This window comes from Paucilactobacillus vaccinostercus DSM 20634 (genome assembly GCF_001436295.1).
In the GTDB taxonomy this organism is placed as follows: Bacteria; Bacillota; Bacilli; order Lactobacillales; family Lactobacillaceae; genus Paucilactobacillus; species Paucilactobacillus vaccinostercus.
In genome coordinates this window covers 1-57,671 of record NZ_AYYY01000029.1, presented here as the reverse complement: position 1 = coordinate 57,671, position 57,671 = coordinate 1, and the positions used below count along the sequence as shown (strand labels likewise).

Sequence of the window (57,671 nt, the reverse complement as noted above, 5' to 3'; positions counted from 1 at the left end):
CCCAGCGTTACTCAAAAAGTTAGTAATAATTTTTTCAATGCTTGGCGCATGGGCGGTAACCGTTATGCCCGCCGGAATCTGAGTGATGAGAGATTGTTGCAGAACGGGCGTCATTTTTTGAGCGAGGGTCTGTAAGGCGGCACTCAAATCAAACGGTTGCTGATCATAGGTGAGGCGATCGGCCCGCGATAGGGCCAAGAGGTTTTCAACGAGGGCCTGCATCTGATGTGATTCGTCATCAATATAGTCAATCGAATGCGGAACAATTTCGGGATGCGCATCACCGCGCCGTTTAATGAGTTGGGCATGGCTGCGAATCGTGGCGATGGGGGTCCGAAGTTCATGGGCGGCGTTTGAAACGAAGAGCTTTTCCTTTTCAGTTTGATCGTAGAGCTGTTGAAGTAAGCTATTAAAGCTGGTAGTGAGGTTCGTGACCTCGGTGGGTTTTGTCGGTACGGATAGTTGAATTTCGTTTTTAATACCGTGCTCGTTCACCTGTGAAGAGATTTTGTGAACCTGATCGGTAAGACGCTCTAGGGCCTCGGTCAAGCGGTTGGCAATCGAGCGAATGTAGAGCGGACTAATCAGCAGGGTGATGACCAGAATAATGACGGTCACGATAATCACATGTTCGAGAATTTCTAACTGGCTGCCTAATTTAGTCCAGAGTTGATACTTGATTCCCCGTGCATGGCCGGACGCGTAGTAGACGAAGCCGTCGCGATTACTATAGTAGAGGTGATCAATGAACGGAATTTTACGAATCTTGGATTCTAATAGGTCGTCCGTATCCGGCGAGTAGTAGTTTTTAACCTTTGCATCGCGACGCATGTTGGTCACGTGAACGTAGCTGGTGCTGGTATCCATGGTGCTATTGTTACGCCAATTCTCCCAATCGTCATCTCCATCGATCACCGTTTTTTTTAGGCTTGTAATGATATGGGTGGTGTTGGTTTGGCTAAGTTCCAATAACTGGTGGCCCACTGCGACAACGGTCGCCAAACTGGAGATGAGCATAATGACGATAATGAGCGCGGTAAAACTCCGGAGCATGATGGACGAACTGTTTTGGGATAGGCTGGTTTTTTTGTTCATGGGCAATTTCCTTACTGATTCAGCGACAAGGAGTACCCAACACCCCGCGTAGTGTGGATGAGCTTAGGCTTGCCGTCAAATTTATCGATTTTATTGCGCAAATAGCGGATATAGACATCGACCACGTTGGGTTGTCCTTCGAAATCGACGCCCCACACGAGGTTGAGTAGCTCGTCACGGGTGAAGGTTTTGCCGACTTCCTTGAACATTTCGTGAAGGAGATTGAACTCTCGCTGAGTGAGCTGAATGTTGTGTGAGCCACGGATAACTTGGCGTTTAGTCGCGTCGAGGGTCAGATCATCAAGGCGATAAAGACCGTTTTCCGGTGTCCCAGTCCCCATTCGCGGCCGTCGTAAAACGACCTGCATGCGGGCGAGTAGTTCTTCGGTGTCAAACGGTTTGGTGACATAATCATCGGCTCCGCCTAATAGTCCCGCGACTTTATCACCCGTGTAATCACGAGCAGTGAGCATGATGACGGGGACATCACTTTCCTTACGAATTCGGCGTAAGACCCCGAGTCCATCGAGTTTTGGGAGCATCCAGTCCAGTACTACGAGGTCGATATCGGGCAGGTGACTCAGAAAGGTAGTGACCGCACTTTCACCATCAAAGGCAGAAATGACCTGATAGTCTTCAAACTGAAATTCAGTGGTGAGTGAATCAACCAAGCCACGTTCATCTTCCACGAGTAATACTGTGTTTGTCATTTGTTTTGGAACTCCCATCGTTAGTTTGACTTCTATGTAAGTTGGTCATGGGTGGCGATACAGTGTTGTAACACTGATATTAGAAAGGAATATCCCATGACCAGATTTAGCGTACTACGTGCGTTTCACCGGTTCAAGTAGTGTGATCTGAGGATTTTCTGTGAAATTCTCATTTTACGCATGACTTGGTTGTGCTTCTTGGTCCCGTAAGGTGCAGTAGAAATTAGCAAATGTGAGACTGAAGTAGGGTTGCACGTAGAGAAGTGCGATCCCGCACGTAATGATAACGAGTAGCATCCACCCGATGAAACTCAGACTGAGAATAAAGTAGTCCATTTTATGTCCGTTCATCAGGTAACGACTCTGGGTGATGGCATCGAGATATGAGATCCCATGCCCATGATCTAGGGCATCGCGGTAAATATAGTAGGCCTGTGAGTAGGCAATGGATTTCACGATCCCAGGGATAATGAGTAAGATCATCCACAAAACAATGAAAATGAACTGAATAATGCCAATCACGATTACTCCCAATACATAGTGGGCATTGGTGAAAATAGTCATCGATTTTTTGAGGGGCTGGGTCGCAGTGGCCTGATCCCGAAAAAGATCAATGAGGACAAAATTAACGCCGACCGAAACTAGGGACAGGAGTAGGTTGAGTAACAAACTACCAGTGTCGGTGCTGTTCCAGACATCGGTGGGGGTGTTCCACCAGGGTAAATTCATGACGCCGGTGAACAGGGTCAGCAAGAAGATGGGAATAAAAAGAATAAAGAAAAATGAATAGTGCTGGTGCAATAAGGTCTTTGATTCACGCTTAAGTAATTGACGGTTCATGGCGATCCCTCCTTTGCCCTAATTATAAAGCAAAGGAGGGCCTAAGTAACGAGATTCTAATGGGCAAATAATTAGAATTGAATGAATTTGTGAAATCGTCAAATTGTGTTAATATCAGTTGCAAATAGTTGGAGGAACAGAGATGCAATTTTTGAAACGAATGTTAGTCACGTTATTGGTCATCGGTGGCATGCTGGGAGCAACGACTAGTCTGGCACATGCTAAAACGACGACCCAACCGGTGCCCACCATTTTTATCCACGGTCTTCAAGGGTCGCACAAGTCTACCGATAGTATGATTGCCGCGGCCGAAAAGCAGAAGGGTGCCAAAAAGGTGCTGAAGATCAACGTGGCGGCGGATGGCACCCTGCAGGTGACTGGTCAGTATTCTAAAAAAGTTCGGCGGCCACTGATTCAAATTAATTTTGAAAACAATACTGCTAGTATTGCGACGCAGACGCAGTGGTTGACGACCATTTTACAGGATTTAAAACGAAACGATGGTGTAAAAAAGTATAACGTTGTTGCCCATTCGGCGGGGAATATTACCTTGTTTGAAACGGTTACGGCGCACCACCAAACCCTACCGACGCTCAACAAGTATGTGATATTAGCGGGGCCGTTTAATGGGGTGATTGGGATGAACGATGAACCTAACCAAAATAAGCTGTTAGCGCACGATCGGCCCCAAATCTTTTACCCAGCTAATAGCTGGTACCCGAGTTACCGCCAACTATTAAAGGATGCCCAGCATTTTCCCAAGCACGTCAAAATTTTGAACATTTATAGTGATTTGGGGGATGGCACGCATTCCGATGGTCAGGTGACGGTGCAGTCGGAGCAATCCGTCAATTATCTGTTACGTGGGCGAAAGGTTCAGCTAAAAAATGTGAAGATGACGGGCCTCACCCACAGTGGGCTGCATCAAAGTACCCGGGTGAACCGATTGTGGATTAAGTTTTTATGGTGATATGAATTAAAGGACGACGACTTCGGTTGGCGCCTTTTTTTATCCATTTTTATGAGGAAAGTTGATCTAAATCAATTTTTTCTCTCACGACGGCGGCTATGATAGAGACAGTTAATCGGAACAGCAGTGGTAAATCGCTGCATGTGGACATGAGGAGTGAGTGAAATGAAGTTTCAAAAATTTATCCAAGATCATAATCACCAAATTACGTTGTTAACCGCAATTTTGATTGTTGCTGGTTACTTAACCAAGTATGGGCTCGGTAGTACGACGGGAGAAGCGATAATGTTAGCCGTTGCTTCCATTATCGCGGCGATTCCAATTGTGATTCACGCCTATCAAGCGCTTCGCGTAAAGGTGGTCAGCATTGAACTGCTTGTTAGTATTGCGGTCATCGGGTCCTTTATCATCGGCGAATATGATGAATCTGCGATTGTGACCTTTCTCTTTCTGTTCGGGAGTTACCTCGAAGAACGGACGCTGTCTAAGACCCGGCAATCGATCAAGTCGTTAACCGAAATGGCACCGACAACGGCAACGGTGGTTCAGGCGGACGGAACGACTGAAGAAGTCGACGTCGATGATGTCGATGAGGGTGATATTGTACTGGTTAAAACGGGTGGCTCGATTCCGGTGGATGGGAAAGTGATTGACGGGCATGGCTATACCGATGAATCAGTTGTGACCGGAGAATCGCGGCAGGTCGGCAAACAGATTCAAGACGACGTTTTTTCTGGCACGATGGTGAGCGATGGCTACCTCAAGATTCAAGCGACGAAGGTCGGTGACGATACAACGTTTGCCAAGATTATTGAACTCGTCGAAGATGCCCAGGATACTAAATCCCATGCGGAGAAATTTATTGATCGCTTTGCCCAATACTACACGCCTGCCGTACTGGTGATTGCACTGGTAGTCTTTCTCTTTTCAAGGGATTTCAAGTTAGCGATTACGGTACTGGTACTGGGATGCCCAGGGGCACTTGTGATTGGCGCGCCAGTTTCTAACGTTGCTGGAATCGGGAATGGTGCCAAACGGGGAATCCTCGTAAAGGGTGGCGAAGCAATGGATACCTTTTCGAAGATTGATACGTTTGTGTTTGATAAGACGGGAACGCTGACGACGGGAAAGACGTCGGTTTCGACGATGAAGACCTATAAGGGACACCGCGAAACGACGCTGGCATTGGTTGCCAAGGTGGAGAGTTTGTCTGATCATCCCCTTGGTCGGGCGATCGTGACATATGCCGACCAACAAGGCGCTAATTTTCAGACCCTGAACGTGACCGATAATCGTACGGTCAAGGGTCAGGGAATGATTGCTGAAATCGATCAGCAAACGGTATTGGCTGGTAACCTGAAACTGATGCAAGCCCAACAAGTGCCACTCAATGATGAGCAGCACAAGGATTTAGCGGCATTACAGGCGACTGGCAGTTCCGTGGTGCTCGTGGCAGTGGCCGGAGAATTGGCCGCCCTAATTGGAATCTCCGATATTATTCGACCAGAAGTGGCTACTCAATTACAACAGTTGCGGAATAAAGGCGCTAAGCACCTCGTGATGTTGACGGGGGACAACCAAGCAACCGCCGATTACGTGGCCCAAACGGTCGGCATCGATGAGGTTCACGCCGAACTAATGCCGGAGCAAAAGGTCACGTTTGTGAAGCAGTTTCAGCAAGCTGGTCGTACTGTGGCCTTTGTCGGGGACGGAATCAACGATAGTCCGTCTATCGCGACGGCCGACATTGGAATTGCGATGGGGAGTGGCACGGATGTAGCGATCGAAACATCGGATGTGGTGTTGATGCAGTCAAGTTTTGAGGCTCTAGTGCATGCTTACGGACTGGCTAAGAAGACGGTATTGAATACGAAGGAAAATATTACCATTGCAATTGCGGTCGTGGCATTTTTGCTGATTGGTTTGGTCGCCGGCTTTATCTACATGGCAAGTGGGATGTTCGTTCATGAAGCCAGCATTTTGGTGGTCATCTTTAACGCCATGCGGTTGATTGGTTATGGTCATGCAACTAGCGTGACGCCAACCCCGGTTCCACGAACAACAACCAAATAAATGGATAAAACTTGATTTAGATCAATTTTTTACCCAACGGGGCTCGTTATAATAAAGACAATCAAGGAAAACGAAACGGAGGAATTGATGATGACAAAAAAGGCAATTTTACAACTCGATGGACTAACCTGTCCGTCATGTATGCAAAAAATTGAACACGCGGTATCTAATCAGGATGGTGTAGAAACGGTCAAAGTCCTGTTCAATGCCGGTAAAGTGAAGGCGGATTTCGATGATGCCAAAACGAGTGCGGCTGATTTGGCGCAGGTCGTCACAAAACTCGGCTACACCGTTGAAAAAGTAAAAGTGAAAGACTAAATCAAAGAGGATGACAAACATGACAGACATTGATGCATTATACGAAGCAGAAGAAAAGCAAACCGATATTGATCACCACACACCAACCGCCGGCGCAATGACCGGCCACATTCTAGCTAACTTGCTGGTTAACAACGTTAAGCTACACCAGACATTATGGTACGTGAAGGGGCTGGAATCGTTACAACTCAAACCGCTATATGAAAAGTTGATTGCACAGGGCCGGCAACAATTTGATCAATTAGCCGACGTGCTCTTAGATGAAAATGAGATTGCGCCATCGACGGTGGGAGAATACCAGAAGTACACCATGCTGGAAGAAGACGGCCGTAACAAGTACCGTTCGGCTGCAGCGTTAGTCGATATTACGGCGCACGACTTTGCGACGCAAAACATGTTCATTGATCGGGCCATTATCCTGGCACAAAAGGAAAGTCGCCCAGCGATGGCTGCCTTTTTGACAACGTTACGCGGCCAAAACAACCATGCCATTCGCGTCTTGCAGGCCGTTTTAGGTAAGTCTGCTTGGGATGGATTGGTTGAAGAAGATGACGACGATGAGGACTAGACTGCGGTGTCCCGGTCAGTTTCTAATTACAAAATAAAGCAACGGTAAGGCCGTTAGATATCAACGAGGATGATTGATACCTAACGGCCTTTTTGGGCGAGGACAAATGGTTGACTCACGGCGCGAATTTCGCTATAACGATGATATTAATGAAAGGATCTGATAATTATGGCAGCTTTTGCCGCATTTGACGACGCAGAAATTATTGCAGATTTAAAACAAAATGTTCCGGATGGACAAGTCTTAACGGACGATGAGAGCTTGGCGAAGGGCTCGTTTAGTAGCCGACAGACTAGTGCAGAAAGTCAACGGGCTTTGGCAGTGATTGAGGCCCACTCGACGGCTGATATTCAAGGAACGCTGCAGACCGCTCGTAAGTACCACGTTGCGGTTGTTCCCCAAGATCAGTTTACTAGTACGGTAGTGGGAGCCGATGGGGTTGCCCATAGTTTTATTTTATCAACCAAACAGATGAATCAGATTATTGAAATCGATAAGGAAGACTCGGTGGCGGTAGTTCAGCCGGGTGTGATCAATGGTGATTTGGATCAAGCGGCCCGAAAGTAGGGAATGTTTTATGCGCCCGATCCAGGTTCTAAACCATTGTCCGGAATTGGGGGCAATGTGGCAACCAATGCCGGTGGTATGAGTACTGTCAAATATGGGGCCACTAAGGATAACGTGCTGGGATTGAAGGTCGTTTTGGCGGACGGTCGTGAAATTAAGGTTGGTGGACGGACCTTAAAACAGGCGTTTGGGTATAACCTCACGCAGTTGTTTGTGGGTTCAGAAGGGACTTTGGGAATTGTAACCGAAATTACGGTGAAACTATTACCGATCCCACTCGGAACGCCAATCATGGGCGTGGCCTTCTTTGATGACATGACGAAGTTAGCCAAAGCCGTCACGGCGATCCGGATTTCTGGGGTTTACCCGACAATGCTAGAAGCCCTTGATGGTAATACGATGGTAGCCCTAGATCACTATGAGCATACCACTTATAGTGATAACAGTGGTGCGATGTTGATTTTTAAGATCGAAAGTAGCACCGATGAGAGCATGGCGGTTTTGAAGGAACTCTTGCAAAAGTATGAGGCGCAAAATGTTGAGTTGACGACTGATGCGCCCCGTCAGGCGGCCCTTGAGCAGTTGCGACGGGACATGTTACCAGCCGTTTTTGCCGGTCAAAACCACATTATGGAAGACATGGCAATGCCGCTGTCAAAGCTGGCCCCGATGATGGATTACATTCATGATGTCGGCGAACAGTTGGGACTAAAGATTTATGTGGCGGGTCACGCGGGGGATGGTAACGTGCATCCCACGATCGTTTGGCCAAAGGATGAGGCAATGCCAGAGGCTGTGAACCAAGCCCTCCGACTGATGTTTGAAAAAACGTTGGCCTGGGAAGGCACTATTTCCGGAGAACATGCGGTTGGAATGCTCAAAAATCAGTGGAACAATGCGGAGTTAGGGCCCGATGTTGATCAACTGCAACACCAGATTAAGGCGTTACTGGATCCAATGGGGATCTTAAACCCTAAGCGTAAAATTAACTAACGGAATTAAACAATTTTCGCTGGTTGGTAGTTAGTAAAAAAAGATCTCGCAAGCTTTTTGCGGGATCTTTTTTACTCGTGAATTGCAGTAACCGTTGCGTTCATCAGCCCAATGGCCACGACCGTCATGATAAACAGGCCAAATAGATATAGGGGAAACAGCCAGGTGCCAAATAATTGGGCCAAAAAGCCGAAGACGGGCGGCATGATCATAATACCGAGGTACGATGCGGCCATCTGGGTGCCCATGACGGCGGCCGAATTGGTTTTTCCGAAGATTAGCGGGGTCAGGTAGTTCATGTTAGGATAAACGACGCTGTTACCCAAACCAATGAGAAATAGGCCAGCAGCCGTCCATGGACTGGCAACCCCCGCAATCCCCATGATGACGATCACCATGCCAACACGAATGATTGTCCAACTTTTGACGTGGGTGGAAATTAGCCCCGCAATAAAGCGTCCGCTGGTAATACCGACGTAGTAGAGCGTGACGACCAGTGCGGCCGTTGAAGCACTCAGATGACGTGAGTTAACAAGGAAGGTACCACCCCAAATACCGCATGTCATTTCCAGCGCGGTGGAGCCGATGAAGATGAGCCAAGCCCACCAGGCAGTTTTGAGTTTGGCAATTTCGGCTAGGGAGAGCGTTTTGACTGGTGTGGTGGTGTTGACAGGGGATGTAGGTTTCGGCCAACGTGGTAGCGATGTCCAAATAATGATGGCAATCACCATTTGAATGAGCATGGCCGCGATGTAGCCGTGTCGCCACTGGTGACCATAGCGCAGCGCAAATGACATCAGCACGGGGCTAATTGAAACGCCAATGCCGTAGAAGCAGTGAAGAAAATTCATGTGGATGGCGCGATAGTGCAGTGAGACGTAATTATTGAGCGCAATGTCGATGGACCCGGCACCGAGTCCGAGGGGAATAGCTGCTAGACACAGCGTCCAAAGGTTGCCAGAAAGTGCGAAACCCAACAACGAAACGGCGGTCAAAAAGGTGCTGACGGTGGCCACTTTGGCGGTCCCGAATCGGTGAATAACGCGGGCACTGATTAGACTGGAGATCACTGTGCCACACGAGACTAGGATAGTCAGTAAGTTTGCGGCTGAGATGGGTAAGTTGAGTTGTCGATAGATGGTGGGCCAAGCGGTCCCGAGAAGTGAATCCGGGACGCCGAGTCCGATAAAGGCGATATAGATGACAATTAAGACGGGCATAATTTCCTCGCTTCGATAAGAGTTAGTGGATAATGACTTTCATGCCGTAGGGGACGTTTTCGTAAACCCATTTGGCATCGGGAATTGTGAGTTGCACGCACCCATGAGAGACGGGGCGTTGACCAATTTGATTGGCAATATTGACGATGTAGTCACCGTTTTGGTTGACGGGGACGGTATGAAACAGGTATTCACCGTGGTTAAGCCAAGAGACGTAGTAGTTAGCGCCCTCTTGCTCCGACGCGTTGTAAAAATGTAAGCCGCGTTCCGCTTGAATCGTGTATGTACCACGAGGAGTGGCGTTATTTTTACCGGTGGCACAGTACATGGTGTAAAGCACGTGATTATGGTCGGCCGCGTTTCGAATGTAGACACGCTGAGCCGCAATATTAACATCAAAATATACCTGTGGATAATTGGCAAGTACAGGATAGGCCTGCTTTTCAGATGGTGCGCGCCAGTTCACCGTGGTGGTCGCTGATGACTGGTGTTTGACCGTTGCCTGACGGGCTGATTTGTTAGAACTGGTCTGTTTTTGATACAGGGCCTGAGTTCGTTGCACGCTTTGGGAATGGTGCTTGGTGCTGATGACATGACTCCCCCAAACACAAATTAGGCCGAGCAGTAAAATAATAATCAGATTAATCTTAAATTTAGGTTTCATAATTTTCCGTCCTAGTTAAAATCGGAGTGACGAAAAATGGTCAGGTTTTGTAACCGGGCGAACCAGTTGAGGTAAATGGCCTGGGCAACCTGACCCCAGATATAGGTGAGTAGAAGGGTTCCAACCATGTCGATGGGAAAGGCGGCGTTCATTCGAATCCGCGCCAGGGCCACCAGAAGGCAGAGCGCAATCATGAGAATGGTCAATAACCACCGGTGCCAGTTTTCAGTAATCCATGGGAAAACGGCAATCCAAACGAGATAGCACAACAACACGACGGTGAAGAAATGGTGACTCGGAAAACTAGCACTTGTTAAGGTTGCCGAATGAGCGGCTGGCCGTGGTCGAGCAACCCACCAACGCAAGACGACAAACCAGAGCTGGCCAATGAAGTATGTTCCGAGAACCCAAGTTGCGATGAGTTTATGCTTAAACCCCCAGAGAAAAAACCACAGCGCAACGGCGTAAATGCCACCCATAATGGGGTTGGCGAGGGCTGAAAAGAGCTTATTGAAAAGCGTTGTTCCCTGCGCAGCCAAGTGAGTTTGAAGATGGGCGTCCCAATAAACTAGCGCGTAAGAATCGTACTTTAGTAGCGCGATAATAATTAGTAAAATGAGCGTGGCAATGGTAACGTTAAGCCATCGATCACGGTTAGCGGTGATGTACATGTGGCTGACCTCCCAAACTGAGTTTCTTAGGTCTATTTTACCGCGTTCAATCTTGGAATTGGAGATATTTTGATTTTCGTGCGATAAAAGAATAAATAAACCGTTAAGTTTGATGGTGATCATCTGAAAAGATTGACGGTGACTAGGGAAACTGATTAAGATAGTGTCACGACGATGGCGGAAGTAACAAGAAGGAGTGGAAATAGGCAGTGAGGCTGAGTACAGGACTGACATGGATAGTATTAGCGGGCGTTGCGGTAGCTATTTATCGCGATCCTCAGTTAAAAACGTTGCCGGCGACTTGGCTGACGGAAGCGCAGCAGATGATTACCAGTCATCAGGCCACCCAATCAAGTGATCAGACGGCGGATACGACATCTTCGACTACCAGTAGTAGTGCGTCATCGTCAACCTCGACGAGTAGCACAACAGCTAGTAGCGATGCCACCCCAATTGAGTCAAACGTTCAGGGAAAAACATTAGCGACAACCTATTATTATCACTTTAAAGATAATGTACCGACGGCCGTTCGGCAGGAATTTGAGCGGGCGGTGGCGACCTATAACCAAACCGGGATTGTGAAGCTGGTGGCTGGGACCGGAACGACCAAGCAAAATCAAATCACTTTTTTTGTGTACCATAAGGCAGTGGATCAGCAGACTGCACAGACGATTGAGCTAGGATACGGCGGCCCCAATATTATTGAACAAACGGGCTGGGGTGCCTATACCGCAAACCATGCGAAGGCGGGCATCAACGTGGACTATTCGGCATCAATCAAACAGTCGGTGGCGACGCATGAACTGGGACACGCGCTTGGCTTAGATCATAGTACGAGTACCACCTCGGTCATGTATCCGGTCGATCAAGGGGTCACCACACTGTCTACCGCGGATATTAATGCGTTGAAATCAATCTATCAAAATTAGAATGGAAGGAATTAAAGCAAAATGACAATGTTAGTAGCACCACTCGCAATGGCGAATGCGGGAAAAATTGGTGTCGCGGCCGGGATACTCGTATTTGCAATTTTGTTCATCAAACTAATCATGGGATTTATCCGATTTTGTTTTCGGCATCCGATTATTTTTATCCTACTACTGGTCTGTGGTGGATTAGGACTTGCATTTAACGTATTATTGGCGGGCATCTTGATTCTGGCAGTCCTCATTGGTGGCGGTCTGGCGATGTTTCTGGGTAATTTTAACTAATAACTTAATTATATTAATCAATTAATCAGTGATGAACCGTCAGGGTGGACTTTTGACTTAACTAAGTAAAAAGATCCACCTTTTTTGTGAATTGTACTATCGTACGTATTTACCTGACGCCATGAAAACGATAAAATACGTACAAAGGGGATGATCACTGGTGGAAAAGAAGAAATTTACAACAACCCTAGATGGCGATCTCATCAAACAGTTAAAGATTGTTGCGGTGGAACAAAATACTAGTGTTGCAGGCATCTTAGAGCAATTAATTAAGGAATACTTGACGAAGCAACCAACTCATTTATATTAAACCTATCCAGGAATTTAACTTATGTATAAACTGGATAAACTGGGGATGACTACAAATGATTGTCAAGGCGGGTGAAGCGGATCGAGCTGAGTTTCGGTGCGCTTTTTTTGCGGCCATTTGTTTGACCCTTCTCTTTTGGATTTGATATGATGGTCCAGTAATGTGTTGGCAGCACAGGTTTGATAAGAGAGGGAGTAACATGACAATTAAAATGATCGCCGTCGATATGGATGGCACGTTTTTGCGTGACGATGATCAATATGACGTTCGACGGTTTAATCAGCAGTTTGCGAAATTGCGGCAACTTGGGATTCGGTTTGTCGCTGCTAGTGGATCGCAGCGACAACGACTTCAAAGTAAGTTTTCGGCTGTGGCCGATCAGATGGATTTCATCTCTGAGAATGGGTCGATCGTGTATTCTGATGGTCAATTGTTGGCGGTAGAGACGATTCCGCAGGAACTGTTGCAACAAGTACAACAGCTCGTTAAGACGGACTTTAATGTGCCACTAGCAACGACGGTGGTTTCTGGTGCCCGGAGTGCGTATGTTGATCAACAAGAATCACCGACGATTTTCAAGATTAAACAGCGTTACTATAACGAATTGACACGGGTTGATCATATTTTAGACGTGTCGAGTAGGCGTTTAGATGATCCCATCGTGAAGCTGGGGATTTGGTTTAATGCTGACGTCGATTTTGCCGCACAAACGAAGCGCGTGAAGCAGGCGTTACCGGCGAAACTGGAAAGCCTCGCATCGGGATTCAATACGGAATTAATTGGTCTTAGAGGTGTTAATAAACGAACGGGAATTGCGCACTTGCAGGCGAAGTATCGCATTCAAGATGACGAAGTGATGACGTTTGGAGATAACGAAAATGATGTGGCGATGTTGGAAATGACACCATACGGGTACGCTATGCAAAATGCGCACCAGTCGGCAAAGGCCGCAGCACATCATCTGGCACCGGATAATAATCGTGATGGCGTTTTAGATGTTATTGATCAAGTGATTGCTGATGCTCAGGAAGATGAAGAGCAAACTGCGTAATAAAAAATGCACGTCATCCGGTTAACTGGAGGCGTGCATTTTTTTGAGATTAAATAACCTTGAGCGGTGTTTTGCGTGTCGGCCGAGGAAAAGCCTGATCAATGACGGCCAATTCCTGTGGCGTCCAAGTGACGGCTTGAGCCGCAATATTGGCCTGAACATGGTCGATAGAACTGGCCTTGGGAATCGCCAAGACATCATTATTACGTAATACCCAAGCGAGTAATAGTTGATGAACAGTGATTTGCTTGGCCCGTGCGAGTTCCGCCAGTGCATCGGGAAGGTGAATCTCCTGACCGTCGCCCGAACCAAACGGAGAATAGCCAATTGTCGCAATACCCTGATCCTGATGGTAGGGCAATAGATCATACTCGATACCGCGTGAATCGAGGTTGTATAGGACTTCATTGGTACTAATTGTGGCCGAAGGCATGGTGAGATGCGCCATCCGTAAATCGGCCGTGTCAAAATTGGAAACACCGTATTGCTTGATTAGGCCTTCGCGTTGTAGTGTCTGCAGTCCCTGCAACGTTTCCTTGATGGGAGTGTCGCCCGGCCAATGAAGTAAGTAGAGATCAAGGTAGTTGGTTTGAAGCCGCTGCAGGCTGTTTTTGAGGGCGGTTCGCATCGTATTAAGGGTTGCGTGCCACGGATAAAATTTAGAAATCAGAAAAAGCTGTTCGCGTTGATAGGGAATAATGGCCTGGCCGACAAGGGACTCAGCCGCACCTTGACCGTACATTTCGGCGGTGTCGATGACGTTGATACCGTGCTCAATGCCGTAGCGAAGCGCGGCAATCTCCTGTGTACTTTGTTGGGCGTCCCCTTCGCCCAGATACCAAGTTCCCATGCCTAGATTAGACACCGATTGTGACCCGATTTTCATTCGAATACCCCTCTCTCATTGATTAAATTAACATCAGCCTAGTACAGGAGGTGCCAAAATACAATTCAAAACGTCTAGGATTTGGTAAAGGTAATTTAGCAAGCCATCGGAAGGGGGATTCTGGAGTAGGAAACTGGTGCTAGCGATTAATAATGCGCCGATTAGTAAGTTGAATGATCGTCTTAATAGTGGCTGGAATTAAGGAATTAACTCAATTCTAATAATATAACTATAAATAAGTTGTTACTTATAACTAAAAGTATATAAACTTATCAATTATGGCAAAATACATTGACTTTTCTCATTTTTATAGGAAAATAATGAGTGACTGATTAAACTTTTTTAATGAGTCATTACTTTAGGGGGTAGGATAATGAAGTTTACTGTCATTGGATCAGGCGCGATGGGTTTGCTCTATGGAATTTTGTTGAAGGACGCCGGTAACGAAGTCGATTTTGTGGACGGCTGGAAAGACAATGTTGAAAAAATTCGTGAGCAGGGTGGCGTATATGTGTCCCGTGACCACGAAGATAAGCACCTTGTGGATATCGACATTTACTATCCAGAAGAGTACCAGGGTAATCCGGACTGTTACATATTTTTCACGAAGCAAATGCAACTGGCAGAAATGCTAGAACGCTGTGCACACTTCTTTAAACCAACCCAATATGCATTTACCTGCATGAACGGGATGGGACATATCGAAAAGTTAGCTAAGTATTTTGAACCACAGAAGTTGATTGCGGGGACCGCTTTGGTTGCCACGGTGCTTAATGGTGCTGGGGATGTTGATTTTATCGGTAAGCGCGGTGCTGGCTCAATGAACTTAGCCAACTATACGGAAAAACCGGACGAATTCACGCATCAATTAGTGACCGAATTAGAAAAAGCGCAGTTCCATCCAACGCTGACAACCAACTTTGCCGGAACCTTGTTGGCAAAAGTGGTCTTCAATTCGGTGGTTAACACGATTTGCACGATGTTCGAAATGACCATGGGTGAGTATGCCGCGTACGATGGTGCCGAAGAGATGGCACGTCAGTTGATTGATGAAGCCTACGATGTCTGTGAACGAGACGGGGTTAAACTGATCAACACGCGTCAAGACGAAGTAGCTAGCATCATGTATGTTAGCAAGGAGGCGATGCCCCTGCATTATCCATCAATGTATCAGGATATGCATAACTATCGGCCAACCGAAGTGGACTACATTAATGGCTACCTCGTCAAAATCGGTCGTCGGCATAACTACGATGCCAAGACCCATGCCTTTTTAACTCACGAAGTTCATTTAGCCGAGTTAGGAAAACAGCGGGAATTAAAGCAACAGCAAGGGGAGACTGGAAGCTGATTGTAAAAACTAAAAGGGACGAAAAAACTTTTTCGTCCTTTTTAGTTTGTCTGCCGGGAAATATTGGTTTAAATCATCAAATAAATTTTAATATAGGAAAAATTATCCGGATAAATTTATTAAACCGCTTACTTATTTGTGATAAGATAAAAAGCAATAACGAAACCGTAAGGGAGTATTGCAAATGAGTAAACGACCAGCAGATCCAAACGTAGAAGAATTGCTAAAAAAAGATATATTTGAACGAGTTGCCGATGGGGATTGGTATCAATATGGGCATGAGCCAAAAATGCAAGCCATTGTTAAACGAAGTGCTCAAATTGTGCAGCAGATCAATGATGTGGCAAAAACTGACATTGAGAAGGCCGACCAGATGGTACGAGATTTTTTGCCAAACATTGAAGCGGGCGTTGATATTTATTATCCAATTTGTTCTATTGAGCATCCTAATAACCTCTATATTGGAGAGGGAACATTCATTAACGCAAATCTTCAAATATTGAGTGCCGGTAAAATTACGATTGGCAAGCACTGCTTTATTGGCCCAAATTGTCAGCTTTACACACCGAACCATCATCCTTCGAATGTTAAATTACGTCGTGAAGGTTGGCAATACGATCGACCAATCACAATTGGGGATGACTGCTGGTTCGGCGGCTCGGTGATCTTATTACCTGGTGTTACACTGGGTGACAATGTCGTCGTTGGCGCCGGTAGTGTGGTTACCCATGATTTACCAAGTAACGTGGTAGCGGCGGGTAATCCAGCTCGAATTATTAAGCATACGGATACAGAAGATTAGTTTTCTTCAATCTTAAAAGGGCCATGACAATCGTCATGGCCCTTTTGGGGAAATGTTCCTTAAATCAAAATGCCCTCACAGTGGTCGAGTTCGTGCTGGATGATTTGAGCGATCCAGTCCGTGAAGGTCTGTTGCTGTGGCTGAAACTGCCGATCGAGATAGCTAACGGTAATGGATTGGTAGCGCGTGGTCGTTTTTTGTCCACTGATTGAAAGACAACCCTCCGTCACGGAATGGGGATTGGCGCGGTGTGTAATTTTTGGATTGACCAGTGGAACGGCAAAGGGTCCCATTTGAACAACGATAATGCGCTTGTTGATGCCAATCATGTTGGCTGCCATTCCGACGCAGTCATCGTGATGGGCGGCTAAGGTGTCGAGCAGATCGGTGATGATCTGGCGATCCGCAGTAGTGGCCGGGTGGGCCTTTTGAGCTAGAAACGTCAGATCGTGGTTGATGGGTTTAATCATGGTAAAACCTCAATTCGTGTTATTTGCCCCAGTATAGCATAATTTGTGACGATGAATCTGGTATGATAAAGGGGAAACTAAGGGGGATCGTTGTAATGAACATACAATCAAAGGATATTGTAAATGGTATTACAACTGGGATTGCGATCGCGGTTGTATGCGGGATTTTAACCAAGAAATGGCCGCTCAGTATTGGGGTCGGGATTGTGGCAGGCGTCGCAGAAGTGGTAATTAGTCATTTCAGTCACCGCCAAAAGTAGTATGATATTCTCCGAGAACATTTGAAACAACGGAGATGGTATGATGGGATACTTATATTTAGGTCTGGCGGTAGTCGGCGAAATTGCTGGGACTAGTTTTTTGAAATACTCGAACGGCTTTAGTCATCTGTGGCCGAGTGTGGGAGTGGTTGTCGGGTATGTCATGTGCTTTTACTTCCTATCACTCGCTTTTCGTAGTATTAATTTGAGCATTGCCTACGCCATGTGGTCAGGAGTGGGGACGGTTGTCATTACCCTCATTTCAGTATTTATCCTACGCGAGTCAATCAACTTAGCCAGTGTGATCGGTATTACCCTCATTTTACTGGGAAGTATTATTTTGAACCTGTTTGGTTCAGCGCATTAGAAATAAAAAAACAGCAGGTTATACCCCGTTGAAGGAGCATAACTTGCTGTTTTTGATTACCAACTTGCTTTTTTGACGCCTGGAATTTGACCAGCGTGGGCGTATTCCCGAAAGTTAAGTCGTGACATGTTGAACTTCCGCATGTAACCACGAGGACGACCATCTAGGACATCGCGACGGTGCCGGCGTGTAGGCGAAGCATTACGAGGAAGCTGGCTGAGTGCAGCGTAGTCGTGATTAGCTTTAAGTTCCTGACGAAGGGCTGCGTACTTTTCGATTGTAGCGTCAATTTTTTGTGCTTTGGCAATTTTTGATTTTTTAGCCATTTTGGTTCTCCATTCTAAATTGGTGTGGGTTGGGTTAATAGTGGTACCTAGGGTCAATCCGGGCCGAACAAGGTGGACCGTGATTGTTACAGATTTTTAAAACAGGTCCTGTTTGATGACGAAACCTGTCAGTCACCGCCGAAGTCGTGACTAGTCTACCAGAAGTTGTGGCCGAATGGCTAGTAATGTGTCCTGATATTCTCCACTATAACGGAAAAAGTAATGAATGTAAATAGTAACTATTACTATTTAAAAGCAACTTGGACATAGTGCTATACAACAATGCGAGAAATCGGTAGAATTTGAATGAGATAATAATGGAGGAGTGGCAAAAATGAGTGCGTGGTTATTTGGTGGTAGCTGGGCGTTAGTCGTAGTTGTACTAGCGTGTTTAGCATTAAGTATGAGAACGAATAAGGTCCGGTTATTAAATGGGGTGTTAGGAAACTTGCTGCTAGGATGTATACTAGTGGCCCTGAGTGCAACGGTGTTGTTTTTGCATAACCGAGCGTTCACGGTTGTTTTCTTGGTGATGATGGCGTTGGTTGTGATGACCATCATTTTGATTTACGTCTTTTTGGGCGTGATTCTACTCATCAATGCCGCGATTGTTTGGCGTAAGGAAAGTCACACGATTCCGAATATGCTGACGTTATTTCTAGGATTGTTAATTGTGCTCAGTCCGTTTATTTTTGGCATATTAAATCGAATTTTTCCCAGCTTAGTTGTGCAACTGATTTCGAATGTGGTGGACGTTGTCGTGCTCTACGCTGTTTTCTGGTTTCTCTGTTTTATGACGTCGTTTTTCCTATCCCGGATTTTTAAACCCAGTTTGGACAAGGACTATATTATTGTATTAGGGGCGGGGTTACGACAGGGGCGGACCGTGTCCCCATTATTAGCCGCACGGGTTGACCGCGCAAAACAATTTCGTGATCTACAACTTGCCAAAACGGGTCGGGGCCCCATTTTAGTGATGTCTGGTGGTCAAGGGGCGGACGAAAAGGTGCCGGAAGCGCAGGCCATGATGGAGTATGCGGAATCAATTGGAGTGCCACGCGATCAAATTTTGATGGAAAACCGCTCAACGAATACTTTGGAAAATATGCGGTTTTCTAAACAAATTGTGAGTGATCATCAACTCGATCTCACAAAGGGGCTGTTTGCGACAAGCGACTATCATACGTACCGCGCAGCCGGTTACGCCCGCTATGTCGGGTTAAACATTGATGGTTTGGGTGCTAAAACCAGTAACTTCTTTATTCCTAACGCTCTAATTCGGGAATATGTCGCGATTTTGCTGGGACATAAATGGTTCCACGTCGTGATGGTAGGCGTGCTGATGGTGTTGGCGGTCGGGTCCACGATCTACACCACGCTGGTCCACTAAGGTTTCCAACCACGATAGGAACAACTTTGTGGTACACTAATAGCTGGTTAGTGAAGTTCAAATTAACATGGGAGATGCAAAATCGTGATCACACTTAAATCACAACGTGAGATTGATGGCATGGCTAAGTCGGGTGCTATTTTGGCTGGCATGCACATCGGATTACAAGATATTATCAAGCCTGGTGTTTCAAGCTGGGAAATTGAAAAGTTTGGCCGTGAATATATTGAAAGTCACGGTGCGATTCCCGCCGAAATGGGATTCGAAGGATACAAGTATGCTACTTGCGTCTCAATTAATGATGAAGTCGCCCATGCGGTTCCTCGCCGTGGGTTGATGCTCAAAGAAGGCGACATTGTGGCGGTGGATACCGTTGTGAACTGGCAGGGATACATGAGTGATTCGTGCTGGACGTTTGCGGTGGGTGAAATTTCGCCAGAACGCCAACGGTTGATGGATGTGACAAAGAAGTCGTTGTATCTGGGAATTGATCAGGCTGTGATCGGTAACCGGATTGGCGATATTGGTTACGCAATTCAGCATTACACCGAAGAAGAAATGGGTTGTGGGGATGTCCGCGAATTAATCGGGCATGGCATTCAACCAACGATGCATGAACGTCCAGATGTGCCGGCATACGGCGAACCAGGCCATGGTTTGCGGCTCAAAGAAGGTATGACGATTACGATCGAACCCATGATTACGACGGGCGGCTGGGAGATCAAGTCGAAGACGGCACCGAATGATAAGTGGGAATACTACGTTACGGAAGACGGCTCGGATTGCGCCCAGTATGAGCATACGATTGTCATTACAAAGGATGGTCCTAAGATTCTAACGAGTCAGGATCCAGAATTTGATAAGAAGTATTTGTTGTAATAGAGCGTGAGCGGGCACGGTTAGATGCCGTGGTATAAGGAAAAAGCGCCATTAATTGCGGGTTTGCAATTAGTGGCGCTTTTTCCTTATACGATAGGCGTCTGTGCCCGCGAGTGAAGTATGAAAAAAACGGCCATTTCAACCGCCCAAACTACATTAGCCAGCGAACCACGGCTAAAGAAATAATGCCAATGACCACGATAACCAGTAAACTCTTCGTAATAACGGCACCGATCACCGTTGGAATGGATGCGAAGAAATTTTCATAGTTGATACTTGGCAGGTGACCTAAATTTTGATGGAAAAGATTTTCAAACCAGAGCGCGGCCATGATTACGATCGGTACGAATGATAAAAATTCAATGATGGCGGGCGATAGTTGGTACTTTTTGAGGATGATAAACGGTGCAACGCGTGACAGCCACGTGGCGAGACCGCACCCAACAATGGTCAGTAAAATAAAGCTAGAAGAAGGCATGTTTAAGCACCACCCCACACCCGCACCCGATTAAGGTGACGAGTAAAATTAATAGATTACTAGGAACGAAAATGAGACCGACGTAGATTAGAATCAAAGTCAGCGTAATGACCATGACTTGCAGAAGCCGGTTAAGGGAACGATCCGAAATGACTTGCAAGTACAACAGACCGATAAACATGGCAACGAGGGCAAAATCCAGGCCAATCTTTTCTGGGTTTTGGATGAAGTTACCCAGTAGCGCGCCCACCAGAGAAGCGACGTTCCAAGTTAAATAGGCGATAAAATTGGCGGTATTAAACCAGGTGAAGCTCAGTGTGTCACCGGTATAATTACGTTTGTTCATCCCCAACGCAAAGCTTTCATCCGTCAAAAGCGTGCCGATAACGATGTTTTTGAAGAGCGATTCATTGTTAAAGTAACGGGCCACAGTGGTACTCATCAGGATCATGCGCGAGTTAACCAGAAAGATAGAAAAAACAATCGATAGGATGGGACTATGTGTGGCCAGCATGCTGACCGCGACGAATTGGGCGGAACCTCCATATGTAATGGCAGACATTAAAAGTACTAAAAGTGGATTAATTCCCGAGGCACGGGCAACAATCCCGAACGCTAAGCCGATACCAATATAGCCAAAAACCGTCGGTAGGGTATCTTTGACGGCGGTTGTGGCGTCGAGCCGATTATTCATGGTAAAACCTCCTCGTACAAAGAGCAATGAAAAACAGTATTAGATCTATTTTATGGGGCAACGAAGGGGATGTCAATCTTAAATTTTCATGAGGAAAAGTACTTTTATTATTGATGCTAGATAGTATAATAATTAGGATACTATGAGAGGAAGTGTTAGTGATTTACATAGTGGGAACAGGAACATTTGTCAATACCGGTGCAATTGTGGTCGGTGGCGTACTGGGGTACATATTTCAACGATTGTTGAAGCAAAGTTTACAAAAATCGATTATGCAGGCAATCGGGGTTGCCGTTGTGTTTATCGGAATTAGTGGAACGTTGGCACAGATGCTGGTCGTTCACGGCACCCAGATTGAAACGACGGGGATTTTGATGGCCACGATTTCACTCACGCTTGGGACATTGATTGGTGAGTTGATCAATATCGACGCACAGTTTGTGAAGCTTGGTCAGTGGCTGCGGCAAAAAGTGGGATCGGGGAGTGATTCACGGTTTGTGGACGGCTTTGTGAGCGCGACGTTAACGGTCTGTGTGGGGGCAATGGCCATTATTGGCCCGATTCAAGATGCCTTGCAGCACGATCCCAACATGCTATTCACGAAGGCAATTTTGGATGGGGTCATTATTGCGATTTACGCGGCAACGTTTGGATTAGGAGCGGTGTTCAGTGCACTGCCGGTGTTTGGTTTTCAAATGACGATTACGTTATTAGCCACGCTTATCGCCCCATTATTATCGACGGCCATGACAAATGGAATTTCATTGGTGGGATCGATGATGATTTTTTGTATCGGCCTTAACTTGCTATTTGACATGAAGATTCGGGTTGCCAATATGCTACCAGCCATCTTAGTGGTGGTCTTATACGCCGCCATTTAAAAAGAGATTATCGCACTTGCAAAGCTGAGTGTGATAATCCCTTTTTTAGTGAGTAAGTTGAATCTCAATCAGCTGTTTTAAGATACGACAGCCGGCTGCAAATGCTGCTGGTTCGGCGTAGGCGTAGGAAAGTCGAATGGCTTGCACGTGGTGAAAAGCATAGAGATCACCGGGATTAATCAGCACGCCTTGAGCACGGGCAGCATCAAACAGCGCGTCAATTTTAATGCGTGGATCCAGTTTTAGCCAGATGTAAAAGCCCCCGGTTGGTTCTTGCCACTTAGCGTAAGGGGCCAAATAGGTTTGAAGGCTCTGCAGTGCTGCTTGGGCTCGTTGTTGTAGCCGTGTTCGTGTTTGGACTAAATAGCGATCAAAATCGGAATTGGCTAGAATTTCAGCAAGTGCGAGTTGGGATAGCGAACTGGCGCCGTAGTCTGTTTGCATTTTGACGTCGGCAAGGCGGGAGATAATCGGCCGGGGGGCGACAACCCAGCCTAGCCGTAGTCCAGGAGCCAGAATTTTAGAACTACTCCCTAGGTAGATGACGGCACCGTGATCATCGAGTGCCTTGAGTGGCTGTGGGGGGCGCGTGTCAAACCAAAGATCCTGATACGCACTGTCCTCGATGATCGGGAGTTGCCGCCGGTTGGCAAAGGTCAGCAGCTCGCGGCGATGTTTAAGGGTCATGACCTGACCAGTCGGATTTTGAAAACTGGGAATGACATACAGGAGTTTTTGCTGTTCAGTTTGGGGAAGCTGCCAGTAGGCGACGCCATCACGGGTGAGGGGGAGGCCACGCAGATGGACCCCAGCAGACTGAAAGATTTGGAGCGAGTTTAGGTAGGTCGGCGTCTCGGTGTAGACGGTCGCGTGCTCGTCGAGGAGGGACAGGGAAATTAGTTGCAGGGCTTGGAGTGAACCGGACGTAATCAAAATGGTGTCGGCACTCGCCTGAATGCCCCATCGTTGAAGCCGCTGAGCGAGTTGTTCACGGAGCGCCAGTAATCCCTGTGGTTCGAGGTAGTTAAGCTGTTGCAACCGGTGACCAACACGGGTCAAGGCATCAGCAAAGAGCTGGTGTGGTAAGAAAGCGGGTGCGAGTTCGCCCGTGCTGAGGCGTATGGGCATTCGGGTTTCATGGGTGTTAATGGTTTGGATGGTATGAAGGTTAGCTTTAAAGTGTCCGCTTTGGATGTACTCTTGCCAGTTGACGGGCGCTTTTTTCATCATCAGTGACCAGGTGTTGCTGATGATGGTGGTGCCACCACCACGTTTACCACTGATCACGCCGTAATCGACGAGTTGGGTCATTGCCTGGCCGATCGTACTGCGATTAACCTGCAATTGCGCCGCTAGTTCTCGCTGTGGGGGAAGCTGATCTCCCAATGCCCAATTGCCGGTTTCAATTTCTTGGAGGCAGTAATTGACGAGTTGCTGGTAAAGGGGTTGATGAAGCTGTGGATTGGGGTGCCAATTAATAGTGACGCGCATGAGAACCCTCCGATCATTTGGCTGGTCATTTAATTTGACTTGGCTGGGATAAAAATAAATTAATTCGTTAGAATAGGGATTGTTGCTACAAGCTTAGCATAAGTATGATGAAATTTGGATGGTAATTGAAATGTTAACTTACGGACAGGGCCTCTTATTCGGGGTCGCTTATATTGCCCCGATTGGGGTACAAAATCTCTATACAATTAATACGGCATTGGCCCAGCCACGCGGACGGGCATTACGCGCCGCCCTAATTATCACGTTTTTTGATATTTCTCTGGCACTCGCCTCGTTTTTCGGAATTGGTAAATTACTCAAAGTCATCCCGTTGCTGGAACAGGTGATCCTGATCGTCGGCAGTCTGATGGTACTCGTGATTGGAGTGTCATTACTGAAAGCTCAAGATGTGACGATGCCTGACGCAGCGGCCAACGAGCGTTTTAGCTACTGGAAGGTGGTGGCGTCGGCCTTCGCCATCGCGTGGCTTAATCCACAGGCAATTTTAGATGGCACCATGCTCTTGGGGGCCTTCCGGGTATCGATGGTGGGCAATGCAGGCAATCTGTTTATTGGTGGTGTTTGTACGGCTTCGGTGCTGTGGTTTACAGGTTTGACGTTTGTGACGTCGTTACTCAAGGATCGGTTTCAAGCGAAATTTTTACTTTTGTTAAACCGGGTTTGCGGCGTGATTATTATTGGCTACGGCCTCCGCCTGCTCTGGAAATTTGTAGCCCAGTTCATTTAATGAAATAAAAAAGGGTGACTGGCCGCTGGCTACTTTGCGTAGTGAGTGACAGTCATCCATTTTTGTTTAGCTGTGTTGATGGGCGACCTTACCGGATACGGCCGCTGCCACGGCACCAACCAAGTCGTCGATGAAGGTGTTTACCGTGTTTGGATCTTTGTCTAGTTCGCCGATAATGCCCGGCTTAATATTGTCGACATAACCATAGCTGGTCGTCCCAATTTGGCCGTAAACCGTCGAAATCTGATTTCCTAAGGTTTCGTCGACACCAAAGACGCCGAGGTCGTGACCGACAATCGTTTGGAGGGGTTCGTCGAGAAGCCCTTGGTTGGCGAGCTTATCGAGTTGTAAACCAACCATAATGTTGTTGAGCACTTCACGCTTGTGCAGCACATCAATGACGGCATCGACAATTTCTGCCATTGTTACTTCGGGAATATGCCGGTGCTGTAAATCGTAAGCAACATCCGCAATTTTTTGGATCGTGACGCCACGGGCTTCAAATTCTTTTTGGACGTAGTTGAAGGCGGCGGTGTCAGGATATTTAACATTTTTATCCATCATTATTGATCACTTCATTTCTGTTTAATTTAACTTGTATGGCAACGGAGAGGAACGAATTCAGCAAAGTTGCTAAAATGTATCCGAGTTGATACAATAATTTTATTAATCATAACACAGTTACCACCGGGTAGCTTAAACACCGATATCATTCCTTTAGGTCTTGTAGGAATGGTACCGGTGTTTTGTGTTTTTAGGAGGAAAATTATTATGGCATGGATTGAGCTATTAATTGCGGGGATTTTGGAAACCGTGTGGGCGACCACACTGAAGCTAAGTCAGGGGTTTCACAAAACCAATTTTGCAATTTATACCATTGTGGCAATGGTGGGGAGCTTTTGGCTGCTTGCCCGAGCGATTAGATCGTTGCCGTTAGGATTGGCGTATCCGGTATGGACCGGAATCGGTGCAGTTGGGACGATCATCGTGGGGGTTATTTTTTTTGGCGACAAGCTATCGCCACTGACTTGGGGATTCGTGGTACTGTTACTGATTGGCATTGTCGGCATCAAGTTGACGGTTTAGTGCCATCATCAGGCAGTATGTTCCTCGTCTTTTAAGGTCATAGCGTTGATGGCAACAATGATGGTGCTCAAGGACATGACAACGGCGCCCACCATCGGGTTCAACATGAATCCCCATGGTGCTAGAATGCCAGCTGCGAGCGGAATTGTGATGATGTTGTAACCAGCTCCCCACCAAAGATTTTGGGTCATCTTGCGGTTGGTTTGCCGTGCTAACGTTAAAAATTCAATGATACTGTGCGGATCGCTGCGGACCAAGATGATGTCCGCGGAGCTAATGGCAACCTCGGTGCCAGAACCAATCGCAACACCGATGTCTGCCCGAGCAAGACTCGGCGCGTCATTGACACCGTCACCGACCATCATCACTTTGGCGTGGTCTTGTTGGTAATGACGGACGAGTTGTTCCTTGTCTTCGGGAAGAAGGCCGGCGTGGACGTGGTCAATGCCGAGTTGCTGCGCAACCTTTTGGGCACTCTGCGCATTATCACCTGTCATCATGACGGGAATCAAGCGTTGCTGTTTAAGTTGCGTAATGAGGGTCACCGCACTGGGTTTAATGGTATCTCCCTGGGCGACATATCCGAGAATCTGATCATTTTGAACGAGGAAACTAACGGTGTCTCCGGTTTGCAGCAGCCGCTCTAATGAAAAATGAGGGTGAGCCAGTTGGGCTTTTTCAACGTAGCCGGGAGAGACAATTTGATAGGCCTGTCCATCGATAGTGCCAGTAAGGCCAACCCCGGTTTGTTGCTGACTATCCGTTACGGAAAGTAAGTCGAGTTGGGCTTGCTGCGCTTGTTCGAGAATGCCCACGGCAAGGGGGTGACTGGAGCCACTTTCGAGGCTGGCCATCAGTTGCAAGACGCGTTGATCATCAAGATCGCTGACGCTGTGTGTCTCGTGAACGGTAAAGTTGCCTTCCGTTAGCGTTCCTGTTTTGTCCATCAAAACATAGCGTAAGTCGGGAACGGTTTCCAAAACATCACGGTGAGCAATCAGGAGACCATGACTTGCCGCGATGGCGGTACTACGCGCCACGACGAGGGGAATGGCCAATCCGAGTGCGTGCGGGCAGGCAATTACGAGCACGGTAACGGCAATCGAGAGCGCGATGGCGAGGTTATCGATTAGCAGCCAGCTGATAAAGGCAACGATGGCGACGGTGAGTGCCGCGTAGAAGAGCAGTCCGGCCACCCGATCAGCTGTATTTTCCTTAGCAGACTTTGAATTTTGTGCGGTTTGTACCAGTTTCATTACTTGGGCGAGGTAGCCGGAATCACCGGTTCCCGTAACTTTGACGCGTAAGGTGCCATCGCCATTAATGGCGCCCCCAATTACGGTGTCATTGGGGGCTTTTTTAACGGGCCGTGCTTCACCGGTCAGCATGGATTCGTTGACGTGGCTTGTGCCGTCAATAATTGTGCCGTCGGCCGGTACTTTTTCACCCGCCCGAATTTCAACGGTGTCGTCCAGTTGCAGCTGCTTAATGGGAACCTCAGTGATGGTATCGTCACTGATGAGGTGGGCGTCGCTGGGGAGGAGTTTAGCGAGTCGATCGAGGGCCGAACCGGCATTCATTACCGTATCCATTTCAATCCAGTGGCCCAGCAGCATGATGTCAATCAGGGTGACAAGTTCCCAGAAAAAGTCCATGACGTGACCAGGGAGATGAAGGACCTGGTTCGCGACGACGGCATAAATACTATAGATAAACGCAACGGAAATCCCCATGGCGATCAAAGTCATCATGGCCGGTTTTTTACTAGCCAGTTCTCCCTTAGCGCCACTGAAGAAGGGGGCACCACCATAAACAAAAATGATTGTTCCCAGAATGGCGACGAGCAAATCAGTCCAAGGATGGCTTGTAATTTGGAACGGCAGGTTAACGCCCATCATGGGGCTCATGATAATGACGGGGATGGTGAGAATGAGGGATACCCAGAATTTGCGTTTGAGATTGCCCATGTGCATCATGTGTCCCCCGTGCATCATCATATCGTGAGACCCGTGGTCACTCATAGTCATGTCCATATCCATATCTGGCATGGCCATTTTGTCAGGCATGTGATCGTGTGTTGTCATTTGAAATCCTCCTTGTAATTTTTATCGGTTACAAATGTAACTTTTACAAATTAAGGTTACATCTGTAACCGTAAACTGTCAATCCTTAAGCCAAAATAGTTGCATCAATCTGGGAAGTGTTCAACAATGACAGGCAGATGGTATCTCTACTATATCTGAAACGAAAGGGGTGTGTCTCGTGGGACGCACATTAGTAAAAATTGGACAAACGGATGTTGAAACAACAGCATTAGGACTTGGAGCAAACGCTGTAGGTGGTCGAAACCTATTTCCAAATTTGAAGGATGAAACGGGAATTGAAATTGTTCAGACGGCACTCAGAAGTGGTATCAACCTGATTGATACAGCGTATGCCTATGGATTAGGTCATTCTGAAGAACTGATTGGTCAGGCGATTCAGGATTTTGATCGCCATGAGATCACGATTGCCTCTAAGGGGGCCCATGATGGAGATCAGTTTAATAATGACCCCCAGTTTCTAACAACACAGGTTGAAAATAGTTTGCGACGGTTAAAGACGGACTATCTTGATATCTATTACATCCACTTTCCGGATGAAAAAACGCCTAAGGCCGAGGCAGTCGGTGCACTCCAACGACTGAAGGAACAGGGAAAAATTCGGGCAATCGGGGTTTCGAACTTTAGTCTCGATCAGATTAAGGAGGCTAACGCTGACGGTTATGTGGACATTGTGGAAGACCAGTTCAGTCTGCTCCACCAAGATAATCTGGCAAAGATGACCTACCTAAAGGACCACCAAATTAGTTTCGTTCCGTATTTCCCATTGGCTTCAGGACTATTGACGGGTAAATACGATGGGCCAGTTTCGTTTGCTGATGGCGATATTCGCGCGGAAAATCCGGATTTTCAAGCACCACGGTACGACCAAATTTTAGCGGCCGTTAAACGGGTTCAACCGATTGCGGACTTGCATCAAGCAACGGTCGCACAAACTATTTTAGCGTGGTACATGCAAAATCCACTGATTAGTATTGTGATTCCGGGAGCTAAGCAGCCCGCTCAAGTACAAAGCAACGCAGCGGCACTAGATGTTCAGTTAAATGACGAGGAATATGCTGAAATTGATCGCTTATTTGCCGCCTTTAAGTAATATAATATTCGAATATTTTACTAAAAGTATGATTAAGCAATGCTCTAAATTAGAATTAGTATAAAATAAAAAATAACATGAATATTAACAAGGACTGCCTTAATATGGCGGTTCTTTTCTTTTTATTCACTTATCGCATGGTCTTGACTTAGAATGATTATCGTTTAGAATAGGGACTGTTAAAAATAATATTTGGAGGTCCTTAGAATGTCACTAGTAGGAAAAAAGGTTGGAGAATTTAAGGCTCAAGCTTATCGCCAAGGTGAATTTATTGACGTGACGGATCAAGATTTATTAGGTCACTGGAGTATTATTATGTTCTATCCAGCGGACTTTTCGTTTGTTTGTCCCACCGAATTGCAAGATTTACAAGAACAGTATGCAAAACTACAAGCGCTCGGTGTGGAAGTTTATTCTGTTTCAACGGACACCCATTTCGTTCATAAAGCCTGGCATGATAATTCCGATGCCGTGGGCACGATTGAATTTACGATGATTGGTGATCCTTCTCAGCATATTTCACGGCTGTTTGATGTGCTAGATGAAGACCAAGGCTTAGCACAGCGTGGAACCTTTATCCTTGATCCTGAGGGAACCGTGCAGGCGATGGAAATCAACGCCGACGGAATTGGTCGGAATGCAAGTGAGTACCTTGATCGAATCAAAGCGGGTCAGTATGTTGCGGCTCATCCTGGTGAAGTTTGCCCGGCTAAGTGGAAGGAAGGCGAAGACACCTTGACACCTGGTTTGGACTTAGTTGGTAAGATTTAGGGTAACGAAGGGACAATGAGAAAATGGCAATCGATAGCACGGTAAAACAACAGCTAGCAGCATATTTAAAGTTGATGGAACACGAAGTTACCATCCGAGTTGATGCAGGCGATGATGATCGATCACAAAAGGTGCTGGCGTTCGTAAATGAAGTGGCAGCGATGTCACCGAAAATTAATGTCAAGCAGGGTCATTTGAAACGCCAACCTAGTTTTGCACTGGATCAGACGGGACAACCGGCCAGTGGAATTGAATTTGCGGGTATTCCGCTGGGACATGAATTCACATCATTTGTACTGGCACTGCTGCAAGTTTCAGGCCATGCCCCTAAGATTTCAGAACAGGATCGTCACCGAATTGAAGCCATCACGGCTGATTTACATTTTGAGACATTTGCCAGTTTGAGTTGTCATAATTGCCCAGATGTTGTTCAAGCATTGAATATTATGAGCGTCCTTAATTCTCATATTTCGCATAAGATGATTGAAGGTGGCATGTTTCAGGACGAAGCGACTGAAAAAAATATTTTAGCGGTTCCAACAGTATTTCTGAATGGTGAAGAATGGCATAATGGTCGGGCGACGCTGAGTGATTTGATCAGTAAAGCGGCCGGTGAAACTGGTCCCCAAAAGATTGAACAAGACTGGATAAACCAGCTCTTTGACGTATTGATTATTGGGGGTGGACCAGCTGCTGGAAGTGCGGCAATCTATGCGGCACGGAAGGGAATTCGTACAGCAATTGTTACGGATCATTTCGGTGGTCAGCCCCTTGATACGCTGGGAATTGAAAATATTGCCGGTATCGACTATGTTGAAGGTGAACAGTTAATGACCACCATCGCCAGTCAGGTGAAAAAATACGGGGTGGCTGTGCTAGAAGGCCAACAGGTCACGGCCATTGCTAAGCAGTCTCAACAGATCGATGTGACACTGGCGTCAGGTGATAGGCTGCAGACGAAGACAGCGATTATTGCGACCGGAGCCCGTTGGCGCACAATCGGGGTTCCCGGTGAGGCGGAGTTTAAGAATAAGGGTGTTGCCTATTGTCCACACTGTGACGGGCCGCTGTATAAGGGCAAGGACGTTGCCGTAATTGGTGGTGGCAATTCAGGTATCGAAGCCGCAATTGATTTGGCTGGGATTTGCCGGCACGTCACGGTTCTCGAATTTGCACCACGGTTAGGGGCCGACCAAGTGCTCCAAGCTAAAGCAGGCCAATTGAAAAATGTGACCTTAATCACGAACGCTGCCACACAGACCATTACCGGTGATGGTCGGGTAACGGGCTTGACCTACCAAGATCGTGCCACGCAGGTCATTAAGGAAATCGCGCTAGATGGTGTATTCGTTCAGATCGGTCTCCAACCGAATACGGAATGGGTACCAGCGGCGATTGATCAAAACCAGCATCATGAAATCATTGTTGATGCCAAAAATGCCACTAATTTAGCGGGCGTATTTGCAGCTGGGGATTGCACTGATTCAGCGTATAAGCAGATTGTGATTGCGACCGGAGCAGGTGCGAGTGCAGCGCTGAGTGCGTTTGATTATTTAATTAGATCGTAAGATGATTTATTGACGGGAAAACTTTGAGATAAAAGAAGTTTTTCCGTTTTTTTTATGCTCTTTTTGCGACAAAATGGATGATGGAAAACGTGTATCATTTGAAATGAAGTGCACAAGTACGATACGATAAGAAAGAAATAGTGGTAAAAGAGGAGGTACTCATTGCTAATATCATTACAACATTTAAGAAAAGAATATCCTGGTGGAAAAGTAGCCGTAGAAGACGTCTCAGTGGATATTAACGCTGGTGACTTTGTCTGCTTTATCGGTACTTCCGGATCAGGAAAGACGACGACACTGCGGATGATTAACCGGATGATTAATCCGACGTCGGGTAAAATTTTACTCAACGATGAGGATGTCACCAAAATGGATCCGGTGAAACTCCGTCGCAAATTAGGTTATGTGATTCAAGATGTTGGGTTGATGCCGCATATGACCATCCGTGACAACATCACATTAGTTCCTAAATTACTCAAATGGTCCAAGGAAAAACGGGCTCAGCGAGCAGAAAAACTAATTAAACTGGCACAACTACCAACTGAATTTTTAGATCGTTATCCGTCTGAATTATCTGGTGGGCAGCAACAACGAATCGGAGTTGTGCGGGCGTTTGCGGCTAATCAAGATATTATTTTGATGGATGAACCGTTTGGCGCACTTGATCCAATCACACGGGAATCGCTACAAGATCTTGTGTTGGATTTACAAAAGCGGTTAGGGAAGACGTTTATTTTTGTGACGCATGATATGGACGAGGCATTACGATTAGCAACCAAAATCGTAATCATGTCAGAAGGTAAAATCGTTCAAATGGATTCCCCAGATAATATTTTAAAGCATCCTAAAAATGACTTCGTGAAGCATTTGATTGGGGAAGACCGGTTGATTCAAGCGCGGCCAAGTGTGACGACCGTTGGTCAAATTATGCTGAAGGCGCCGATTAGCATTTCTGAAAATGCATCCTTACATAGGGCGCTTCAAACCATGCATGAAAAGCGAGTTGATACGCTCCTAGTAACGGATGACGAAGATCATCTCGTCGGTGTGCTTGATATCGAGCAGCTGGATCTGGGATATCACCGGAAACGGCCGGTCAGCGAAGTCATGAATCGTGAGATCTACTTTGTCCATGAAAGCTCGATCATTCGTGATTCCGTGAACCGAATCCTGAAGTTGGGTTACCGAAACATTCCGGTCATTAATCAAGCGGGAAAGCTCGTCGGAATTGTGACCCGGGCCACCCTCGTGGATATGGTGTATGACGCGTTGTGGGGCCAAGAGGATAGTGGGGATGATGCCGTTCCTGAACTGAAAAATGCGGTTACCGCCCAGCAAAAGAAGGATACGATTGCACCGGCAAAGGGGGCATTAGATGATTAATTTCCTGCAAGCTAATGGAATTGATTTGTTGGAGAAAACCTGGCAACATATCTATATTTCATTTATTTCGCTGGGGTTAGGGATCATCGTTGCCGTTCCGCTAGCCGTTGTCTTAACGCGGTTTGACAAAATTGCCGGTTTCGTCATTGGTCTGGCAAGTGTGCTTCAAACAGTTCCTTCGATGGCGTTACTAGCCATGATGATTCCAATTTTTGGGATCGGTAATTTGCCCGCCATCGTGGCCCTGTTTATCTATTCCCTCCTCCCAATTTTGCGAAATTCTTATCTCGGAATCAAAAATGTTAATCCGGCCGTTTTAGATGCGGCAAAGGGGATTGGAATGAATAATATCCAGTCAATTTTTCAGGTTGAGTTGCGACTGGCGGCGCCCGTCATTATGTCGGGAATTCGACTATCGGCCACGTTCGTGATCGCTTGGGCCGCACTGGCATCGTATATTGGTGCTGGTGGACTGGGGGACTTTATCTTTAATGGGTTGAACTTGTACCGTAGTGATCTTATTTTAGGTGGGTCGATTCCGGTCATCATATTGGCACTGGTCACCGATTACCTCTTAGGCAAAGTTGAACAGCTTGTGACGCCTAAGACGGCACGCGCGTAAGGAGGTCCCAGATGAAAAAGAAAAAATGGGCATTCTTACTCAGCCTTGTGGGGGTACTCACGCTGACGTTAGCCGGTTGTGGATTTCCCGGACTAAGCAATTCGTCGAGTAATACGGTGCGAATTGCGGCGCAAAGTACGACGGAACAACAAATTGTCGCGGCGATTGATAAACAAATGATTGAACATTATACGCCACTCAAAGTGACCATTATTCAAAACTTAGGCTCTGCGAATGTTAGTTTTGCGGCCCTTCGTAATGGGGATGCTGATATTTCGGCAATTCGTTATAACGGCACGGATTTGTCCGATATTCTTGGTAAAACTACCAGCCATAATCCGACGAAGGATAATCGGACGGTGGTGAAGACGTTTAAGAATAAGTATCATCTCATTTATCTGAAGTCCTATGGGTTTGCGGATACCTATTCGTGGATGGTTACGCAAAAGACGGCCAAAAAGTACCACTTAAATAATGTATCGGATATGAAAGCACACGCTGCGGAAATGAAAGCAGGTATCGACCAGGCTTGGCGTGATCGACGCGGTGATGGGTATGACGGTTTCAAGCAAATCTACGGGTTTGGGTTTAACCATCTGTACTCGATGCAAATCGGACTCGTTTACGATGCGTTGGCTTCTGGCAAGATGGATGCCGTACTCGGGTATTCGACGGATGGTCGAATTAGCAGTTATAACCTGAAGATGTTGAAGGATAACAAACACTACTTCCCACCGTACGAGGCGTCACCAGTGGCGACCGAGGCGATTTTGAAGAAGCATCCAGAGTTAAAACCGGTGCTAAATAAACTGGCCGGCAAAATTTCAGTTAAGACGATGCAAAAGCTCAATTACCAAGTAGATAATGATTTGGAAGAGCCGGATGTTGTGGCAGCGAAGTTTTTGAAGACGCATCACTATTTTGAAGGGGGGTCAAACTAATGGCTGGAATGAATTTATGGCAGCAATTAATCACGTACTTTATGCAAAATGGCATGTACGTCTTGCAACAGTTTGGCCGGCACTTTTTGATCTCGATCTACGGGGTCTTGTTAGCGGCAATTGTTGGGATTCCCCTTGGAATATTTATTTCACGGTATCGAAAACTAAGTTCGACGGTGGTGGGATTAGCGAACGTTATTCAAACAATTCCATCGTTGGCGATGCTATCGATTTTGATGCTCGGCCTCGGGTTGGGGGTCAATACGGTGATTGTGACGGTCTTTCTTTATTCGCTACTTCCAATTCTGAAGAATACCTACACGGGTATGCAAAACGTCAATAAGGACGTGATCGATGCGGGGAAGGGCATTGGGATGACCTCTTGGCAGCGACTTTACTACGTCGAGCTGCCCTTATCGATGTCGGTGATCATGGCTGGCTTACGAAACGCCTTGGTCCTGGCAATTGGAATTACGGCGATTGGCTCGTTCGTGGGTGCTGGCGGTCTGGGTGATATTATCATTCGGGGAACCAATGCGACGGATGGTGGGGCGATTATCCTCGCCGGCGCCTTGCCGACAGCCTTAATGGCAATTATTGCCGACGGTGTATTAGGCTTTTTGGAACACCGTCTCGACCCATCCTCAAAAAAAGTTAAAAATTAATTTTTTGCACGTTTGAAAAAAATACAAAATAAGCGTTTCACAGTGATTGCTGGTTTAATCACAAGTGAAACGCTTTCTTTTTAACGACCGTTTGCATGAATGCCATCAAATGCAAATGAACTGTGCAAAAATGAGATAAAAGTATAATATACGAAACTAATATACAAGAATTGAGCTTTACTTTTGAATATTAGCCAATTAGAATACTAAATAACGTTTATTGACTATCAAATAAACTTATAATACATAAGCAAACGAGCGAGGGGGATTTGACGTGGATGTTTTAACAAGTTATCAGGCGTATTTTGCAGGGCAGTGGCAGGAGAGTGAATCTCAAGAAACGATTGAAATTCGATCGCCATGGCGGCATGAGGTGATCGGTTCGGTACAGTCCGTGACGCAAAACGAAGTTGATCAGGCAATTGCGGCGGCGCACCGTGTCCAGGGATCATGGGCCAACTTATCAATGAATGAGCGCGGGCAGTACTTAGATCGGTGGGCAGATGAAATCGAAGCCGATGTTAACGCACTTGCCATGGCCGTAATGGATGAAGTCGGTAAGAATTTCGAAGATGCTAAAAAAGAGGTTTTGCGAACGGTAGATTTAATTCATTACACCGTCCAAGAAGCTTTACACATGCATGGTCAGAGTGTGCGAGGCGACGGTTTCCCCGGTGGGTCAAAAGATAAGCTCGGGATTATTACCCGGGTCCCACTAGGGACGGTGTTAGCGATTTCGCCATTTAATTACCCGATTAATCTCTCGGCGGCAAAAATTGCACCCGCGTTGATGGCGGGTAATACGGTGATCTTCAAACCGGCCACCCAAGGTTCCATTTGTGGTATTAAAATGATTCAGGCGTTTGATCGCGCAGGCTTTCCAGCCGGTGTCTTAAGTCTGTTAACGGGTCACGGCGCTATTATCGGAGATTACCTCACGGAACATCCCGGCATTAACATGATTAGTTTCACGGGGAGCACCCAGACGGGAAAGCACCTCTCACAGAAGTCGATCATGATTCCACTAGTTTTGGAACTCGGTGGTAAGGATCCGGCAATTGTGTGCCAGAACGCTGATTTGGACCGCACTGCCAAAAATATTATTGGTGGCGCCTTTGCCTATTCTGGTCAACGGTGTACGGCGGTGAAACGGGTACTGGTCAACGAGGCGGTGGCCGATGAATTGGTCGCCAAACTAAAACCTGCAGTAGAAGCCCTAAAAGTTGGGTCACCGGCTGAAGGCAGCGATGTGGTCCCGTTAATCGATGACAAGGCGGCAGATTTTGTCCAAGGCTTGATTGATGACGCGTTGGCCAAGGGGGCCACACTGGTTACTGGTAATCAACGAGACGGTAATTTGTTGGCACCAACACTATTGGATAACGTAACGCCGGAGATGGATATTGCCTGGGTCGAGCCCTTTGGCCCAGTACTGCCAATTATCCGCGTCACGTCCAATGCGCAGGCGATTGATCTAGCGAACCGGTCAGATTTCGGTCTACAGGCCAGCGTCTTTACGCAGGATATCGATGAGGCCCTTGAGATTTCACGGGGTGTCGAAGCGGGGACCGTTCAAGTCAACGGGCGTCCATCACGGGGACCAGATAATTTTCCATTCTTAGGCGTCAAGGCCTCGGGGATGGGAACCCAAGGGGTGCACAACAGTATTTTGTCGATGTCGCGTGAAAAGTTAACGGTATTAAATTTGAAATAGAGGCTTAGTCGAGTCAGAGATGGCCCCGCTTGGAGGGTTAGGTAAGCTGGTTCGACGAAATAAATAGCCGATTCGATGGGTGGCCAGTTGGTCACCCAATTTTGATGCTGTGATGGGACGTTCTACCATTGAAAGTTATTTCAAGCTGGAGTACGCTATTAGGAATACTTACAGGTAGGAGAGATGTGTATGGAGAATAAACGATTAGGTGTGAGCACGGGACTGGCAGCCTATATTTTGTGGGGGATGCTGGGGGTTTTCTGGGAACTGTTACACGCGGTACCGGCCATGGATACGTTGGCGTATCGAATTGTGTGGTCACTTGTGACGATTGGGATTGTTCTGACTATGCAACGTAGCTGGCGTGTGGTTTGGCAAACGATTTTGACGTTGACTAAAAATCGAAAAATTGGGTGGATTGTACTCAGTTCCCTGCTAATTTCGGTGAACTGGCTGATCTACATTTACATGGTGGGGCATCACCAAGCAACGGAAGCGAGTTTAGGATATTACATTATGCCGCTGATGAACGTCGCCGTCGCCATCCTCTTTTTACACGAACAGTTGTCGCGAACGAAACTGATTGCGATTTTCTTTGTTATTATTGGCGTGGTGATTTTGACGGTTCAAACGGGATCGTTGCCGTTGAATACGCTATTGATGGCAGGTTCGTTTTGCTTTTACGGTCTGATCAAAAAGCAGGTTCAGTTACCGGCCACGATTTCGTTAACCTTGGAGACCTTGTTTGTGGCCCCGATTGCGGTCGTCTATCTGTTACTATCACCGCATGTAATGACTCAAAACGGACCGCATATTACACTGCTGTTGATTTCAAGCGGTGTGATCACGGTAATTCCGCTGCTTTTGTTTGCGGTAGCCACTAAAAATACGGATTTTATTACTCTGGGATTCATTCAATATTTGAACCCCACCATTCAATTATTGATGGCGGTATTTGTATTACATGAAGCCTTCAGCTGGCATAAGGCAGTCGTGTTTGCGTTCATCTGGTTTGGAATTTTGGTATTTATTTTCGGTAGTCTGAGAAGCTATCGTAAGTTACAACAGATGCGTCCGGCACCCCAAGATCGCAAAACAGCTGACGAGCAACAAACATATTCTAAAAAAGTAGTTGAAAAAGTTTAATTGCACCAATCTAAAAGGCCGCCATCGAAAGAGATGGTGGCCTTTTAATACATAACTGCTAATTAGCAGCGACAGTCAAATAATCGAGAATTTGGAACAATAAATCTTGATTGTGAGGGTCTAATGGATGGTTGATGATCTGATCCACACTGGTATCAAAGATCGATTGCTTGATGAATTCACGGTCTTCACCAACTAATGAAAGTAGTGTCGTTGGTGTCGTTTCCAGATGGAATTGAAGGCCAATTGCGTTCAAAAATTGGAATCCTTGGTTGGCCCACGTTGGTGACGAAAAGAGTGGTATCGACTGGAGTGGCATTTCAAAGCCCTCACCATGCCAATGAAGAGCGGTGAACTGACGGGGAAATTTTTTAAGAAGTTGGCGGGTCGTCTGGGAACTTGCGACGGGGCCCCAACCAACTTCGATCGGACTGGGAGTAACCTGAGCGCCAAATGTCATGGCCAGTTGTTGAGCGCCGAGGCAAATTCCTAACATCGGTAGATTACGGGTGACCACGGTTTGGATTAGTCGTCGTTCTTCCTTGAGCCAGGCGTAGTCGTCGTGGACACTCATGGGGCCACCGAGGACAACTAGAAATTCAATATCATCGGCACTTGGTAGTGAATCACCGTTGAAAGTTTGAATGAGGTCGGAGTGATACCCGTGGGCGCGGATCCATTCATTGATTAGTCCCGGGGTTTCAAACGCGACGTGTTGAATTATCGTAATTTTCATGTTGGCCCTCCCGTTAAAAGTAGAATTGTTAGTTTCTATTATAAGGGTCGGTGACGCAGAAGCAAATCAAAAAAAGAAATGAAATTTTTTGCATATTGTACTTTATTTATGTGCAACTAAGTGTCATAATAACTTTAACAAATCTGAATACTAATTCACAAGAAGGGGTAGTTTTAATGACAGAAAAGGTTGCATTAATTACTGGTGCCGGTCAAGGAATCGGTGAAGGAATCGCGAAACAACTAGCTAATGATGGCTTTCAAGTTGCCTTAGCTGGACGTCATTTGGATAAAGTTCAACGTGTCGCAAATGATATTAACGAAGCCGGTGGCAAGGCCATTGCCATCAAGGCAGATGTTCAAAGTAAGCAAGAAGTTTTCGACAGTGTTGCACAAACTGTTGCACAACTAGGCCACTTGGACGTATTTGTAAACAACGCGGGGATTGCCCACGTTGCACAAGTAATTAATACCGAAGAAGAAGACCTAGATCGTCTATTAAACATCAACGTTAAGGGAACGGTATTCGGCATTCAGGCCGCTGCCACACAGTTCAAGAAGCAGGGAACTCCAGGGAAGATCATCAATGCCTCTTCAATTGCGGGACATGAAGGATTCGAATTATTAGGAGCTTACTCAGCCACTAAGTTTGCCATTCGTGGCATTACGCAGGCTGCAGCCAAAGAATTGGCTCAAGATAAGATCACGGTTAACGCCTACTGCCCAGGAATCGTATTGACACCAATGTGGGACCAAATTGATGCCGAAATGGGTGAATTGCACGGGGTACCAGCTGGCGAATCAATCAAGCAATACCTTTCCGGCATTGCCCTTGGTCGTGGCGAGCAACCAGCCGATGTTGCCAACTTAGTATCATTTTTGGCTAGTGACAAAGCTGACTATATCACCGGTCAAGCCATCATGGTTGACGGTGGGATTAAGTACGTTTAATTGATATTTGACTGAAAAAAGTAGTGTCCAATTGCGCTGGGCACTACTTTTTGTATGCAAATAATTTGCGAAAGGAAGCTCTTTCAGATAAGCTAGATTTATAGTTGATTAGCTGCTAGGATTTGAGAGGAGTTCAGACATGACCGAAGTTAAATATCCCAAAACAATGGCCCAACTGAATCAATTGATTGCCGATTTAAGTCAGTTACAGACCAATATTCAGCAAATTCACTGGTATATGCGGGGCCCAGAATTTTTTAAGTTACACCCCAAGATGGATGATTTTAATGATACCTTAGCGGATCAGTTAGATGAAGTGGCGGAACGGTTAATTGCGCTGGGTGGCTCACCATACGCGACCACTCACGAGTTTATCGATCATACCGGATTACCAGACGAAAGGGTGACTTGGCAGCAATACGAGTTACCGGACTATATGCATCGCCTAGATGATCAGTTTAAGTATCTGGCTGGTCAGTATCAGTTGGGAATGGATGCGGCTGATGAAGAACGTGATTTTCCGACCCAAGATATGCTAAATGGATTTAAGAGTGAGATTGATAAGAACATTTGGATGGTTTCCGCCTTTTTAGGCAAGGGACCGCTAGATTAGCAAAATCCAATCGATAAGTTACTTGCGGGTGCGCAGCAAACTATGCTATAGTGGCTACCGCTAGTTAACTAACGATTGGAGATGGCGACATGACCCAAGACAATGGGCGGTTGTTAAAAAAAGCGGCAAATCAGTTGAACCGGAATTTTGATCAGTTTGCCCAGCAGTATGGTTTAACCAGTATGCAGATGGCGATCATTGATTTTATCGGCCGTCATGAGGGTCGAGTCGTAACGCAACGAGATATTGAACATGAATTCAATATTCAACGTTCGACTGCGACGACAATGTTACAACGAATGGAAAAAAAGCAGTTAATTGTTCGGCAGGTGCTCAAAGATGACGCCCGTCAAAAGCAGGTTCAGTTGCTGCCCGATGCCATTAAATTGGAAAATGTTGTGTCTCAGTATATGCTGAAAGAAAATGAACGATTATCGATGAAGTTTACGTACGACGACATTATGACCTTTCAACGGATTTTGACGTTTTACGCTAATGATTATAAAAACCAGGACTGAGAAAAATCAGTCCTGGTTTTTTGGGTGCGCACTATTGCATATGATCTTGCATAAATTGGTTAATCCGTTCGTAGGCCTTTAATAGATTTTCTTTGCTGTTTGCGTAGCTGAGCCGGATATGATCGGGCTGGCTGAAGGCCTTGCCGCTGACCACTGCAACGTGGGCCTGCGTCAAGAGGGCTTCCACAAAGTCCTCTGTCGAGGCGAATCCACAAAGTTGAACGGCCTTTTTCACATTGGGGAAAAGGTAGAAGGCCCCCTGTGGTTTCGTGGGGAGATCAAAACCGGGAAGCGCCGCAATTTTGGGATAAATCGTGTTGAGTCGGTCTTCGAATGCGGCACGCATTGCTTGCGCTTCTTTTTGATCGCCGGTTAAGGCGGCAATCGCGGCGTATTGGCTGACAGCGGCCGGATTACCAGTTGCGTGACTCGCAACGGTATTCATGATCTTGATGGTCTTGGCATCGCCGAGAACGTAACCAATCCGCCAGCCGGTCATTGAGTAGGTTTTTGAAACGCCTGAAACTAGGAGCGTGTGTTGCTTGATTGCTTCGCCAAGGGTGACGATTGAAGTAAACTCGTGACCGTTGAAGATCAAATTACTATAAATATCGTCAGCAATGATGGTAATATCGTGGGCCACCGCCCAATCACCGATGGCTTTTAATTCAGCGGCTTCGTAAATTAAGCCAGATGGATTTTGTGGTGAATTAATGACCAACGCTTGGGTAGTGGGGGTGATTGCAGCTTCCAAATCAGCAACCGTAACTTTGTGATCCTTGCCAGTCGTTGGTACGGCAATGGCGTTGCCACCGGCCAGATGAACTTGTTCGGCGTAGCTGACCCAGAATGGTTCGGGAAGCAAGACATCTTCACCAGCATTGAGAATCACTTGGAAGATTAGAAATAGTGAAAACTTGGCCCCATCTGTCACAATCACTTGGTCTGGAGTGTAAGTGACACCGTCTTCGAGTTGAATGCGGTCGCAGATGGCCTGCTTTAATTCTGGTAGACCACCGGCAGGAGTGTAGAAACTGGCTTTACCAGATTCAATCGCATCAATTGCCGCCCGTTTGATTGGTTCTGGGGTGGTGAAATCCGGTTCCCCGATTGACAGGTTGATGACGTCGACACCCTTGGCGATCAAGGCTTTAGTTTTGGCAGACATTGCCAGAGTGGCGGAAGGCTGAACTTTCAGTACATCTTTTGAAATTGACACGTTAACGACTCCCTACTTTTCAAAATTTAGCGAAACATATTACTACTAATAATATAGCTTGAATTTGTTAGAAATTACAGGTTATTTGGTTAAATTGGAGAAATTAATTTTGAACTGTTGACGATTGATATGGTGAAGCCGACGGTGTTTTTTGAAAAAATGCCGTATTAGCCGCAAGAGACGGCGAAATGATGAGCAGATAATTTTCAATGCCGGTATATCATTGATTGAATCCATAATATTAAACTCCTAGAAATGATACATAATAGGTCAAGTGAAATTCATAATTTAGTCACGATTATTAGCTAAAGTAATAAACATCAATTATTAATACTATTTTTTTAAGGAGGGCCATTATGAATTTTTTAAAACGGGCCTGGCTCAGCCTATCAGCTAAGAAGGGACGGTCGGTACTACTTGTGTTAGTCACGACCGCCATAATGTTGTTTGTTTTAGCAGGGATGCTAATCCATACGGCGGCTGATCAGGCGACTGCCAATGCCAAAAAGAGTGTCGGCGCGACACTTACCTTGTCGGCCAATCGGTCGTCGGCGTTCAAGAAGATGCGGGCGTCAAGCTCATCATCATCTAAACCTAAGTTGAAGATGTCGTCGGTTAAGCTGAGTGATGCCAAGAAGATTGCTAAATTGGCCAACGTGGCGAGTTATAATGCGACGGTTTCAGCCTCGGTTAACGCCAAGAGTTTTGACGCGATTTCGACGTCCAGCTCGACAAGCACAATGCCAGGGGGCGCTTCAAGTAGTAGTTCGGGTGATATCTCCCTTTCTGGGGTGACTAACACCAGCCAATCGACCAGCTTTACGGATGGCACGAACAAGATTACAAAGGGCCGTGGTCTAACCAGTTCTGATAAGAACACGAACAACGTTGTGGTGGAATCTGAATTAGCTAAGGAAGATAGCTTGAGCGTTGGAGATACCATCACCGTGAAGAAGAGCGGTAAGACTTACAAGTTGAAGATCGTCGGAATTTATAAATCAACATCGAGTTCTTCAACCCAAATGGGTCCTGGTGCCAGTGATCCCGCCAACACAATCTATTCGTCATACACGTTAGCGAATACGGTTAAGGGCAGCAAGTACGCGGGCACTGCCGATTCGGTCACATTTACTATTTCTAACCCGTCGAAGGTTAACAGTGTTAAGGCAGCGGGCAAGAAATTGATCAATACCAGCAAGTACTCACTCGCAACTAACGATAGCAGTTACCAAGCGGTGAAATCGTCAATGAACAACATCAAATCCTTTGCCGATAAGATTGTATGGCTCGTGGCGATTGCTGGAACCATTATTCTGGCATTGATCGTTATCTTAATGATTCGCGAACGGCGTCACGAAATTGGTATTTTACTATCAATGGGTGAAGCACGATGGAAGATTGTCGGTCAGTTCTTTGCGGAACTGGTGATGGTCCTTGTGGTATCGCTGTGCTTAGCTGGCATTGGTGGTAAGTTTGTCGGCGATAAGCTGGGCAGTGAATTAATGTCACAACAGACCCAGTCATCATCAGCAACCATTTCGGCTCCCGGTGATTCCAACGGCGGTAATATGGGTGGCGGTAGTCGTCCAAGTGGTGGTGCACCGAGTGGCGGCGGTCAAGGCGGTGGCATGGCCGTTCATAGCAGTATGGGCGGTCAAACTGGTACGACGAGTGCCAGCGCGGACACTGACCTGGACATTAACGTCACCGCACTGACAATGGTGGAATTAGGTGGCTTTGGATTAGCCATTATCTTCTTGTCAACGATGCTGGCTTCAGGTGGTATTTTACGCCTGCAACCGAAGAAAGTACTCATCGAGTCATAAAAGGAGGGCCTAACATGTTAGAAGCCAAAAATATTGGGTACTGGTACACCCATAAAGACGATTATTTATTCAAAGATGTCAATCTGACGTTTGAAGCCGGCCAATCCTACGCAATTGTTGGGCAAAGCGGCTCTGGTAAGACGACGTTTCTGTCCCTATTAGCGGGCCTCGATCAACCTAAGGCGGGACAAATTCTGTACGAAGGTCAGGATATTAAAAAAATTGGCATGACAAACTATCGTAAAAGAGACGTTTCAGTGGTGTTTCAGTCCTATAACCTATTTACGTACATGTCGCCATTAGATAACCTACTGACAGCAATGGCGATTACGGGTTCCCAACATGCCGGCGATAAGGAGTTTGCGGCGACGATGCTCAAGAAGCTCGGAATTACCGAAGATCTGATGCGTAAAAATGTGCAACACCTCTCTGGGGGGCAACAGCAACGGGTCGCGATCGCACGAACCATGGCATGCGATGCCCAACTGGTTGTTGCCGATGAACCCACCGGTAACCTAGATGAGAATAACACGGTTGAGGTCGTGGGACTCTTTCAAAAAATTGCGCATGAACAGGGCAAGTGTGTCATCATTGTGACCCATGAATCTGCGGTGGCCGAAATGTGTGATACAACCTATCGACTGGAAAAGAAGGTCTTTAGTCAGGTCTAGTTACCGATTAGTGAGTCAATCAAGAACATAATAAAATAAGAAAAGCTTGGAAAACGATGTGTTTTCCAAGCTTTTTTGCTAGGCGATGGGAACGTTTAGGGCAGCTAGAATCCCTTTGAGCGTTTCAGTCGCACTGAAGAACGGAATTTCGCTACTGAGGGCGAAGTAGTTCAGTGGCGTGGCCGTGGTTTGCTCGGGGGCGTTATTGACGACTAGCCAGACATTTGAGGGCGTTAATTGTGCGAGCTGTTCAGTGCTGGGAGCGACTAACGTCTCAACACCGGTTTGATCAAGCATGGTGCGTAATGAGTGATCCTGCCCAGCAGTTTCATCGAGAATCGCAACTTGACCGTCTTGGACGGGCTTAAGGTGGTAACTGTCATCCAACGATTTAGCCAGCGCCTCTTGGTAGGTGGGCGCAATCCCGATCGTTTCACCCGTCGATTTCATTTCGGGGGATAGCGAACAAGCCATTCCCGCCAGCTTGGTGAAGGAGAAGACGGGCGCCTTGACGGCCACGTGATCGGGTTCTGGCGCATAACCAGGCTGAATGTGAAGGTCGGTCAATGACTGACCCAAAATTAACTTAGTGGCAATCTTGGCGAGGTGTTGGCCGGTCACTTTACTCATGAACGGGACTGTCCGGCTAGCCCGCGGATTGACTTCAATGACGTATACCTGGTCACTAACGATAAATTGAATGTTCATCATGCCCACACAGTGCACCTGTTGACCAATTTTAATCGCAGTCGCAATGATGGCGTCTTTTTGAGCCTGGGTGAGTCGCTGGGGCGGGTACACGGCAATTGAATCACCGGAGTGAATCCCAGAACCTTCTAAATGCTCCATGATTCCGGGGATGAAAACGTTATGCCCGTCGCTGAGAATATCTGCTTCACACTCGATACCGGCGACATAGTGGTCGATTAAAATGGGTTGATGCGGTGCGGCCTGCATGGCTTTGGCAACGTAGGTTGCGAGCTCGGTTTCGTCATGGACAACAGCCATGGCGCGTCCGCCAAGGACAAAGCTCGGGCGCACCATAACTGGATAGCCGATCTGAGGCGCGATCTGCTGGGCTTGCGCAAGATTCATGGCGGTGGCACCAGCGGGCTGGGCAATCTGTTGGGTTTTCAGAAGTTCTTCAAATTGGTGCCGATCTTCCGTTTGGGTGATGCCGGCTAACGAGGTGCCCATGATGTGGACACCGTGATCGACGAGGGCCTGCGTTAGGTTGATTGCCGTTTGCCCCCCAAATTGGACGATCACGCCCAGCGGGTGTTCGAGGTCAACGATGTGCATGACACTCTCGATGGTGAGCGGTTCGAAGTACAGTTTGTCTGAAATTGAAAAGTCAGTTGAGACGGTTTCCGGATTATTGTTAATGATGATGGCGTGGTACCCCGCCGCTTGAATCGCCTGGACGCAGTGCACGGTGGTGTAGTCAAATTCCACGCCTTGCCCGATTCGAATTGGACCGGATCCCAGCACGATGATGCTGTTACCCAACGGTTGGCTTTCATTTTCGCCCGGAAAGAAACTACTGTAAAAATAAGGGGTTTCGCTCGCAAATTCACCAGCACAGGTATCTACCATTTTATAAACCGGCGTCAACTGAGCCTCGGTTAATTGCGCTTCAATCGCGGCGATTGGTTGTCCTGTAGCTGCAGCGATGTTGTCGTTACTAAAACCGAACTGTTTCGCGGTGGCCAAACGGTCGGGTGTTAGTCCCTGACCGAGTTGCTGCTTGAGTTGCCAGATATGATTCAGTTTGTGGAGAAAAATGGGGGTGATTTGGGTCAGTGCTGCGATCTTGTCGATAGTCCAACCACGATCAAGGGCGGCAAATAGTTCGAAAAGACGCTGGTCGGTCGGGTGTTGCAATGCCGTTGTGAGCTCTGTATCGGTTGGCACGTTGAGCGGAAGAAGCGTTGCTTGGACTTGCGGTTCGATTTCTAAGGAACTAACGGCCTTGAGGAGGGCTTCTTCCAGGGTGAGCCCAATGCCCATGACTTCACCGGTAGCCTTCATTTGAGTGCCTAATTCTCGGTTGGCACCGGTGAATTTATCGAATGGTAACCGTGGAATTTTGGCGACCACGTAGTCTAGCGCAGGTTCAAAGGCGGCGTAGGTACTTTCGGTCACGGGGTTTGTGATCTCACTGAGGGTGAGCCCAATTGCGATTTTGGCCGTAATTTTGGCGATCGGGTAGCCGGTGGCTTTTGAGGCGAGGGCTGAAGAACGACTCACCCGGGGGTTGACTTCGATAACGTAGTATTGGTCGCTATGCGGATCTTGTGCGAGTTGAACGTTACAGCCCCCCTTGATTTGAAGCGCGTCAACAATGGCGAGTGAAGCGTAACGGAGACGCTGAAACTGCTGATCGTTGAGCGATTGGCTGGGGGCGACCACGATTGAATCCCCCGTGTGGATGCCGACGGGGTCGAAGTTTTCCATGCAGCAGACGCTAATCTTGTCGCCGTTTGCATCCCGCATGACTTCAAACTCGATTTCCTTGAAGCCAGCGATACTTTTTTCGATCAGACATTCGGTCACGGGAGACATTGCGAGCCCGCGGGTGGCAATTTTAGTCAGTTCCGCGGGGGTAGCTGCAATTCCACCGCCCGTTCCACCGAGGGTGTAGGCTGGCCGCACGATGACTGGATAGCCGATTTGATCAGCAAATTGGAGGGCGCTTGCGAGTGAGTGCACCGTGAGACTGGCTGGAATGGGTTGGTGAATGTCTTGCATGAGTTGCTTAAACTTTTCGCGATCTTCAGCCTGTTCGATGGTCGCAAGGCCGGTCCCCAGTAGCTGGATGTGGTACTGATCTAAAACACCGGCATCGTTGAGTTCCACGGCAAGGTTTAACCCGGTTTGACCGCCCAATGTTGGGAGCAGGGCGTCGGGGCGTTCCTTGGCTAAAATCGCACTGACGGATTCCAGGGTCAGGGGTTCCAAGTAAACCTGATCGGCAATTTCATCGTCAGTCATAATGGTCGCCGGATTGGAGTTGATCAAGACGACCTCGTAACCTTCTTCACGCAGACTAATGCAGGCCTGACTACCAGCGTAATCAAATTCAGCGGCTTGCCCGATGACAATGGGGCCGGAACCAATGACGGCAATTTTATGAATGGAGTGGTCTTTAGGCATGCAATTTCACCTCTTTGTGCATTAATTGTTTGAATTGGTGGAAGAAATTAGTGGCATCAAGGGGGCCGGGATTAGCTTCCGGATGAAACTGGACGCTGATGACGGGCATGTGTTGCATGGCCAACCCTTCGATGGTGTGATCGTCACCCTCAACTGCGGTCACGACGAGATCGGTATCCTTCAGTGATGCGGGATCGACAGCGTAGCCGTGATTTTGGCTGGTCATAATGGTGTGGTTACTCGTTAACAGTTTAACGGGATGGTTGAGACCCCGGTGACCAAACGGTAGTTGGTAAGTCTTGGCCCCGTTGGCAAGGGCGAGAAGCTGGTGACCAAGGCAAATGCCGGCCACTGGATAGCAGGCTTCCAATTGCTGGATAAGGGGTAAGTAGTCGGTGTAGACGCTGGGATCGTCAGGACCGTTTGAAATCAGAATGCCGTCGGGATGGGCCTGCTTAATTTCAGCCAGACTCGTTGTGTAAGGGAGCACGGTCACGTCGCAATTGGCCGCCAGCAGTTCACTAATGATGCCCTGCTTGATGCCAAAGTCGATGACAACAACATGGTAGTCCGCATGCAGTGCGAGGTAAGTTTGATGCTGAAGCTGGGGCTTTTTACTGAGTTCAGTGCTGAGCGTGGGATAAAGGGTGTTGAAATCGGCCACGGTCAGTGGTTCATTGGCGATGATCGCCTTAAGGGTCCCATGCTGGCGAATATGCTTGGTGAGCGCCCGTGTATCCAGATTGCTCATTCCGGGGATGTGCAGATCTTTTAACCAAGCATCTAATGATAGGTTGGCGTCTCCGATTTCATTTTCGAGGTGCCGCACTAAAACAGCCTGACAGGTAGACTGAGAACTTTGATTTTGGTTTTTGAAGATCCCATAGGTCCCAATGAGGGGGTAAGTAAATGTCAGAAGTTGATTGGTATAAGAAGGGTCTGTGATTGCTTCTTGATAACCGGTCATGCCAGTGTTAAATACGACTTCGCCAGCTGCGAGGGCGTTGTGATCGCCAAAAGCAAGTCCTTCAAAAGTGGTGCCATCTGATAATGTGAGGTATTTTTTCATTATTCGGTATCCCTCCGTATGTTTATTCAAATTATTTGTCACTATATTAACTGTTTATTGAATGAATAGTCAATACTAAACTTCATAAAATATGGAAAAAGTTAGCGATAAATGAATAAAATATAGTATATATCGAATATTAATGAATAAAAATAAAAAACAACTTGCTTTTTCTAAACATTCATTGTAATCTGATACCAATTAATAAAGATTCACGAAATGCATATAGAGAGATGATGAAGATGAAAATTGCACTAGTCGGGATTTCTGGCTACGGTGGTATGGTGCTCTATCAAATGCTACAGCACCATTCACAGGTCACTCAAATTGAATTATACGGTCATCAACAAACGGTACCGACCCCCTTATCACAGGTGGTCCCCTTATTCGTTGGCGATCACACGCACCAAGTTCTTCCATATGATAGTAGCAAAATTATGGCCCATAACGATGCGGTCTTTTTTGCCACTTCGGCCGGGGTCACTTCACAATTAGCGGCGCCGTTCATTGCACACCATTTTCCGGTCATTGATCTATCGGGAGACTACCGCTTAAAGCAGCCGGCAACCTATGAAAAGTGGTATCACAAGCCAGCTGCAAAGTTGGCGGATTTACAGATGGCCCATTACGGATTAGCTGAATTAAATGATGCGCGACACCAATCCTACATTGCTAATCCTGGTTGCTATGCGACCGCAACGTTGCTGGGATTGGCTCCATTGATCCAAGACCATTTGGTCGATGTCGATTCGATTATTGTCGATGCTAAGTCGGGAACGTCTGGTGCTGGTAAGACGCCATCGGCAATGGCCCACTTCACACAGGTAAATGATAACCTGCAACTTTATAAGGTGAACGAACATAAGCACATTCCTGAAATCGTGCAGCAACTCCAGCAGTGGGATTCGACGGTGAGTGCCATCCAATTTAGTACCACGCTATTGCCAATCACCCGGGGAATTTTAGCCACGATTTACGTTAAGGCGACCCCCACGACGACGGCGACGATGGTTGATCACGTGTTTCAAACGACGTACGCTAACCAGCCATTTGTCCGCTATACTGGGCAGCAAATGCCGACAATTAAGCAGGTTGTGGGAACTAACTACTGTGACTTAGGGGTTATATATAACGAGGCAACGCATACCATTATGGTGGCGAGCGTCATTGATAATCTCGTCAAGGGTGCCGGTGGGCAAGCAATTCAAAACTTTAATCAAATGAATGGGTTTGATGAAGCGGACGGTTTACCAACGGATGTCTTATTACCATAAAGAAGGGGACTTGAAAATGACAGTGACAACGACTAAAAACATAACGACATTAGCAACCTATACTTGGCCACAGGGCTTTTATAGCGACGGACTTAATGCGGGACTTAGAGAAGGCAAAAAGGATATGGGCTGGCTTTATTCAGAGGTTCCGGCTGCAGCGGCGGGCGTTTATACGACCAACCAGTTTCAGGCCGCTCCCACTAAGCTGACCAAACAAACGATTGAGGCAACCCATCACTTACAGGCCATGATCATGAACAGTGCGAATGCGAATTCTTGCACGGGTGTCCAAGGTGCTCAAAATGCCGCATTGATGCAGGCTTGGACGGCACAAAAACTCGGAATTGCACCAGAACTTGTGGGGGTCGCCTCAACCGGAATTATCGGTGAGCAACTTCCGATGGGCGTTATCGAAGCTGGATTAGATCACTTACAATTGACTAAAAACGATGCGGTAACGACGGCCATTTTAACCACCGATCTGCATCCCAAGACGATTAGTATCCAATTTGAACTGGATGGGCAGACTGTGACAATGAGCGGTTTTGCAAAGGGATCGGGGATGATTCATCCTAATATGGCGACGATGCTTGGTTTTGTAACCACCGATGCTCAGATCACCGGGGATCAGTTGCAGAAGCTGTTGAGTCAAGAAGTGGACGAAACCTTTAACCAGATCACGGTGGACGGTGATACATCCACAAACGATATGGTCGTGGTCCTGGCAAACGGGATGGCGAACAACCAGACTCTAACGCCAGATCAAGAGGACTATGACACGTTTGTCGCTGCTTTTCATCAGGTATTGAGCTTCTTGGCACAGTCAATCGCGCAGGATGGCGAGGGGGCGTCGAAACTTGTTGAAACAGATGTCATTGGTGCACTTAACCATGATGAGGCCCAGATGGTCGCGAAGGCAATTGTCGGATCTAACCTCGTGAAAGCGGCCATTTTTGGTGAGGATCCGAACTGGGGCCGACTGATGGGCGCGATCGGGCAGACCGACGCACACGTCGATGTTGATCATGTGTCAATTTGGTTTAACGGTCTGCTCATTGTTAAGAACAGTCAGGCGGCTTTATTTGATGCAGCCGAAATGAAGGCTAGTTTGGGAGAATCAGTCGTCAAAATCAAAGTTGATTTGAATAGCGGTGAGGGTACAGGACAGGCCTGGGGGTGTGATTTGACGTACCAATACGTCAAGATCAATGCCGCCTACCATAGTTAAGAGGGAGTGTGGATGACGATGGCAGAAACAATTGTAATTAAGGTCGGTGGTCATGCCAGTGATCAGTTGCCGCAACAGTTTTATCAGCAGTTAACGCGCTGGCAAGCCGAAGGCAAACACATTCTGGTGATTCATGGTGGCGGACCACAAATTAGTCGTTGGTCGGATCAGATGGGGCTAACGGTCCACAAGCATCATGGTATTCGGGTGACAGATGCCAAGACGCTCGCCGTGACTCAAGCGGTACTCCTCGGCGTTGTGCAACCCGCAATTTGCCAGCAGTTTAGTCAGCATCATCTGCACGTTGTCGGATTGAACACCAGTGATAATCAATTGCTGGGTGGAGAATACCTAGATCAAAAGGAATATGGCGAAGTTGGCCAGATTACCAGCGTCAATGAAACCTGGTTGCAAGAAGTCTTGCATGATGAAATCGGGGTATTGGCACCATTGGCCCAGACTATTGATGGGCATTTACTAAACGTCAACGCGGATACGGCGGCCGCCGCAATTGCGGCTAAGCTGGGGGCAAATAAGCTGGTACTACTCACAGATGTTCCGGGGGTCCTCAATGCGGGCAAGGTCGTGCCACTACTGGATCAGGAGGGCGCAGATCAACTATTTGAGCAAAAACAAATTAAAGCAGGTATGATGCCTAAAATTAAGGCCGCTTTTAATGCGTTACATGATGGGGTCCATCAAGTGTTGATCACAAATGATCTGACCAGTTCGGGCACGATTTTACATCGGTCAACCAAGCGGGTCGCAGGTTAATTCATGGAGGTAATTTAGCATGCAAAATATTTTTCCAACTTATCAGCAGTATCCAATCGATATTGTCGCAGGCCATGATTGGCACCTGACGGATCGTCAGGGACATACATATTTAGATTTCACGAGCGGAATCGGGGTCTGCAATTTTGGCTATAGTAATGAAACGATCGTACAAAACGTCACCGAACAGCTTGGTCAAATTTGGCATACTTCAAACTTGTACGAGAGCGCGTTGGTGGATGAGGTTGCGGGAGCACTATGTGAACCGGGGATGCTCGCGTTTTTCTGTAATTCAGGTACCGAAGCTAACGAGGCGGCACTAAAATTAGCCCGTAAGGCCACCGGCAAACCGACTGTTTTAAGTTTCAATAATAGCTTTCATGGGCGGACATACGGGGCGATGTCGCTGACCGGTAACCCCGATATTCAGGCTGGATTTGCACCACTGGTACCGGCCATTAAGTTTGCCGACTACAACGATCCAGCAGCCATTACGGCCATTGATCAGCAAACCGCCGCTGTCATTCTTGAAGTCATCCAGGGTGAAGGTGGGGTGGTCAATGGTGAGCCACAATGGCTTCATGATGTTCAGACCGCCTGTCATGCTGCGGGGGCGTTACTGATTATTGATGAGGTCCAAACTGGCATGGGCCGAACCGGTCAGAAGTTTGCCTATCAAAACTTTGATTTGGATCCAGATATTGTGACGGTAGCCAAGGGAATTGGTAATGGGCTGCCGCTCGGAGCGATGATCGGTAAGCAAGCATTGGCCCCGGCATTTGGACCGGGTACCCACGGCACCACCTTTGGCGGGAACAAACTCGCATTGGCTTCCGCCAAGGGAGTCTTGGCGCAATTAACACCAACCTTTTTACACGAAGTCCAGGCAAAAAGTGTTCCGGTCTGGCAAGCGTTGCAAACTGAAATTGCCCCGTTAGCTGCGGTGGCGGGAATTTCTGGTAAGGGACTGATGATCGGCATTCAATTAGAGACCACGGTCGATGTGAACCAAGTGATTGATCAGCTGCAACAGGCGGGAATACTGACGTTGTCTGCCAAGCACAATACACTGCGACTACTACCACCATTAGTTATGAGTTCGGCCGATTTACTGGCTGGATTGGCACAAATTAAGACCGTACTGACCACCATCGGGGAGGAGTAAACCATGAATCATTTTCAAAATAAATCCTTTTTAAAGGAAATTGACTTTTCATCCAGTGAGTTAACCTATTTGATCGACTTTGCCGCGCACCTGAAATACCTCAAGCATCACAATATCCCGCATCCCTATTTACAGGGCAAAAATATTGCACTGTTGTTTGAAAAAACGTCAACTCGGACCCGGTCATCATTTACAGTGGCGTCCATTGATCTCGGTGCCCATCCCGAATTCTTGGGTAAAAATGATATTCAGTTTGGCAAGAAGGAGTCGACCATCGACACCGCCAAGGTACTGGGCCGGATGTTTGATGGTATTGAATACCGGGGGTTTGCCCAAGAAACGGTAGAACAACTGGCACAATATAGTGGCGTGCCCGTCTGGAATGGGTTAACCAACGAGTGGCATCCCACACAAATGATTGCGGACTTTTTGACATTGAAGGAAAATTTTGGCCATTTAAATGGGCTGACGCTGACCTATCTTGGCGATGGCCGCAACAATATGGGCAATTCACTGTTGGTAACGGCCGCTAAATTGGGCGTTAACATTCATATTGGTGCTCCTAAAGCACTCTGGCCAGCCGACTCGGTGGTGAAGCTGGCGCAGGAGGCGGCTCAAAAGAGTGGCAGTCATGTGTTACTGACCGAAGACCCAACCGAGGCTGTGCAAGGGGCGGACGCCCTTTACACGGATGTGTGGATTTCAATGGGAGAAGATGTTGATCCGGCTGAGCGAATTAACCTGCTGAAACCCTACCAGATCAATCAGGCATTGCTGGATCAAACTGGTAAAGATAGTACGATCATCATGCACTGTTTGCCGGCTTACCATGATCATTTGACGGAGGTCGGCAAGGCACTCGGGGAACAATTCCAGATGGCCGCCATCGAAATTACCGATGATGTGTTTAATGGCCCCCACTCGGTGGTCTTTGACGAGGCTGAAAACCGGATGCACGCGATCAAAGCAATTATGGCCGCAACGTTGGGCGACTTGTTTATCCCTGATCAGCTATTTGAATAGGATTGCGGCCTCGCGAAAGCGGGGCCTTTTTACGTACCTTGCCAGACATCATGAACAAAATATGACCAAAAAGTAATGAATTATTGAATTATGACCGTAAACTACCAGTTAAAAAGAAGTTTATGATACAATCGAACATACGGTGATTATGATTTACTAAATTTAGGGGGCAATCCCCGGATAGGTGGAGAAATGAAAGAAAGCAATTTATCAATAAAACAGTTTTTTGCTGAGATTAAGAAGGCCTTAAAACCAAACTACAAGAGTGCGGTAGGTGCGCTTGTGGGACTATTCGTTATTTCAGTTGCTATTATTCTTGGACTAGGCGTGGTAGGTTACATGTTGCTACGCTCACTGATGATGAAGTATTACATGATGATGTACGGGATGAGTACAATCACTTCATTAATTACCGGTGCGTTAACCGTGCTGCTAGTGTTAGTACTTTACATTATTTTGTTCTTTGTCATCTACTTCTTCCGTACGGCCATTCAATTTAATTTTCAAGACGTGGTTCGTGATCCAAGTCGGAAGATTCAAATTCGTCAAATCTTTAGCCAGTTTAAACGCTTGAAGAAGTGGCAACTGGTTCGGTTGGCACTATGGGTTTGGTTATTCACAACATTGTGGCAGTTACCGGTGGATATCTTAAACGGGTTCTTCGGTAGCAACCAGATTGTTGCGGCGATCTTGAAAGCAGTTGGTGCTGTGATTGCCATCTGGAAGGGCGTTGAATATTCTCAAGGCTTGTTGTTGTACCGTGAGAAGCAACCAGAATTTTTAGGTCAATCAATGCGCCACGCGTTAACTGCAAGTCGGCGGTTCATGGGTGGTCGAAAGATCAACTACATTATCTTGATGATTGCGGGCGTTGTCCCTGTCATTTTGTGGACGGCGATCTGGAGTGCGATCATCTACTTTGGCTCTAACTACGGTAGCTTCACGATGCCAACGGCGGTTGTGTACATTCTGGTCATCATCTTGATCTTAGGAATCTGCGCTTATTTGCCAGTATTGTTGATGATGGAACCCGTTTACTTTGAAGCTAATAAGAAGCATATCAACTTAGAAAGTGTCTATGCAGACACGCTACTACCTGAAGAAAAACTGGTCGATCCACTACCAGAAATTAACGAACAACCTCAGGAAACTGAAACGTCAGAAGATTAATCATCATGACAAAAAACACCGTCCAATAAGGACGGTGTTTTTGTATACCAAATTATTATTAAAAGACTTTCATATCAGTCCAAACGGTTGGTAGTGTGTTGAAATTGTAGCTGCTTAAACCAGCCTGAATCTTGTTACCAGTAAACATGGCGGTGTGTGACCGGGCCAACATTAGGTTGAGCTCGTTTTCAGGGTTGAACTGAACCATGATGACAGGGATGTGCCAAGCCCAGGCAGCACCGATTTCAAAGATTGTACCTGCATCGGGTTCCATGTTTTGTTCCTCGTACTTATAGTCGAGAATCGCAACAACTACATCGGCGCGTTTAACTTGGCGCATATCGGTGTTGTAAACCGAGTCTTGCCAATCGCGTGAACCGAAAGGAAGCTTTTCTTCTTGGTGTTCTTGGGGATTATAGATTTCTTCTGCATCGATCGTTGGATTATGCTTGAGTGCATCCATCACCACATCGATGCGTTTCTTTTGCTCGTCTGAAAAGAACGGACTAGCGAGATAAACTTTATTTTGATACATGGGAACACCTCTCAATTATTTTGTCTGTCTTATTGTACGGGAATTTGACAGGGAAGTTAAGCCTTGATTTTATTCTTGCAATCGGAGAGGAACCTTAAATTAAAATGTAAGCGCAATCATTATTATTATTTTCTCCTAATATTCTTCACAAATTCTTCACATTTAAAGTTTAATATCCAACTTATAGAAAATATAAGATTTTATAATCAGTGGGGAGGAGAACCAATATGTGGAAAAACGATGACTGTAACTATCAACGCTTTTTAGTTTCGAGTAGCGGCTGTCCGATGATTAAACGAGGGTTCACGGGGAAGGTAACCAAGGAATATCAAAACACCTATTTGATTGAATTAGATATGGCCAGTATTCAAGAGGCGGATCGCACTAGCTTGATGCGAATCAATGAGTTCAATGGTCGGGTCATTATTGCAAAGAAGTACGTTCATGAGATTGCGGACTTGAACCAAGAATATGCTTAATCATTTTTGGATCAACAAGGCATAAGATAATAGAATAAAAATTGACAATTCGGTGTGGGCACGCTAGAATACAATCAACAATTGAAGTGATGACGTAATATAGTAGAAGTTTATCGGGACAACCAGAAATTTAGCGGGGCTGTGAGCTAGACGTGGGTAGGCATTGAATTACAATTACGGAACTTTCAGAAATGAACGGATCGTCGCGTTACTGACGAAGAGCGGAAAATAGCAATATTTTCAATTCAAGGTGGTACCGCGGAATATTCGTCCCTGATCTTATATGAGATCGGGGACTTTTTTGATCCAAAAAACTAGGAGGATACAGATGAACATAATTGACGAACTACGCTGGCGGGGGGCCGTCAATCAAACAACGGATGAAGCAGACTTACGGAAATTGACTGATGAAAAGAAAATCAGTCTATACTGCGGTGTGGATCCAACGGGTGACAGTTTACATATTGGTCACTTAATTCCGTTTATGATGCTGAAACGGTTCCAATTGCAAGGACACCATCCGGTAATTTTGATTGGTGGTGGAACTGGTGCGATTGGCGACCCATCAGGGAAGAACTCGGAACGTAAACTCCAGACAATGGAACAAGTACAGCACAATAAGGAAGCTTTGACGAGTCAGATGGAGAACCTGTTTGGTACAGAGAACTTTACGATCGTTGATAATTACGATTGGTTATCACAGTTTTCTCTATTAGACTTCCTCCGTGATTATGGAAAGCTGTTTAACGTGAATACCATGTTGAACAAGGAAGTCGTTGCGAGCCGGTTAGAAGTCGGAATTTCCTTCACTGAATTCACCTACCAGATTTTACAATCCGTTGACTTCCTTCATCTATTCCAAGCAGAGGACGTTCAGTTACAAGTTGGGGGCGCAGATCAATGGGGCAATATTACGGCCGGGATTGATTTAATTCATAAGATTGAGGGCGCCGATGCCCGGGCCCACGCACTAACGATTCCATTAATGCTTAAAGCCGATGGCACAAAGTTTGGTAAGACTGCCGGTGGGGCAGTTTGGTTGGATCCCGAAAAGACAACGCCATACGAATTTTACCAATTTTGGATTAACCAAGATGATCGTGATGTTGTGAAATACCTGAAGTACTTCACCTTCTTGAATGAAGATGAAATCAATGAACTGGCTCACAAAGTTGAGACACAACCTGAAAAGCGGGAAGCACAACGCCGTTTGGCAGAAGAAGTGACAGAATTTGTTCATGGTAAACAGGCGGTTGAGGAGGCACAACATATTACGGCTGCGTTGTTCTCTGGTAACGTTGCGGATTTAACAACGGCTGAAATCGAGCAAGGCTTTAAAAATATGCCGTCCGTTGACGTATCCGCAGAAAAGAAGAACATCATTTTGTGGTTGGTTGACGATACTAAGATTGAATCATCAAGACGGCAGGCCCGTGAAGATGTTCAAAATGGTGCAATTCGCATTAACGGTGAGAAGGTCACAGATCTTGAAGCTGAGATCGATCCTGCCAGCCATTTTGATGGAAAGTTTGTCATTGTTCGTCGTGGGAAGAAGAAGTATTTCCTAGCGCGAATTCACTAAAATGAGATAAAAATGAGAAAGCCAAAAAAGTTTACTTTTTTGGCTTTTTATTTTTTGCTAATTTTGAGTCTTCATTTGGCCCTTGTTTTGAATTAAATGACGACTAATACGAACAAAAATAGTTCCGTATGAGCTTTTAATAGTTAAAAAACGAACAATGCTTCTTTGAACTATAAAAAAGCTAGTAAATGGTATGTTGACGAATTCGACTTTGGTCTGTATAGTAAGTAGACGTTGTTGCGATACATAAACGCAACATGGTAGACCTTTGAAAACTGAACAAAGTTTCGACAAATCAAATGTGTAGG

58 protein-coding genes and 1 pseudogene (1 of these 59 running past the window's edge) are annotated in these 57,671 nt (G+C 46.7%); 40 read left to right on the top strand and 19 right to left on the bottom strand.

Features of this window, described 5'->3' with window-relative positions:
• The 3 genes from FC26_RS07310 to FC26_RS07300 all read right to left on the bottom strand — a co-directional run.
• Positions 1–1,095, bottom strand: the 5' portion of a protein-coding gene (locus tag FC26_RS07310) for a sensor histidine kinase (protein WP_057779233.1). It extends 276 nt beyond the left edge of the window; 1,095 of the gene's 1,371 nt are visible here — the first part of the coding sequence; its start codon is at positions 1,093–1,095; its stop codon lies off the left edge, out of view.
• Positions 1,096–1,106: 11 nt separating this feature from the next.
• Positions 1,107–1,805, bottom strand: coding sequence for a response regulator transcription factor (locus FC26_RS07305; protein ID WP_057779248.1), 699 nt, complete (start codon positions 1,803–1,805; stop codon positions 1,107–1,109).
• Between the two features lie 174 nt (positions 1,806–1,979).
• Positions 1,980–2,645 (bottom strand): DUF975 family protein, encoded by a 666-nt coding sequence (locus tag FC26_RS07300; RefSeq protein ID WP_057779232.1) that lies wholly within the window; start codon positions 2,643–2,645, stop codon positions 1,980–1,982.
• A 142-nt stretch (positions 2,646–2,787) separates the two neighbouring features.
• Here FC26_RS07300 and FC26_RS07295 point away from each other — a divergent pair, with 142 nt between their 5' ends.
• From FC26_RS07295 to FC26_RS07275, 5 genes and pseudogenes are all read left to right on the top strand, one after another.
• Positions 2,788–3,615: an alpha/beta hydrolase gene (locus tag FC26_RS07295; protein WP_057779230.1), complete on the top strand. Its 828-nt coding sequence runs from the start codon at positions 2,788–2,790 to the stop codon at positions 3,613–3,615.
• Between the two features lie 165 nt (positions 3,616–3,780).
• Positions 3,781–5,688: a heavy metal translocating P-type ATPase gene (locus tag FC26_RS07290; protein WP_057779229.1), complete on the top strand. Its 1,908-nt coding sequence runs from the start codon at positions 3,781–3,783 to the stop codon at positions 5,686–5,688.
• 90 nt (positions 5,689–5,778) lie between these two features.
• The gene (locus FC26_RS07285) at positions 5,779–6,006 is read left to right on the top strand and encodes a heavy-metal-associated domain-containing protein (RefSeq protein WP_057779227.1); all 228 of its coding nucleotides are present in this window, start codon (positions 5,779–5,781) and stop codon (positions 6,004–6,006) included.
• Between the two features lie 10 nt (positions 6,007–6,016).
• A complete protein-coding gene (locus FC26_RS07280) occupies positions 6,017–6,574 on the top strand; it encodes a ferritin-like domain-containing protein (protein ID WP_057779226.1) in 558 nt (185 codons plus the stop codon).
• Positions 6,575–6,742: 168 nt separating this feature from the next.
• Positions 6,743–8,134: pseudogene (locus tag FC26_RS07275) on the top strand (FAD-binding oxidoreductase).
• Between the two features lie 71 nt (positions 8,135–8,205).
• Here FC26_RS07275 and FC26_RS07270 read toward each other — a convergent pair.
• From FC26_RS07270 to FC26_RS07260, 3 genes are read right to left on the bottom strand one after another with little or no spacing between them, the layout of a single operon-like run.
• Positions 8,206–9,354: an MFS transporter gene (locus FC26_RS07270; protein WP_157061107.1), complete on the bottom strand. Its 1,149-nt coding sequence runs from the start codon at positions 9,352–9,354 to the stop codon at positions 8,206–8,208.
• A 22-nt stretch (positions 9,355–9,376) separates the two neighbouring features.
• Positions 9,377–10,018: a L,D-transpeptidase gene (locus FC26_RS07265; protein WP_057779223.1), complete on the bottom strand. Its 642-nt coding sequence runs from the start codon at positions 10,016–10,018 to the stop codon at positions 9,377–9,379.
• Positions 10,019–10,029: 11 nt separating this feature from the next.
• Positions 10,030–10,689: a phosphatase PAP2 family protein gene (locus FC26_RS07260; protein WP_057779221.1), complete on the bottom strand. Its 660-nt coding sequence runs from the start codon at positions 10,687–10,689 to the stop codon at positions 10,030–10,032.
• A gap of 209 nt (positions 10,690–10,898) precedes the next feature.
• Here FC26_RS07260 and FC26_RS07255 point away from each other — a divergent pair, with 209 nt between their 5' ends.
• The 4 genes from FC26_RS07255 (at position 10,899) to FC26_RS07245 (ending at position 13,261) form a co-directional block, all read left to right on the top strand.
• Complete coding sequence (locus FC26_RS07255) at positions 10,899–11,618, top strand: M57 family metalloprotease (protein ID WP_164478250.1); 720 nt, start codon at positions 10,899–10,901, stop codon at positions 11,616–11,618.
• Between the two features lie 21 nt (positions 11,619–11,639).
• The gene (locus FC26_RS07250) at positions 11,640–11,900 is read left to right on the top strand and encodes a hypothetical protein (RefSeq protein WP_057779219.1); all 261 of its coding nucleotides are present in this window, start codon (positions 11,640–11,642) and stop codon (positions 11,898–11,900) included.
• Between the two features lie 160 nt (positions 11,901–12,060).
• Positions 12,061–12,210 (top strand): hypothetical protein, encoded by a 150-nt coding sequence (locus FC26_RS12915; RefSeq protein ID WP_164478249.1) that lies wholly within the window; start codon positions 12,061–12,063, stop codon positions 12,208–12,210.
• 199 nt (positions 12,211–12,409) lie between these two features.
• Positions 12,410–13,261 (top strand): Cof-type HAD-IIB family hydrolase, encoded by an 852-nt coding sequence (locus FC26_RS07245; RefSeq protein WP_057779217.1) that lies wholly within the window; start codon positions 12,410–12,412, stop codon positions 13,259–13,261.
• 49 nt (positions 13,262–13,310) lie between these two features.
• Here FC26_RS07245 and FC26_RS07240 read toward each other — a convergent pair whose 3' ends face one another.
• On the bottom strand, positions 13,311–14,147 hold the full coding sequence (locus tag FC26_RS07240) for an aldo/keto reductase (RefSeq protein WP_057779215.1): 837 nt from the start codon (positions 14,145–14,147) through the stop codon (positions 13,311–13,313).
• 373 nt (positions 14,148–14,520) lie between these two features.
• Here FC26_RS07240 and FC26_RS07235 point away from each other — a divergent pair, with 373 nt between their 5' ends.
• Positions 14,521–15,498 (top strand): ketopantoate reductase family protein, encoded by a 978-nt coding sequence (locus FC26_RS07235; protein ID WP_057779213.1) that lies wholly within the window; start codon positions 14,521–14,523, stop codon positions 15,496–15,498.
• A 184-nt stretch (positions 15,499–15,682) separates the two neighbouring features.
• Complete coding sequence (locus FC26_RS07230; protein WP_057779210.1) at positions 15,683–16,300, top strand: sugar O-acetyltransferase; 618 nt, start codon at positions 15,683–15,685, stop codon at positions 16,298–16,300.
• 59 nt (positions 16,301–16,359) lie between these two features.
• Here FC26_RS07230 and FC26_RS07225 read toward each other — a convergent pair whose 3' ends face one another.
• On the bottom strand, positions 16,360–16,770 hold the full coding sequence (locus FC26_RS07225) for a peptide deformylase (RefSeq protein ID WP_057779208.1): 411 nt from the start codon (positions 16,768–16,770) through the stop codon (positions 16,360–16,362).
• Positions 16,771–16,865: 95 nt separating this feature from the next.
• On the opposite strand from FC26_RS07225, the gene FC26_RS12740 reads away from it, so the two are divergent.
• Both FC26_RS12740 and FC26_RS07220 read left to right on the top strand, forming a co-directional pair.
• Positions 16,866–17,030, top strand: a complete 165-nt coding sequence (locus FC26_RS12740; RefSeq protein ID WP_157061105.1) for a hypothetical protein — start codon at positions 16,866–16,868, stop codon at positions 17,028–17,030.
• Positions 17,031–17,070: 40 nt separating this feature from the next.
• Positions 17,071–17,397 (top strand): DMT family transporter, encoded by a 327-nt coding sequence (locus tag FC26_RS07220; RefSeq protein ID WP_338045559.1) that lies wholly within the window; start codon positions 17,071–17,073, stop codon positions 17,395–17,397.
• A 56-nt stretch (positions 17,398–17,453) separates the two neighbouring features.
• On the opposite strand, the gene rpsN is transcribed toward FC26_RS07220, so the two are convergent.
• On the bottom strand, positions 17,454–17,723 hold the full coding sequence (gene rpsN / locus FC26_RS07215) for a 30S ribosomal protein S14 (protein WP_057779204.1): 270 nt from the start codon (positions 17,721–17,723) through the stop codon (positions 17,454–17,456).
• 334 nt (positions 17,724–18,057) lie between these two features.
• Here rpsN and FC26_RS07210 point away from each other — a divergent pair, with 334 nt between their 5' ends.
• The gene (locus FC26_RS07210) at positions 18,058–19,113 is read left to right on the top strand and encodes a YdcF family protein (RefSeq protein ID WP_057779202.1); all 1,056 of its coding nucleotides are present in this window, start codon (positions 18,058–18,060) and stop codon (positions 19,111–19,113) included.
• Between the two features lie 84 nt (positions 19,114–19,197).
• Positions 19,198–19,992 carry a type I methionyl aminopeptidase gene (map, locus tag FC26_RS07205; RefSeq protein WP_057779201.1) on the top strand — a complete coding sequence of 265 codons (795 nt, stop codon included), beginning with the start codon at positions 19,198–19,200 and terminating at the stop codon, positions 19,990–19,992.
• A gap of 151 nt (positions 19,993–20,143) precedes the next feature.
• Here the strand turns inward: map and FC26_RS07200 are convergent, their stop codons facing one another.
• Together FC26_RS07200 and FC26_RS07195 are read right to left on the bottom strand one after the other, a co-directional pair.
• Positions 20,144–20,470, bottom strand: a complete 327-nt coding sequence (locus tag FC26_RS07200) for an AzlD domain-containing protein (protein ID WP_057779199.1) — start codon at positions 20,468–20,470, stop codon at positions 20,144–20,146.
• On the bottom strand, positions 20,457–21,164 hold the full coding sequence (locus FC26_RS07195; RefSeq protein ID WP_057779198.1) for an AzlC family ABC transporter permease: 708 nt from the start codon (positions 21,162–21,164) through the stop codon (positions 20,457–20,459). Before FC26_RS07195 ends, FC26_RS07200 begins: the two co-directional genes overlap by 14 nt.
• A gap of 158 nt (positions 21,165–21,322) precedes the next feature.
• Here FC26_RS07195 and FC26_RS07190 point away from each other — a divergent pair, with 158 nt between their 5' ends.
• A complete protein-coding gene (locus FC26_RS07190; RefSeq protein WP_235809484.1) occupies positions 21,323–22,045 on the top strand; it encodes a DUF554 domain-containing protein in 723 nt (240 codons plus the stop codon).
• A 45-nt stretch (positions 22,046–22,090) separates the two neighbouring features.
• Here the strand turns inward: FC26_RS07190 and FC26_RS07185 are convergent, their stop codons facing one another.
• Positions 22,091–23,536, bottom strand: coding sequence for an aminotransferase-like domain-containing protein (locus FC26_RS07185; protein ID WP_057779196.1), 1,446 nt, complete (start codon positions 23,534–23,536; stop codon positions 22,091–22,093).
• Between the two features lie 130 nt (positions 23,537–23,666).
• Between FC26_RS07185 and FC26_RS07180 the strand changes: the two genes are divergently transcribed.
• The gene (locus FC26_RS07180) at positions 23,667–24,284 is read left to right on the top strand and encodes a LysE/ArgO family amino acid transporter (RefSeq protein WP_057779243.1); all 618 of its coding nucleotides are present in this window, start codon (positions 23,667–23,669) and stop codon (positions 24,282–24,284) included.
• A gap of 66 nt (positions 24,285–24,350) precedes the next feature.
• On the opposite strand, the gene FC26_RS07175 is transcribed toward FC26_RS07180, so the two are convergent.
• Entirely contained in the window at positions 24,351–24,848 is a 498-nt protein-coding gene (locus FC26_RS07175; protein WP_057779195.1) for a phosphatidylglycerophosphatase A family protein, read from the bottom strand.
• Positions 24,849–25,055: 207 nt separating this feature from the next.
• Here FC26_RS07175 and FC26_RS07170 point away from each other — a divergent pair, with 207 nt between their 5' ends.
• Entirely contained in the window at positions 25,056–25,370 is a 315-nt protein-coding gene (locus FC26_RS07170) for a DMT family transporter (RefSeq protein WP_057779193.1), read from the top strand.
• Between the two features lie 8 nt (positions 25,371–25,378).
• Here the strand turns inward: FC26_RS07170 and FC26_RS07165 are convergent, their stop codons facing one another.
• Positions 25,379–27,418, bottom strand: coding sequence for a heavy metal translocating P-type ATPase (locus tag FC26_RS07165; protein WP_083483778.1), 2,040 nt, complete (start codon positions 27,416–27,418; stop codon positions 25,379–25,381).
• Positions 27,419–27,632: 214 nt separating this feature from the next.
• On the opposite strand from FC26_RS07165, the gene FC26_RS07160 reads away from it, so the two are divergent.
• The 9 genes from FC26_RS07160 to rarD all read left to right on the top strand — a co-directional run bounded on the left by FC26_RS07160 (position 27,633) and on the right by rarD (position 37,375).
• Positions 27,633–28,565: an aldo/keto reductase gene (locus FC26_RS07160; protein WP_057779189.1), complete on the top strand. Its 933-nt coding sequence runs from the start codon at positions 27,633–27,635 to the stop codon at positions 28,563–28,565.
• Between the two features lie 207 nt (positions 28,566–28,772).
• Positions 28,773–29,336 (top strand): alkyl hydroperoxide reductase subunit C, encoded by a 564-nt coding sequence (gene ahpC, locus FC26_RS07155; protein ID WP_057779187.1) that lies wholly within the window; start codon positions 28,773–28,775, stop codon positions 29,334–29,336.
• A gap of 23 nt (positions 29,337–29,359) precedes the next feature.
• The gene (ahpF, locus tag FC26_RS07150) at positions 29,360–30,904 is read left to right on the top strand and encodes an alkyl hydroperoxide reductase subunit F (RefSeq protein ID WP_057779185.1); all 1,545 of its coding nucleotides are present in this window, start codon (positions 29,360–29,362) and stop codon (positions 30,902–30,904) included.
• Between the two features lie 162 nt (positions 30,905–31,066).
• The gene (locus tag FC26_RS07145; RefSeq protein ID WP_057779183.1) at positions 31,067–32,287 is read left to right on the top strand and encodes a betaine/proline/choline family ABC transporter ATP-binding protein; all 1,221 of its coding nucleotides are present in this window, start codon (positions 31,067–31,069) and stop codon (positions 32,285–32,287) included.
• Positions 32,280–32,909, top strand: a complete 630-nt coding sequence (locus FC26_RS07140) for an ABC transporter permease (protein ID WP_057779181.1) — start codon at positions 32,280–32,282, stop codon at positions 32,907–32,909. Before FC26_RS07145 ends, FC26_RS07140 begins: the two co-directional genes overlap by 8 nt.
• 11 nt (positions 32,910–32,920) lie before the next feature.
• Complete coding sequence (locus FC26_RS07135) at positions 32,921–33,850, top strand: osmoprotectant ABC transporter substrate-binding protein (RefSeq protein ID WP_057779179.1); 930 nt, start codon at positions 32,921–32,923, stop codon at positions 33,848–33,850.
• A complete protein-coding gene (locus tag FC26_RS07130; RefSeq protein ID WP_057779177.1) occupies positions 33,850–34,515 on the top strand; it encodes an ABC transporter permease in 666 nt (221 codons plus the stop codon). Before FC26_RS07135 ends, FC26_RS07130 begins: the two co-directional genes overlap by 1 nt.
• 274 nt (positions 34,516–34,789) lie before the next feature.
• Entirely contained in the window at positions 34,790–36,229 is a 1,440-nt protein-coding gene (locus FC26_RS07125; RefSeq protein ID WP_057779175.1) for an NADP-dependent glyceraldehyde-3-phosphate dehydrogenase, read from the top strand.
• A gap of 189 nt (positions 36,230–36,418) precedes the next feature.
• Positions 36,419–37,375: an EamA family transporter RarD gene (rarD, locus tag FC26_RS07120; RefSeq protein WP_057779173.1), complete on the top strand. Its 957-nt coding sequence runs from the start codon at positions 36,419–36,421 to the stop codon at positions 37,373–37,375.
• A 58-nt stretch (positions 37,376–37,433) separates the two neighbouring features.
• On the opposite strand, the gene FC26_RS07115 is transcribed toward rarD, so the two are convergent.
• A complete protein-coding gene (locus FC26_RS07115; RefSeq protein ID WP_057779171.1) occupies positions 37,434–38,111 on the bottom strand; it encodes a type 1 glutamine amidotransferase in 678 nt (225 codons plus the stop codon).
• A 176-nt stretch (positions 38,112–38,287) separates the two neighbouring features.
• On the opposite strand from FC26_RS07115, the gene FC26_RS07110 reads away from it, so the two are divergent.
• From FC26_RS07110 to FC26_RS07100, 3 genes are all read left to right on the top strand, one after another.
• A complete protein-coding gene (locus tag FC26_RS07110; protein ID WP_057779169.1) occupies positions 38,288–39,061 on the top strand; it encodes an acetoin reductase in 774 nt (257 codons plus the stop codon).
• 139 nt (positions 39,062–39,200) lie between these two features.
• On the top strand, positions 39,201–39,674 hold the full coding sequence (locus FC26_RS07105) for a Dps family protein (RefSeq protein WP_057779167.1): 474 nt from the start codon (positions 39,201–39,203) through the stop codon (positions 39,672–39,674).
• 89 nt (positions 39,675–39,763) lie between these two features.
• Positions 39,764–40,192, top strand: coding sequence for a MarR family winged helix-turn-helix transcriptional regulator (locus FC26_RS07100; protein WP_057779164.1), 429 nt, complete (start codon positions 39,764–39,766; stop codon positions 40,190–40,192).
• A gap of 31 nt (positions 40,193–40,223) precedes the next feature.
• Here FC26_RS07100 and FC26_RS07095 read toward each other — a convergent pair whose 3' ends face one another.
• Positions 40,224–41,411, bottom strand: a complete 1,188-nt coding sequence (locus FC26_RS07095) for a pyridoxal phosphate-dependent aminotransferase (protein ID WP_057779162.1) — start codon at positions 41,409–41,411, stop codon at positions 40,224–40,226.
• A 356-nt stretch (positions 41,412–41,767) separates the two neighbouring features.
• On the opposite strand from FC26_RS07095, the gene FC26_RS07090 reads away from it, so the two are divergent.
• Positions 41,768–43,237, top strand: coding sequence for an ABC transporter permease (locus FC26_RS07090; RefSeq protein ID WP_057779160.1), 1,470 nt, complete (start codon positions 41,768–41,770; stop codon positions 43,235–43,237).
• 14 nt (positions 43,238–43,251) lie between these two features.
• On the top strand, positions 43,252–43,908 hold the full coding sequence (locus FC26_RS07085) for an ABC transporter ATP-binding protein (RefSeq protein WP_057779158.1): 657 nt from the start codon (positions 43,252–43,254) through the stop codon (positions 43,906–43,908).
• A gap of 78 nt (positions 43,909–43,986) precedes the next feature.
• Here the strand turns inward: FC26_RS07085 and carB are convergent, their stop codons facing one another.
• Both carB and FC26_RS07075 read right to left on the bottom strand, forming a co-directional pair.
• On the bottom strand, positions 43,987–47,064 hold the full coding sequence (gene carB, locus FC26_RS07080) for a carbamoyl-phosphate synthase large subunit (protein ID WP_057779156.1): 3,078 nt from the start codon (positions 47,062–47,064) through the stop codon (positions 43,987–43,989).
• Positions 47,057–48,133, bottom strand: coding sequence for a carbamoyl phosphate synthase small subunit (locus FC26_RS07075; RefSeq protein WP_057779155.1), 1,077 nt, complete (start codon positions 48,131–48,133; stop codon positions 47,057–47,059). Before FC26_RS07075 ends, carB begins: the two co-directional genes overlap by 8 nt.
• 242 nt (positions 48,134–48,375) lie before the next feature.
• Between FC26_RS07075 and argC the strand changes: the two genes are divergently transcribed.
• From argC to FC26_RS07045, 6 genes are all read left to right on the top strand, one after another.
• Entirely contained in the window at positions 48,376–49,407 is a 1,032-nt protein-coding gene (argC, locus tag FC26_RS07070) for an N-acetyl-gamma-glutamyl-phosphate reductase (RefSeq protein WP_057779153.1), read from the top strand.
• A gap of 16 nt (positions 49,408–49,423) precedes the next feature.
• A complete protein-coding gene (gene argJ, locus FC26_RS07065; RefSeq protein WP_057779151.1) occupies positions 49,424–50,635 on the top strand; it encodes a bifunctional glutamate N-acetyltransferase/amino-acid acetyltransferase ArgJ in 1,212 nt (403 codons plus the stop codon).
• 18 nt (positions 50,636–50,653) lie between these two features.
• Entirely contained in the window at positions 50,654–51,409 is a 756-nt protein-coding gene (gene argB, locus FC26_RS07060) for an acetylglutamate kinase (RefSeq protein ID WP_057779242.1), read from the top strand.
• 19 nt (positions 51,410–51,428) lie between these two features.
• Positions 51,429–52,574: an acetylornithine transaminase gene (locus FC26_RS07055; RefSeq protein WP_057779149.1), complete on the top strand. Its 1,146-nt coding sequence runs from the start codon at positions 51,429–51,431 to the stop codon at positions 52,572–52,574.
• Between the two features lie 3 nt (positions 52,575–52,577).
• Entirely contained in the window at positions 52,578–53,597 is a 1,020-nt protein-coding gene (argF, locus tag FC26_RS07050; RefSeq protein WP_057779147.1) for an ornithine carbamoyltransferase, read from the top strand.
• Between the two features lie 192 nt (positions 53,598–53,789).
• The gene (locus tag FC26_RS07045; RefSeq protein WP_057779145.1) at positions 53,790–54,767 is read left to right on the top strand and encodes a hypothetical protein; all 978 of its coding nucleotides are present in this window, start codon (positions 53,790–53,792) and stop codon (positions 54,765–54,767) included.
• A 58-nt stretch (positions 54,768–54,825) separates the two neighbouring features.
• Here FC26_RS07045 and FC26_RS07040 read toward each other — a convergent pair whose 3' ends face one another.
• Entirely contained in the window at positions 54,826–55,302 is a 477-nt protein-coding gene (locus tag FC26_RS07040) for a nucleoside 2-deoxyribosyltransferase (RefSeq protein ID WP_057779142.1), read from the bottom strand.
• A gap of 227 nt (positions 55,303–55,529) precedes the next feature.
• On the opposite strand from FC26_RS07040, the gene FC26_RS07035 reads away from it, so the two are divergent.
• The gene (locus FC26_RS07035) at positions 55,530–55,781 is read left to right on the top strand and encodes a hypothetical protein (RefSeq protein ID WP_057779140.1); all 252 of its coding nucleotides are present in this window, start codon (positions 55,530–55,532) and stop codon (positions 55,779–55,781) included.
• 328 nt (positions 55,782–56,109) lie between these two features.
• A complete protein-coding gene (gene tyrS, locus FC26_RS07030; RefSeq protein WP_057779138.1) occupies positions 56,110–57,363 on the top strand; it encodes a tyrosine--tRNA ligase in 1,254 nt (417 codons plus the stop codon).
• The last annotated feature ends 308 nt before the right edge of the window (positions 57,364–57,671 follow it).

Bases quoted from the DNA above. Each gene is read 5' to 3' on its own strand.
- FC26_RS07035 (WP_057779140.1), top strand. From the start codon at position 55,530: ATGTGGAAAAACGATGACTGTAACTATCAACGCTTTTTAGTTTCGAGT.
- FC26_RS07245 (WP_057779217.1), top strand. From the start codon at position 12,410: ATGACAATTAAAATGATCGCCGTCGATATGGATGGCACGTTTTTGCGT.
- FC26_RS07075 (WP_057779155.1), bottom strand. From the start codon at position 48,133: ATGAAAAAATACCTCACATTATCAGATGGCACCACTTTTGAAGGACTT.
- FC26_RS07300 (WP_057779232.1), bottom strand. From the start codon at position 2,645: ATGAACCGTCAATTACTTAAGCGTGAATCAAAGACCTTATTGCACCAG.
- rarD (WP_057779173.1), top strand. From the start codon at position 36,419: ATGGAGAATAAACGATTAGGTGTGAGCACGGGACTGGCAGCCTATATT.
- FC26_RS07175 (WP_057779195.1), bottom strand. From the start codon at position 24,848: ATGATGGATAAAAATGTTAAATATCCTGACACCGCCGCCTTCAACTAC.
- argF (WP_057779147.1), top strand. From the start codon at position 52,578: ATGAATCATTTTCAAAATAAATCCTTTTTAAAGGAAATTGACTTTTCA.
- FC26_RS07100 (WP_057779164.1), top strand. From the start codon at position 39,764: ATGACCCAAGACAATGGGCGGTTGTTAAAAAAAGCGGCAAATCAGTTG.
- FC26_RS07220 (WP_338045559.1), top strand. From the start codon at position 17,071: ATGATGGGATACTTATATTTAGGTCTGGCGGTAGTCGGCGAAATTGCT.
- FC26_RS07285 (WP_057779227.1), top strand. From the start codon at position 5,779: ATGACAAAAAAGGCAATTTTACAACTCGATGGACTAACCTGTCCGTCA.
- FC26_RS07055 (WP_057779149.1), top strand. From the start codon at position 51,429: ATGCAAAATATTTTTCCAACTTATCAGCAGTATCCAATCGATATTGTC.
- FC26_RS07295 (WP_057779230.1), top strand. From the start codon at position 2,788: ATGCAATTTTTGAAACGAATGTTAGTCACGTTATTGGTCATCGGTGGC.
- FC26_RS07240 (WP_057779215.1), bottom strand. From the start codon at position 14,147: ATGAAAATCGGGTCACAATCGGTGTCTAATCTAGGCATGGGAACTTGG.
- FC26_RS07250 (WP_057779219.1), top strand. From the start codon at position 11,640: ATGACAATGTTAGTAGCACCACTCGCAATGGCGAATGCGGGAAAAATT.
- FC26_RS07235 (WP_057779213.1), top strand. From the start codon at position 14,521: ATGAAGTTTACTGTCATTGGATCAGGCGCGATGGGTTTGCTCTATGGA.
- tyrS (WP_057779138.1), top strand. From the start codon at position 56,110: ATGAACATAATTGACGAACTACGCTGGCGGGGGGCCGTCAATCAAACA.
- FC26_RS07165 (WP_083483778.1), bottom strand. From the start codon at position 27,418: ATGCCAGATATGGATATGGACATGACTATGAGTGACCACGGGTCTCAC.
- FC26_RS07105 (WP_057779167.1), top strand. From the start codon at position 39,201: ATGACCGAAGTTAAATATCCCAAAACAATGGCCCAACTGAATCAATTG.
- FC26_RS07170 (WP_057779193.1), top strand. From the start codon at position 25,056: ATGGCATGGATTGAGCTATTAATTGCGGGGATTTTGGAAACCGTGTGG.
- carB (WP_057779156.1), bottom strand. From the start codon at position 47,064: ATGCCTAAAGACCACTCCATTCATAAAATTGCCGTCATTGGTTCCGGC.
- FC26_RS12740 (WP_157061105.1), top strand. From the start codon at position 16,866: ATGAACATACAATCAAAGGATATTGTAAATGGTATTACAACTGGGATT.
- argJ (WP_057779151.1), top strand. From the start codon at position 49,424: ATGACAGTGACAACGACTAAAAACATAACGACATTAGCAACCTATACT.
- FC26_RS07045 (WP_057779145.1), top strand. From the start codon at position 53,790: ATGAAAGAAAGCAATTTATCAATAAAACAGTTTTTTGCTGAGATTAAG.
- rpsN (WP_057779204.1), bottom strand. From the start codon at position 17,723: ATGGCTAAAAAATCAAAAATTGCCAAAGCACAAAAAATTGACGCTACA.
- FC26_RS07185 (WP_057779196.1), bottom strand. From the start codon at position 23,536: ATGCGCGTCACTATTAATTGGCACCCCAATCCACAGCTTCATCAACCC.
- FC26_RS07200 (WP_057779199.1), bottom strand. From the start codon at position 20,470: ATGCCTTCTTCTAGCTTTATTTTACTGACCATTGTTGGGTGCGGTCTC.
- FC26_RS07180 (WP_057779243.1), top strand. From the start codon at position 23,667: ATGTTAACTTACGGACAGGGCCTCTTATTCGGGGTCGCTTATATTGCC.
- FC26_RS07085 (WP_057779158.1), top strand. From the start codon at position 43,252: ATGTTAGAAGCCAAAAATATTGGGTACTGGTACACCCATAAAGACGAT.
- ahpF (WP_057779185.1), top strand. From the start codon at position 29,360: ATGGCAATCGATAGCACGGTAAAACAACAGCTAGCAGCATATTTAAAG.
- ahpC (WP_057779187.1), top strand. From the start codon at position 28,773: ATGTCACTAGTAGGAAAAAAGGTTGGAGAATTTAAGGCTCAAGCTTAT.
- FC26_RS07130 (WP_057779177.1), top strand. From the start codon at position 33,850: ATGGCTGGAATGAATTTATGGCAGCAATTAATCACGTACTTTATGCAA.
- FC26_RS07305 (WP_057779248.1), bottom strand. From the start codon at position 1,805: ATGACAAACACAGTATTACTCGTGGAAGATGAACGTGGCTTGGTTGAT.
- FC26_RS07110 (WP_057779169.1), top strand. From the start codon at position 38,288: ATGACAGAAAAGGTTGCATTAATTACTGGTGCCGGTCAAGGAATCGGT.
- FC26_RS07135 (WP_057779179.1), top strand. From the start codon at position 32,921: ATGAAAAAGAAAAAATGGGCATTCTTACTCAGCCTTGTGGGGGTACTC.
- FC26_RS07195 (WP_057779198.1), bottom strand. From the start codon at position 21,164: ATGAATAATCGGCTCGACGCCACAACCGCCGTCAAAGATACCCTACCG.
- FC26_RS07090 (WP_057779160.1), top strand. From the start codon at position 41,768: ATGAATTTTTTAAAACGGGCCTGGCTCAGCCTATCAGCTAAGAAGGGA.
- FC26_RS07270 (WP_157061107.1), bottom strand. From the start codon at position 9,354: ATGCCCGTCTTAATTGTCATCTATATCGCCTTTATCGGACTCGGCGTC.
- FC26_RS07140 (WP_057779181.1), top strand. From the start codon at position 32,280: ATGATTAATTTCCTGCAAGCTAATGGAATTGATTTGTTGGAGAAAACC.
- argC (WP_057779153.1), top strand. From the start codon at position 48,376: ATGAAAATTGCACTAGTCGGGATTTCTGGCTACGGTGGTATGGTGCTC.
- FC26_RS07230 (WP_057779210.1), top strand. From the start codon at position 15,683: ATGAGTAAACGACCAGCAGATCCAAACGTAGAAGAATTGCTAAAAAAA.
- FC26_RS07290 (WP_057779229.1), top strand. From the start codon at position 3,781: ATGAAGTTTCAAAAATTTATCCAAGATCATAATCACCAAATTACGTTG.
- FC26_RS07265 (WP_057779223.1), bottom strand. From the start codon at position 10,018: ATGAAACCTAAATTTAAGATTAATCTGATTATTATTTTACTGCTCGGC.
- FC26_RS07260 (WP_057779221.1), bottom strand. From the start codon at position 10,689: ATGTACATCACCGCTAACCGTGATCGATGGCTTAACGTTACCATTGCC.
- argB (WP_057779242.1), top strand. From the start codon at position 50,654: ATGGCAGAAACAATTGTAATTAAGGTCGGTGGTCATGCCAGTGATCAG.
- FC26_RS07040 (WP_057779142.1), bottom strand. From the start codon at position 55,302: ATGTATCAAAATAAAGTTTATCTCGCTAGTCCGTTCTTTTCAGACGAG.
- FC26_RS07210 (WP_057779202.1), top strand. From the start codon at position 18,058: ATGAGTGCGTGGTTATTTGGTGGTAGCTGGGCGTTAGTCGTAGTTGTA.
- FC26_RS07115 (WP_057779171.1), bottom strand. From the start codon at position 38,111: ATGAAAATTACGATAATTCAACACGTCGCGTTTGAAACCCCGGGACTA.
- FC26_RS07225 (WP_057779208.1), bottom strand. From the start codon at position 16,770: ATGATTAAACCCATCAACCACGATCTGACGTTTCTAGCTCAAAAGGCC.
- FC26_RS07280 (WP_057779226.1), top strand. From the start codon at position 6,017: ATGACAAACATGACAGACATTGATGCATTATACGAAGCAGAAGAAAAG.